We start from the raw sequence: 52951 nt of genomic DNA, 5'->3' as shown, positions 1-52951 counted from the left end.
GGGCGTGCTGGCCCACCTGCTGAACGAGCTGCTGCTGCACGGCTGGGACATCGCCCGCGCGACCCGTACCCCCTGGTCGGTGCCCGCGCGGGACGCCGGCCTGTTCTTCGACCTGTTCCTCATCGGGATGATCAGGAACGACTACGGACGCCTGATGGACACCGGGACGCCCGCCCCGCCCCGCCGGATCACCGTCGGTTTCCACTCCGCGCACACCGCGCCGGCGGCGCTGGTGCTGGACCACGGGCGGGTGTCGGTGGCCGAGATGGGGCCGCAGGTGGACGCGCACGTGCGGTTCGACCCGGCGGCGCTGAACCTGTTGCTGTTCGGCCGGATGTCCAGGACGCGGGCCGCGCTCACGGGCAGGGTGGCGGTCTGGGGGCGGCGTCCGTGGCTGCTGCCGGCCTTTCTGCGGTTCGTACGCCTGCCCACGACGACGGTCCCGCGCTCGCGCGCCGAGTCCATACAGGTGTGAACGCCACAAAGTATTCACCCAGTGGGCGCATACTGGAGGAGATGAAGCGAGCCAGCGGCGATTCTCGTCGTCACCTGCCCACAAGTCCCTTCAAACCGCCGCCTCCGGCGCCACCCGCGGAGCAGTTCGACATGCACGACCGGGTGAGCCACGACCGATTCGGCCTCGGTGTCGTCATCGGTGTGGAGGACGACGTCGCCGTTCTGGTCGACTTCGGATCCCGGCAGGAACGGATCACGACGCCGTTCAACAAGCTGTACAAACTCTGAGAGCCGGTCCGCGACGCCCGTGTGCCCCGAGGGCCGCATGGGCGGGACCGACGCGCGCCGGGCCCGGCTGAGGGCGCCGGGTTCAGTGACTCACGGGGACAGAAGCTCGTGGGTCAATGGCTCATGAGGTCAGTGGCCCGCGGAGTCAGTGGCCCGCGGAGTCAGTGGCCCGCGGAGTCAGTGGCCCGCGGAAGTGGGGTCGGCGGTTCAGGGGGTGACGATGGCGAAGTCGGGGGCCGGTGAGTCGAGCACGGCGACCAGCCGCTGGAGCGCCGTGATGTCGCCCTCCCGCTCCACCCCCTCCACGCCCTTCCCGGCCAGCAGGCCGAGCAGCTGCGCCCTGGTGAGGCGGAGCGTGAGGTCCACGGGCTCCTCCGGCGGGTTCAGCCGCTGGACGAGCACGCCGTTGGACAGCGTGGTGCGGTACAGCTCCCCCAGGTCCGTCAGGTGCCAGTCGATCGACAGGCTCTCGTGCCAGGCCCTGGGGCCGTCCACGCGGATGGCGAGGGAGTCGAAGATCTGCTCCACGGTCAGGGCCGCGACCAGGTCGGGCGAGGTGGTGGTGACGCGGGTGGGCGCGATGCCGTCGGTCAGCTCCATGGCCCCGGTCAGGTACGAGTTGCGCCACGTCCCGTTCTCCGCGCCCTGGCCGAGCCGGGTGTAGACCTCGGCCAGCAGGTCCCTGGCCGCCTTGTTGCCCTCGTCGGCGAAGACGGCGTGGTTCAGCAGCTGGACGGCGAAGCGCAGGTCGTTCTCCTCGATGTAGCGGCGGGCGAAGGCCACGACGGCCGCGCCGCCGCCCATGCACTCGACGTACCGGATCGCGCTCTCCCTGGGCGGGTGCTCCCACAGGTGGGCGGGGTTGCCGTCGTACCAGCCGAGGTAGCGCTGGTAGACGGCCTTGACGTTGTGGCTGACCGAGCCGTAATAGCCGTGGGTGTGCCAGACCTGTTCCAGCGCGGGCGGCACCCGCATCTGCTCGGCGATCTCGGCGCCGGTCAGGCCCTTGTTGAGCAGGCGCAGCGTCTGGTCGTGCAGGTAGGCGTACAGGTCCCGCTGCTCCTGGAGGAACCGGACGATGTTGCTCCTTCCCCAGGTCGGCCAGTGGTGGGAGGCGAAGGCGACCTCGGCCCGCTCGGCGAGCAGCGTGAGCGTCTCCGACAGGTAGCGGGCCCAGACGCGGGCGTCGCGCACCTGGGCGCCGCGCAGCGTGAGGATGTTGTGCAGGTTGTGGGTGGCGTTCTCGGCCAGGCACAGGGCGCCGCGGTCGGGGAAGAGGAAGTTCATCTCGGCGGGGGCCTCGGTGCCGGGGGTGAGCTGGAAGACGATCCGCACCCCGTCCACGATCTCCTCCTGGCCGGTGCGGCTGACGTCCACGGTGGGCGGGATGAGGGACGTGGTGCCGGTCGAGGACGTCATGCCGAGGCCGCAGCCGATCTGGCCGTCCGGGGCGTGCGGCAGGGCGAGGCCGAACATGTAGCCGGCGCGGCGGTTCATGGCGGGGCCGGCGTAGACGTTCTCGGAGACCGCGTGGTCCATGAAGCCGGCGGGGGCCAGGATCGGCACGTTGCCGTCGGTGACGCCGCGTACGCCGCCGAAGTGGTCGACGTGGCTGTGGGTGTAGACGACGCCGGTGACCGGCCGGTCGCCGCGGTGGCGGCGGTAGAGCGCGAGCGCGGCGGCGGCGCACTCGGTGGAGACCAGCGGGTCGATGACGATGACGCCGATGCCGCCCTCGACCAGGGTCATGTTCGACAGGTCCAGGCCGCGTACCTGGTAGATGCCGTCGGCGACCTCGTACAGGCCCTGTTTGGCGCAGAGCTGGCTCTGCCGCCACAGGCTGGGATGGGCGGTCTCGGGGCATTCGGCGTTGAGGAATGCGTAGGAGTCGTTGTCCCAGACGACCTCGCCGCTTCTCGACGTGACCACGGCGGGGGTCAACTTCGCGATGAAGCCGCGATCAGCGTCCTCGAAGTCGCCCGTGTCATGAAATGGAAGGTCTGCCATGTCTGCTCGCATGCCCCTGAATGGACGCTCGTAGCTCAATAACCAGCCCCAATAGCATGAAACTCGGGCAATAAGGACAGGGAGCGGCGGCGTAGCGGCGCGGACGGTGTGATTGGGTGGTCCCAGACTGATCTATCGGGGGTGGTCATGGAAGCCTGCGTGTTCGACCTCGACGGCGTGCTCGTCGACTCCGAACCCGTCTGGGAGCAGGTGCGGCGCGCCTTCGTCGCCGACCACGGCGGCACCTGGCAGCCCGACACGCAGTCCAGGCTGATGGGCATGAGCACCGGCGAGTGGGCGGCCTACCTGCACGAGCTGGGGGTGCGCCTGACGCCCGACGAGATCGCCGCCGGCGTGATCGACCAGATGGCCGAGCGCTACCAGGACGGCGTGCCGCTGCTGCCGGGCGCCCGCGAGGCCGTGCGCCGGCTGGCCGGGCGGTTCACCCTCGGCCTGGCCAGCTCGTCGCCGCGGCGGCTGATCGACGTGGTGCTCGACGCGGCCGAGCTGCGCGAGTACTTCGTGACCACGGTCTCCACGGAGGAGGTCGCGCGCGGCAAGCCCGCCCCCGACGGCTACCTGGAGGCGGCCCGGCGGCTGGAGATCTACCCGAAGGACTGCGTGGCGGTCGAGGACTCCAGCAACGGGCTGCGTTCGGCGCACGCGGCCGGCATGCGGGTGATCGCCGTGCCGCACCCCGGCTACCCGCCCGACGACGACGCCCTGGCGCTGGCCTGGCAGGTCCTGCCCGACCTCGACGCGCTCACGGTCGAGGCGCTGACGTGACGACCGACGGCATAGGCGTCCGCCTCCGGACGCCGTCCGACCTGGACGCCTGCGCCCACGCCCTGGCCCTGGTGCACGCCGCCGACCGCTACCCCGTCGACTGGCCGGCCGACCCCCAGGGCTGGCTGACCCCTGGCGACCTCCTGCGCGCGTGGGTGGCGGTCGAGGAGGGCCGGGTGCTCGGCCACGTCGGCCTGGCAGGCGCCGCCGAGGGCCCGCAGGTCACCCGGCTCTTCGTGGTGCCCACCGCCCGGGGCCGCGGGCTGGCCGCCGTCCTGCTGGACACCGTGCGGCAGGCCGCCGGGAGGCCCGTCCTGCTGGAGGTCTCCGACGAGGGCCGGGCGGCCGTCGCGCTCTACGAGCGGCTGGGCTGGCGCCGCGTCGCCAGCACCCGCGCGCGGTGGCTCAACGCCGCGGGCGAACCCGCCCTGCTCCACCACTACGTGAGCCCGTGAAGCTATCCTTTGGGAATCGTGCGAGACATCACGGTATTTTCTGGCAGCGCCCACCCCGAGCTGGCTGAGGAGATCTGCTCCCATCTCGGCACCCCGCTCCACCCCGTCAAGGTCGCCCGCTTCGCCAACGACGCGCTTGAGGTGCAGCTCCAGGCGAACTGCCGCGAGCGCGACGTGTTCCTCATCCAGCCCCTGGTGCCGCCGACGCAGGAGAACCTGGTCGAGCTGCTGCTCATGATCGACGCGGCGCGCGGCGCCTCCGCGGCCAGGACGACCGTGGTCCTGCCTCATTACGCCTACGCCAGATCAGACAAGAAGGACGCGCCCCGCATCTCCATCGGCGCCCGCCTGGTCGCCGACCTGATGGTGGCCGCGGGCGCGAACCGGGTGCTGGCCATGACGCTGCACTCGCCACAGGTGCACGGCTTCTTCAGCGTGCCGGTCGACCACCTGCACGCGCTGCGCGAGCTGGCCGCGCACTTCCGCCGCCACGACCTGTCGAACACCGTCGTCGTCTCCCCCGACCTGGGCAACGCCAAGGAGGCCGCGCACTTCGCCCGGCTGCTGGGCACCGGCGTCGCGATGGGCGCCAAGCAGCGCTTCGCCGACGACCGCGTGGTGATCAGCTCGGTCATCGGCGAGGTCGCCGGCAAGGACGTGATCATCCTGGACGACGAGATCGCCAAGGGCAGCACGGTCATCGAGCTGCTCGGCCGGCTGCGCGAGCAGGGCGTCAACTCCGTCCGGGTGGCGTGCACGCACGGGCTGTTCGCGGGCGGGGCGATCGAGCGGCTCAGCGCGTTCCCCGAGGTCCTGGAGATCGTCTGCACGAACACCGTGCCGCCGCCCAAGCCGAGTGACAAGCTGACCGTGTTGTCGATCGCGCCGGCGCTGGCCGAGGCGATGCGCCGGATCCACGACGGCGAGTCGGTGAGCGCTCTGTTCAGCACGTCCTGACGGCCCGCCCGGTGATCTTCCGGGACGGCCGGGAATGGATCATAGTGGACATCATGCATGCGGCCACAGACGACCTGCTCCGACGGTTCCGAGACGGCGTGGGCGAGATCGTGCCCCTGGTGTCGCTGTGGGCGCACGGCTCGCTGGGCGCCGGCGACTACCAGCCGGGGCGCAGCGACCTCGACCTGATCGCGGTGGTCGAGACGCCGGTCACGATGGAGCAGTGGCGCCGGATCAAGGGGCTGCACCGCGGGCTCGGCCTGCCGCTCGCCGACCTCCTCCACTGCTCCTACCTGCCGCTGGAGGAGCTGGCCGACCCGCGGGTCGAGCACGTGACGTGGGCCCACGAGCAGATCTACCGCCGCCCGGTGACGGCGGTGACCCGCCGCGAGCTGCACACGGCCCCGCTCGTGCTGCACGGGCCGCCGCCCGCCGAGCTGCTGCCGGCCGTCTCCGACGCCGTGCTGGCCGACTTCGTCCGTACGGACCTGCGCGAGTACTGGCTGGACAAGACCCGAGGGCGGCGGCGCTGGCTGCGGGACGTCTGGGTGGACCTCGGCGTGCTGACCGTCGCCAGGGCCTCGGTCACGCTGCGGGAGGGCCGGTTGATCACCAAGCGGGAGGCCCTGGACGTGCTGGCCGGGATGGGCGCGCCGGAGGTCGTCCTGGCCGACGTGCGCGCCCGCCGGTACGGCACGCCGCGCCCGGCGCTGAGCCGCTTCAGAAGGGGCCGGCTGACCCGCGCCTTCGTCCGGTCGGCCATCGGGAAGGTGCTCGCGGAGGGCCCCGGCGAGACCTGAGCCCGCCCCCGTCTCATTGGACAGGACAGCCGCCCCCCGCGGATCGCCGGGGGATAGTCTTGGCCCCGAGTTACCACCTGAACCGGGGAAAGGGCGGCAAATGGGGGAGATCAGGCAGTCCTATCTGGTGGCCGCGTCGTCGGCGATGTCGCTGCTGCGTGACCCGGCCGTGCGGGCGGCGTGGGACAAGCCCAGCGCGCTGACCGAGTTCAGCGTCGCGGGCCTGGCCGGGCACCTGGCCCACCAGATCGTCAGGGTCACCGACGTGCTGGACTCCGGCGAGCAGCCCGGGGCGCCGATCCCGCTGATCGAGCACTACACGAGGTCGCCGTGGGTGCAGGCCGGCCTCGACCACGAGAGCAACGTCAGCGTCCGGGTGGGCGGCCAGGCGGCCGCCGCGGACGGGCACGCCGCGCTCGTCGAGCGCACGCAGGCGCTGCTGGACCGGCTGCTGGCCGAGCTGCCCGCCGAGCCGGCGGACCGGGTCGTGCGGCTGCCGTGGACCGGCTGGTCACTGCGGCTCGACGACTTCCTGCTCACCAGGGTGATGGAGCTGGTCGTGCACTCCGACGACCTGGCCGCCAGCGTGGGCGTCGAGACGCCGGAGCTGCCGCCGTCGATCAACGAGCCGGTCGTGGAGCTGCTGGCCCGCCTGGCGGTGCACCGGCACGGCGCGACCGCCGTCATCCGCACCCTGAGCAGGGCCGAACGCGCCCCCGCCACGATAAGCGCCTTCTAGCCCCCGGCCCGTTTCACGACCCGGCCACCAGGCGCAGGGCCTCGGCCACCTCGCGCCCGGACAGCGCGCTGTCCGGGTCGAGCAGCCACTGCGCCAGGAACCCCGTCAGCATGGCCTGGTACAGCGAGCCCACCAGCCGGGCCCGCTCGGGGTCGGTCTCCGCCCGCACGTCCTGGAACAGCTCGGCGAGCCCCAGCCGCGCGCCCTTGATCGCCGGGACGAGCTGCTCGCGCAGCTCCGGCACGTGATCGATCTGCCCGAGCAGCTCAAGCTGGGTGACCCAGAGCGGCCGCAGCCGGTCGAACGACTCCACCACCCGGTCCCACGCCGCCTCGAACCGCTCCAGCGGTGAGGCGCCCTCCTCGGTGTCGGCGACGAGCGTGCGCGCCAGGTCGTCGCCCCATTCCTGCATCACCTCGAACAGCGCCTCGTTCATCAGCGCGTCCTTGGACTTGAAGTGGTAGCCGATGCCCGCGAGGCTCACGCCCGACGCGGTCGCGATGTCGCGCGCGGTGGTACGCGAGTAGCCCTTCTCGATCAGGCAACGCTTCGCTCCGGCCAGCAGGTCTTCCCTGTTTCCCATGCCCAGACGTTAGCACGAACGTCTGAAAACTTCGTCCTAGACAAGCGTCTGAGACGCGTGTACCGTTCACGGCATGAAGAACGTCCTGATCTCCGGCGCGAGCATCGCCGGCACCTCGCTGGCCTACTGGCTGCGCCGCCACGGCTGCACCGTCACCGTCGTCGAGCGCGCTCCGGCCGTCCGCACCGGCGGCTACAAGGTCGACATCCGCGGCGCCGCCCTCGACGTGATCGGCCGCATGGGCCTGCTGGAGGCGGTCACCGCCCGCAGCACCGGCATGCGCGTCGCCACCCACTACGACCGCAAGGGCCGCGCACTGGCCACCATGGACGCCGACCTGTTCGGCGGCCGCGCGGGCGACGACGTCGAGATCATGCGCGGCGACCTCAACGAGCTCCTGTACGACCTCACCCGCGACGACGCCGAATACCTCTTCGGCGACTCCGTCACCGCCGTCTCCGACGACGGCCTGGTCACCTTCGAGCACGCCGCGCCGCGCCGGTTCGACCTGATCGTCGGCGCGGACGGCATGCGGTCCAACATCCGCAGGATCGTGTTCGGGCCGGACGCCCGGTTCGTCCGCGACCTGGGCTACTACGTCTCGATCAGCACCGTCCCCAACACCCTGGGCCTGGACCGCGAGGAGGCCGTGCACGCCGCCCCCGGCCGCACCGCCAACGTCTACAGCACCCGCCAGGACGGCGCCGCCAAGGCGCTGTTCATGTGGTCCTCCCAGCCGCTGTCCTACGACCACCGCGACACCGGCCGCCAGAAGGACCTGCTGGCCGAGGCCATGGCGGGGGTCGAGTGGGAGGTGCCGGCGCTGCTCGGCGCGGTGCGCGCCGCCGACGACTTCTACTTCGACTCGGTCAGCCAGGTGCACATGGACAGCTGGTCGAAGGGCCGGGTCGTGCTGCTCGGGGACGCCGCCTACTGCGCCTCGCCGGCCTCCGGGCAGGGCACGAGCCTGGCGATCGTGGGCGCGTACGTGCTGGCGGGCGAGCTGGCCGAGGGCGGCGGCGCGGCGGGCTACGAGCGGGAGATGCGGGAATTCGTCCGGGTCAACCAGGAGCTCGGCCCGGTGAACGTCAGGGGCATGGTGATGGGTTCACGACTGGCGCTGTGGTTCCAGCTCAGGATGCTCAAGCTGCTGCCGTACCTGCCGGGCAAGGAGAAGGTCGTGGAGCGGGTCGCCGGGGCGATCCACCGGGCGGCCGTGGCGATCCGGCTCAAGAACTACTCGGAATGAAGCGTTCCGTTCTGCTATAGTAAGAGCAGAACGTTCCGTTCCGAAAGAAGTGGGGTTCACATGACCATCCTCGTCACCGGTGCCACCGGGACCGTCGGCCGCCTCGTCGTCGAGGAGCTCCTCCAGGCCGGCCGGCAGGTCCGCGCGCTGACCAGGAACCCCGCCAAGGCCGCACTCCCCGAGGGCGTCGAGGTCGTCGGCGGCGATCTCGCCGAGCCGGCCTCCCTGGCCGCCGCCTTCGAGGGCGTCACCGGGGTGCACTTCATCAACTTCGCCGGCGACGACTACACCCCGCTGCCCGACGGCGCCGGGCTCGCCGAGCTGGCCGTCAAGGCGGGCGTGCGCCGGGTCACCGTGCTCGGCGGCCGCGAGGACGGCGAGCTGGAGCAGGCGCTGGCCGCCGCCGACCTGGAGTGGACGCTGCTCCACCCGGTCGAGTTCATGGCCAACACGCTCCAGTGGTGGGCGCACACGATCAGGACGGAAGGCGTCATCAAGGAGCCGTTCGGCGACCGGCTGAGCGCTCTGGTGCACGAGCGCGACATCGCCGCGGTGGCCGCGAAGGTGCTGACCGAGGGCGGCCACGGCGGCCGGACGTACGTGCTGACCGGCCCCCGCGCGATCACCCTGCGCGAGAAGGTGGCCGTCCTGGCCGAGGCCGTCGGCAGGGACGTCGGGTTCGTCGAGCTCACCGTGGACGAGGCGCGGGCCAAGTGGCGCGCCGACGGCATGGGCGAGCAGACCATCGAGTTCCTGGTCGGCGCGCTGGGCAACACGCCGGAGGTCGGCTACACGGTCGTCCCGACCGTCCGGGAGATCACCGGCCGGGACGCGCGTGACTTCGCCGAGTGGGCGCGCGAGCACGCCGACGCGTTCCGCGGATGAGCTACCCGGTGACCGCCGCGTAGTGGCAGGCGGCCTGGGCGTCGGGGACCGCGGGCAGGATGCTCAGCGCCTGCGACCGGCAGGCCGCGTCCACGCCCGCCTCCGCCGCGCGGCCGGAGGCCAGCACGTGACAGCGGGGATGGAACCGGCAACCACCCGGCACCCTGGTCGGGTCCGGCGGCTCGCCGGTCAGCACGATCCGCTCGGGCGACTCCGGCAACACCGACATCAGCGCCTGCGTGTACGGGTGCCGCGGCGCCGTCAGCACCTGCTCCACCGGCCCCGACTCGACGATGCGCCCGAGGTACATGACCGCGACCCGGTCGGCGATGTTCCAGGCCAGGCCGAGGTCATGGGTGACGACCAGGGCCGACAGGCCGAGGTCGGTCTTGAGCTTGAGCATCAGCGCCAGGATCTCGCCGCGCACGGAGGCGTCGAGCGAGGCCACGGGCTCGTCGGCGATCAGCACCTTCGGGTCGAGGGCGAGCGCGCCGGCGATCACGACCCGCTGCCGCTGCCCGCCGGACAGCTCGTGCGGGTAACGCAGGAAGAAGCGCTCGGGCGGTCGCAGCCCGGCCCTGGACAGGGCCGAGGCCACGATCTCCGCCTCGCCGGGCAGGCGGTGGATGCGCGGCCCCTCGGCGACCGCCTCGTAGACGGTCTGGCGGGGGTTGAGCGAGCCCATCGGGTCCTGCAGGACGAGCTGGACCTGGCGGCGGTAGGACCTGAGCGCCTTGGAGCCGTAGTCCAGCGCGTTGCCGTCGTAGCGGACCTCGCCGGACGTGGGGCGTTCGAGGCCGAGCAGCGTGCGGGCCAGCGTGGTCTTGCCGCAGCCCGACTCGCCGACCAGGGCCACGATCTCGCCCTGGCCGATCGACAGGTTGACGCCGTCGACGGCGCGGGCGCTGCGGCCCCGCGAGGAGAACGCGACGTGCAGGTCACGGGCCTCCAGCAGCGCGCCCTTGCCCGTCGAGACGGTCTCGGCCGCGGTCTGCGTCTCGGTCATGAAGCCTCGACCTCCTCCTTGGAGCGTACGTGCACGCACGCCGCGGCGTGGCGGGGACCGGCGGGCCACAGCTCGACGTCGAGGCCCGCGCATTCGTCCAGCGCGACCGGGCAGCGCGGGTGGAACGCGCAGCCGGTCGGGAGCTGCATCGGGTCCGGCGGGTCGCCGCCGAGCCCCTTGGGGGCCAGCCGCGAGACCGGGTCGCCCACGGTGGGGAACGCGGCCGCCAGCGCCCGGCTGTAGGGGTGGCGGGCGTCGCGGAACACCTCGCGGGAGGGGCCGTGCTCGACCACCCGCCCGGCGTACATGACCGCGAGCTGGTCGCAGACGTCGGCCAGGACCGACAGGTCGTGCGAGATCATGATCAAGGAGATGCCGTGCTCGGCGATCAGTTCCTTGATCAGCGTCAGGACCTGCGCCTGGACCATCACGTCGAGCGCGGTGGTGGGCTCGTCGGCGATGATCAGTCGGGGCGAGCAGGCCAGCGCCATCGCGATCATCACGCGCTGCCGCTGACCGCCGGACAGCTCGTGCGGGTAGCTGCGGGCCCGCCAGGCGGGCAGGCCGACCTGTTCGAGCAGCTCGCCGACGCGCTTGCGGGCGCCGTCCGGCTTGGCCAGGCCGTGGACGAGCAGCGGCTCGGCGATCTGCTCGCCGATCCGGCGCACGGGGTTGAGGCCGTGCTGCGCGCCCTGGAACACGATCGAGGCCTCGGCCCAGCGCACGGCCCGCATGCGCCCCCACTTCATGGTGAGGACGTCGTCGCCGTCGAGCAGGATCCGGCCGCCGACGCGCGTGCTCTTGGGCAGGAGCCGGAGCAGCGCCATGGCCAGCGTCGACTTGCCGGATCCCGACTCGCCGGCGACCCCGAGCGCCGCTCCGGGGTCGAGGGTCAGCGACACGCCGCGCACCGCGGGCACCTCGCCCGACGCGATGCGGTAGGTCACCGACAGGTCGTCCAGTTCGAGGAGACTCATGCCGCCCTCCTGAGCCTTGGGTTCAGCACGGCCTCCAGCGCCCGTCCGACGAGGGTGAACGCCATGACGACCACGAGGATGGCCAGACCGGGGAGGATGATGTACCACCACGCGCCCTCGTTGGCCGCGCCGTAGTCGTAGGAGCCGCGCAGCATGGTGCCCCACGACGTCTTGTTCGCGCTGGCGCCGAGGAAGGCCAGCGTGGACTCGGTGACGATCGCGCTGGCCACCTCCAGCGTCGTGCTGGCCAGCAGCAGCGGCGCCACGTTGGGCAGCACGTGCCGGGTGGTGATGTGCCAGTGGCCGCCGCCGAGCGCCTTGGAGCGTTCGATGTAGGGCCGGGCCTCGACGGCGAAGGTCTGCGCCCTGATCAGCCGGGCCGTGGACGGCCAGGTGGTGACCCCGATCGCCATGATGATGGTGAACGTGCTGCCGCCGAGGATGGCCGCCAGCACCAGCGCGGTCACCAGCGAGGGCAGCACCAGGAACCAGTCGGTGATCCGCATCAGCGCGCCGCCGAGCCAGCCGCCGAAGTGCCCTGCGGCGATGCCGATGACCATGCCGATCACGATGCTGAGCAGCGCGGCGAGGAAGCCGATGAGCAGCGAGGCGCGCGAGCCCCACCAGATCATCAGCAGGATCGACCGGCCCGACTCGTCGGTGCCGAAGGGAAAGTCCAGGCCGGGGGCCTGGAACTTCTCGCCCGGCGCGTCGATGACGCTCGTCACGCCCTCGTCGATGAACAGCGGCGCGACCAGCGCCAGCACCACGGCCACCAGCAGGACGACCATCCCGGCCACCCCGGCGCGGTGCCTGCGGAAGTCGGTCCAGAAGTTGGTCAGCGCCTGCCGCCTGCGCGTGGCAGCGACACTCGTCATGCCGACCTCACCCTCGGGTCGAGAACGTGGTAGAGCAGGTCGGCCAGCGTGTTCATGAGGATCACGGCCACGGTGATGAGCATGAACGTGCCCTGCATGAGCGTGAAGTCGGGCACCCGCACCGCCCGGTAGAACAGCTGCCCGAGGCCCGGCCAGGTGTAGATCGTCTCCACGGTGACCGCGCCGCCGACCACGAAGCCGATGCGCATGAAGACCAGCGTCACCGTGGGCAGCAGGGCGTTGGGCACCGCGTGGCGGCGGCGTACCTCGTCGTCGCGCAGGCCCTTGGCGCGGGCCACGGTGACGTAGTCCTGGCTGACCTCCTCCAGCAACGACGACCGCATGACCAGCAGGTACTGGGCGTAGATCACCGCCACCAGGGTCAGGCACGGCAGCACCATGTGCGAGGCCACGTCGAGCAGGTAGGCGAACCCGTCGGGCGCGTCGACGCTCTCGATGCCGCGGAAGGGCAGGATGCCGGGGATCGGGCCGATGCCCACGCCCAGCACCATCATCAGCAGCAGGCCGAGCCAGAACGTCGGCACCGACCACAACACCAGCGACAGGCCGGTGGAGAAGCGGTCGAACCGGCTCCCCCGCTGCCATCCGGCCCTGGTGCCCTGCCAGATGCCCAGGCTGACCGCGATGACCAGACCGGTCCCGGCCAGCAGCAGCGTCGGGCCGATGCGCTCGCCGATGAGGTCGAGCACCGGCCGCTTGTACTCGTACGACGTGCCCAGGTCGAGCCTGAGCGTCTTGCCGACGAAGTCGAAGAACTGGTCGAGCACCGGCTTGTCGAGACCGAGCCGGTGACGTTCCAGGTCGAGCTGCGCCGGGGTCATGTTGCGGCCCTGCGCCAGGTTCCGCACCGGATCGCCGGGCAGCAGGCGGAAGACGAAGAACGTCCCGACGATCACCGCGGCGATGCTGAACAGCGCCCCGCCGACCTTCGACAACGCGTACCTCAGCGTGCCGCGGCGGGCGGGGCTGTCCTCACCAGGGCCCGCCGCCTGGACGGCGGCGGGCTCTGCTGCTTCGAGCGGTGTGGTCATTCGCGCTCGTCCGCGGCGCTCTTGCGCCGCCTGGTCAGGAAGAAGGCCACGAGGCCGATGACCACCACGCCGCCGACCACGCCGACGATGAGACCGGTGTTGGAGCCGGACTCGCCGCCCGCGCCGGAGCCGCCGGCCGCGGACGCCTTGACGTCGGCCGTGTAGAACGGCCAGTAGCCGCTGCCGCCGTACAGCAGGCCCTTGTCCTCGGGGATCGGGGTGATGCTGGTGATGCGGTCCTTGCGGTAACCCTCGAGGTCGTTGGGGTAGTAGATCGCGATGACGGGGGCGTCGGTGTAGAGCCGCTGCTCCATCTGCTTGATCAGCTCGGCGCGCTTGGGCCGGTCGAGCTCCTTGAGCTGCTCCTGGTAGAGCTTCTCGAAGGTCGGGTCGCAGTAGAACGACTCGGTGCCGCCGCCCTCGCCGCCCGGCGCCGGCCTGCGGCTGCACAGGTGGGTGGCCAGGATCTCCTCGGGGTCGGGGTTGACCGACCAGCCGCTGATCGCGATGTCGAACAGCGCCGTGACGCCGGTCTCCTCGGTGAACTTGCTGGAGTCCAGCTTCTGGGTGGTCAGCGTGACGCCGATCTCCTTGAAGAAACCGGTCAGGTACTCGGCGAGCTTGTCCTCGATCGGCGTGTCGGTGTGGATGCTGAAGCGGAACTCCAGCTTGCGCTTGCCGTCGGGCATCGTGCGGACGCCGTCGGCGCCCTTCTTGTAGCCGGCGTCGTCGAGGATCTTGTTCGCCTTGGCCACGTCGTAGGTGACCTTCTCCTCGCCCGTGGCCTCCCAGAAGAAGTCCTTGTACATGGGCGGGATGATCGAGCCGTCGGCCGGCTTGGCCAGACCGCCCTGCACCTCGTCGACCAGCTTCTGCTTGTCGATGGCGAAGTGGATCGCCTGGCGCACCTTCGGGTCCTTCAGCGCCGGGTGACCGTCGCCGATGGGCTTGTTGTCGGTGGTGGTGGCGCCGTGGTTGATCTGCAGGTACGCGGCCCGGCGGCCCTGGGTGTTCCACGCCTCGATGTTCGGGTCGTTCTCGATGGCCTGGAACTCCGGCGGCGTCATGCGGCCGAGCAGGTCGATGTCGCCCTTCTTGAGCCCGGCGATGGCGGCCTGCGGGTTGTCGTAGAAGATGAACTGGAGCTCGTCGATCTTCGGCTTGCCCCGCCAGTAGTTGGGGTTGGCCTTCAGCTTGACGTACTGGTCCTTCTTGTGCTCGACCGCGATGAACGGGCCGCTGCCGACGGTGGGGTACGTGTCCCCCTCGTAGTTGGCCATGTCGGTGACCTTCTCCCACACATGCTTGGGCATGATCGGGACCGGGTTCTCCAGCATGGACGCCTGCGGCGCCTTGGTCTTGATGATCAGGTCCTGGCCGTTGGCGGTGACGCTCGCGAAGTTCTCCACGGCGGGGCCGTTGGCCGTCTTGGCCGCCTCGTCCGTCATCATCTTGTTGAACGTCCAGGCGGCGTCCTCGGCCGTGACCGGCTGGCCGTCGGACCACTTGGTGTTACGGATCTTGAACGTCCAGGTGAGCCCGTCGTCGGACGTCGTCCACGACTCGGCGAGGTCGGGGCTGGGCTGGAGCGTCTTGGAGTCAGGGACGGTGAGGAAGCCGTACATCGTGCGCTGGATCGCGGTGGAGACCAGCCGGACCGCCAGGAACGGGTTCATGTGGTCCATCGCCTGGGTGGCGCCGACGCGTAGGACCTTCTTCCCCGCCGCAGGTTCCTGGGCCTGGGCCGCCGTGGCGCCTTGGCCGGCCACTAACAGCGCTACGCCCAGCACAGCCAGGCGTGCGAACCATTTCCTCATGATGCCTCACCTTCAGGCGGGGGATTCCTGTGTAGATGAAGGCACACCATACGGAGACCGCGTGTCAACGAGTGGCGGAAAATTGTTTCATTCTCGTTTCCTTTTGCGGTGTAAATTTTCAGTAGGCTTGGCACTACCGTGATCAGGTGCCCCGCCTGCCCGTTCTCCTCGCCGCCGTCGCGACCGTCGTGGCCGGCCTCGCCGTCCGGGGGCTGTGGGACGGGCCTGTGCCCAAATACGCGGGCGACGCGCTCTACACCGCGCTGATCTACGCGCTCGTCGTGCTGGCGCTGCCGCGGGTGCGGCCATGGGTCGCCGCCGTGGGGTCGGGCGGGCTGAGCTGGGCGATCGAGTTCGCCCAGCTCGGTGAGATCCCGGCAGTCCTGCGGCCACTGCTGGGCAGCACCTTCAACCCGCCCGACCTGCTCTGGTACGCCGTCGGCGCGGCCGCCGCGTGCGCCGCGCACACCCTGTGGGCCCGGCGCCGATCCCGCTGAGAGGTCAGTGGCAGCCGCCCGAGCCGCAGCACGAGCCGGCCTGCGGCAGCAGCTCCCGGCCGCCGCCCAGCTCGTAGCCGGCCTCGACGACGGCCGACTCGATGACGGCCTGGTCGATCGGCGCGCTGCTGGTCACGACCATCTCCTTGGCCGCGAGGTCGACCTCGACGGCCTGGACCCCGTCGACCTTGCCAACCTCGGCCCGCACCGAGCTGACGCAATGGCCACAGGTCATGCCCTCGACCTGGTACGCGGTGATCACCATGCCCGAACTCCTCTTCTCTCGGCTTCGCGCCTCACACTATACCCCCCAGGGGTAAATGTGCATACTTCCTCGATGTCCGGAAAGGGGAGGGGAAAACGAAGGGACAGTCATGGTGAACGGCAAGACCATCGCGTTCCTGGTCGCTCCGGAAGGGGTCGAGCAGGTGGAGCTCACCGAGCCGTGGAAGGCGGTCAAGCAGGCGGGCGGCACGCCCAAGCTGGTCTCCACGTCCTCGGGACAGATCCAGGCGTTCAACCATCTGGACAAGGCCGACACCTTCCCCGTGGACGCCACGGTGGACGACGCCGACCCCGGCGACTTCGACGCCCTGCTGCTTCCCGGCGGCGTCGCCAACCCCGACTTCCTGCGCACGGTGCCGGAGGCCGTCCGGTTCGCGCGGGCCTTCTTCGACGCCGGCAAGCCGGTGGCCGCCATCTGCCACGCCCCCTGGACGCTGGTCGAGGCGGACGTCGTGCGCGGGCGTACGCTCACGTCCTGGCCGAGCCTGCAGACCGACCTGCGCAACGCTGGCGCGACCTGGAAGGACCAGGAGGTCGTGGTCTGCACGGACGGCCCGAACACCCTGGTCACCAGCCGCAAACCGGACGACCTCAAGGCCTTCTGCCAGGCCGTCACGGACGCCTTCTCGGCATAGCCCGACATACCGCCTTCGGCGGCCTCAGCCGCGCAGCAGGGCCTCGGCGACGCCGCGCACCGAGGCTCTGAGCCGGTCGGCGCCGCCCTCGGCCATCACGTGCCGGGCGAGGTCGGCGTCGAACGAGGCCAGCAGCGTGTGGGCGGCGAACTCGGCGTCGAGCCCCGGCGCGGCCGCCGCGACCAGCGCCGTCACGTGGGCGTGCCACCGCAGGTAGGTGGGGTCGCGGTATTTGTCGGCCGCGCAGGCCCGTTCGTGCGCGGCGAACAGCGCCAGGTTGCGCTCGGCCAGCCCGGCCAGCTCGTCCAGGAACGCGAGCAGCCGCTCCCGCGGCGGCGCCCCGGGCCCGAGCGGCGAGCCGGGCGACTCGATGGCCTCGGCCAGGGCGGCGGCGCGCTCGGCCAGCAACTCCTGGAACAGCCCGGTCCTGCTGCCGAAGCGGCGGAACAGCGTGCCCTTGCCCACCCCGGCCGCCGCGGCCACCCGGTCGAGCGAGATGTGCTCGGCGCCGTGGGCGTCCAGGAGCTCTTCTGCGGCCCGCAGGATCGCCTCCCTGTTGCGGGTCGCGTCTGATCGCACCAAGGCCCCTCCTTGCAACCGGACTGTCGGTCCCCATAGTATCCCGCAATGAAGCGGACCGCCGGTCCGCATGGTTGCGGGAGGACTTCGTATGCGCGCACTGGTGGTCGGCCCGGGGGCCGTGGGGCGGCTCGCCGACGTCCCCGAGCCCGTTCCGGGGGCCGGGCAGGCACTCGTCGAGGTGCGGCGGACGTCGGTCAACTTCAGCGAGCTGCGGCACATGGGCCGCCTGCCGGAGGGCGTCGTGCTCGGCTACGACGCCGCCGGGGTGGTGCTGCGGCCCGCCGCCGACGGCACGGGCCCGGCCGAGGGCGCGCGGGTGGCGGCGTTCGGGGCGGGGGCGTGGGCGGAGCGGGCGGCGTTCGACACCGGCTCGCTCGCCGTGGTGCCCGACGGGGTGGACCTGGCGGTGGCCGCCGCCCTGCCGATGTCCGGCCTGTCCGCGCTGCGCTCACTGCGCGCGGCCGGCGTCTCACTCGGATCGCGCGTGCTGGTGACGGGCGCGTCCGGCTCGGTCGGGAGGCTGGCCGTGCGGCTCGCCAGGCTGGCCGGGGCCCACGTCGTCGCCTCGGTGAGCTCCCCCGGCCGCGCCCCGGCTTTCGGCCCGGACGTGCACGTCGTCACCAGCCTGGACGGCGTGGCCCCCGTGGACGTCGTGATCGAGCTGGTCGGCGGCCCGGCCCTGGTGGCCGCCTGGGGCCTGCTCAAGCCGGGCGGCAACCTCCAGAGCGTCGGCTGGGCCGGCGGGCAGCCGGCCGTCTTCCCGCCCGGCTCCACCTTCTCCCTCGGCCCCGCCCGCTCGATGAACTCCTTCGGCGACGTCGCCTCCCCCGGCCCCGACCTGGCCTTCCTGCTCGGCCTCGTGGCCGCGGGCCACCTGACCGTCGAGATCGGCCGGCGCGTGCCGTGGGACCGCCTGGACGAGGCCGCCGCGGCCCAGCTCGACCGCACGGTCACGGGCAAGGTCGTGCTCGACGTCGGCCCGGCGGGACACGTTCTCTCCTGACCACATCGAAACTCATCTGTCACGCCTTGTCCCTCGGGAAGAAATGGTCTAGACCTAGACCAAACAGAGCGTCCTCCGCGCCCCCCAGGGAGACCTCATGTCACTCGAAGAGGATTCCAGGCGACTCGCCGAGCTCGGCTACAAGCAGGAGCTGGCCCGGACCTGGAGCGGCTTCTCCAACTTCGCGATCTCCTTCTCCATCATCTCGATCCTCGCCGGCTGCTTCACGACCTTCGGGCAGGCCTGGAACAACGGCGGCCCCATCGCCATCTCGTGGGGCTGGCCGCTGATCTCCGCGTTCATCCTGATCATCGGTTTCTGCATGTCGGAGCTGGTCTCGGCGTTCCCCACGGCGGGCGGCATCTACTGGTGGGCCGCCACCATGGGCAAGCCGGTCCACGGCTGGTTCACCGGCTGGCTCAACCTGATCGGCCTCATCGCGGTCACCGCGTCGGTCGACTACGGCTGCGCCACGTTCCTCAACATCACGATCAGCCGCCTGACCGGCGGCGCGTGGGAGGGGACGCTCCCCCAGGCGTTCCTGCTGTTCGTGATCATCCTCATCCTGCACGCGCTGATCAACATCTTCAGCCACCGGCTCATCTCGCTGCTGCAGAACATCAGCGTGTGGTGGCACGTCGCGGGCGCGGTCGTCATCGTGGCGATCCTGGTCTTCGCGCCGTCCGAGCACCAGTCGCTCGGCTTCGTGTTCGGCGGCACGATCAACAACTCCGGCTTCGGCGACGGCGAGAGCGGCGTGCCCTTCTGGCTGTACGTGCTCCCGCTCGGCTTCCTGCTCACCCAGTACACGATCACCGGGTTCGACGCCTGCGCCCACGTGTCGGAGGAGACCCAGGGCGCGGCCAGGACGGCCGCCCGCGGCCTGTGGCAGTCGATCTTCTACTCGGCGATCGGCGGCTGGGTCCTGCTGCTGGCCTTCCTGTTCGCCGCGACCAACGTGGACGAGATCAACAAGCAGTCCGGCTTCGTCGGCGCCATCTTCGAGACCGCGCTCTCCTCCCCGCTGGCCACCGCGATCTTCGCGATCTCCACGATCGGCCAGTTCTTCTGCGGGATGAGCTGCGTGACCTCGATGTCGCGCATGACGTACGCGTTCTCGCGGGACGGCGCGGTGCCCGGCTGGCGGCTGTGGTCGAAGGTGGACCGCAACCGCACCCCGGTCAACGCGATCCTGGCCGGCTGCCTCATCGCCGCCCTGATCACCCTGCCCGCCCTGTACGCCCCGGCCGGATCGACGACCCCGGTCGCCTTCTACGCCGTCGTGTCGATCGCGGTCATCGGCCTCTACCTGGCGTTCCTCATCCCGATCTGGCTGCGCCTGCGCATGGGCGACGCCTTCCGCCCCGGCCCGTGGACGCTCGGCCGCAAGTACCGGGTGCTGGGCTGGATCGCCTGCGTCGAGATCGTCATCGTGTCGATCTACTTCATCATGCCGTTCTCCCCGGCCGGCGTGCCGGGCAACAAGGACTTCACCTGGACGTCGGTCAACTACGCGCCGATCGCGGTCGGCGTCGTGCTGATCGGCATCTGGTTGTGGTGGAGCCTGTCGGCCAGGCACTGGTTCACCGGCCCGCGCCGCACGATCGACGAGGTGCCGATCTCCTGACCACCCCTGTGGGCGGGCACGGCCGATCCCGGCCGTGCCCGCCTTTTCGCTGCTTGACACCCGTTGGCTAAAGGGTTTAGCTTTAGGGCTATAAGGGTTAGCCGAGAGGGGTTGGACATGACGGAGTTCCTGACGGTCGAGGGTGGACAGCTCGCCTACGACGTGACCGGCGAAGGGCCGCTGATGGTGCTGGCGCACGGCATGGGCGTCGGACGGCAGTCGTTCAGGTTCCTGGTGCCCGAGCTGGTGGCGGCGGGCTTCCGGGTGGCGACCCCCGACCTGCGCGGCCACGGCGAGTCCAGCCGCGACTGGCCCTCCTACACCCGCGCCGACGTCGCGGGCGACCTGCTCGCGCTGGTCCGCCACCTGGGCGGCCCGGCGGTGCTGGTGGGCCACTCGTTCGCGGGCGGGGCCGTCACGATCGCCGCCGCGCAGGCGCCCGAGCTGGTCAGCGCCGTGGTGGAGATCGGCCCGTTCACCCGGGTGCAGAAGATCGACGGCGGCGGCCTGCTGCGCAACGCCCACCACCGCAAGGGGACCATGCTGCTGCTCGGCGCGGCGCTCCTGCGCAGCGTCCGGCTGTGGAAGAAGTACCTCGACCACGCCATGCCCGGCGTCAGGCCCGCCGACCACGCCGAGCACGTCGCGGCGCTCGAAGCCGACCTGCGCCGGCCTGGCCGGATGGCCGTGGTCTCCAAGATGGGCCAGGTCCCCCCTGCCGACGCCGGCGCGCGGCTCCCCGACCTGACCCGCGACGTGCTGGTCGTGATGGGCACCCTCGACCCCGACTGGGCCGACCCGCGCGCCGAGGCGGAGGGCATCGTGGCGGCCATGCCCGCCGGGCGCGGCCGGATCGCCATGATCGAGGGCGCGGGCCACTACCCGCACGCCCAGTTCCCGGCCCAGGTGGCCGCCGAGGTGCTGGCGTTCGCCAAGGAGCGCGTCCGTGCCTAGGGCCGCGTTGTCGAAGGACACGGTCGTCGACCTGGCGGTGCGCGCGGTGGACGAGGGCGGGCCCGAGGCCCTGACCCTCTCGGCGCTGGCGGCCCGCGCCGGGGTCGCGACGCCGTCGCTGTACAAGCACGTGCGCAACCTGGCCGAGCTGCGCGAGCTGCTGTCGGCGCGGATCACCGACGAGATCTCCGGCGAACTGGCCCAGGCGGTGCTGGGCCGCTCCCGCGACGAGGCCGTCGGCGCGCTCATGGACGCCTGGCGCGCCTACGTCACCCGCCACCCGCACCGCTACGCGATGGTCATCCAGCAGCCGCACCCCGGCATGCGGGAGTCGGGCGAGCGCCTGATGGACATCATGCTCGCGGCGCTGCGCGGCTACGGGCTGGAGGGCTCCGACGCCATCCACGCGGCCCGCTGCCTGCGCGCGACGGCGCACGGGTTCGCGGTGCTGGAGGCGTCGGGCGGGTTCGGCCTTCCCGAGCTGCTCGACGACAGCTACGACCTGCTCAAGCACATGGTCGTGGCCGGGCTGACCACTCCCCGCTGAGAGCTCAGGACGCCTCGAAGGCGGCGGCCACGGCGGGCCGCACGTCCTGCATGGTGATGTCGCCCAGCTCGCGCTTGAGCGAGGTCATGTCCACGTCGGGCATGCCGCAGGCCACCGCCCAGTTCCAGGGCGTGAGGTCGCCGTCGACGTTGAGCGCGAACCCGTGGCTGGTGACTCCCCTGCTCTGGCGCATGCCGATCGAGATGATCTTGCGGCCGGTCGCGGACGTCCAGACGCCGGTCAGCAGCTCCGAGCCCGGCGGGGTGTCGCGCCGCTCGGCGGGCAGGCCGAGCTTGCCCAGCGCCTCGACCAGGCGCAGCTCCACCTCCCGCACGTAGTCGACGATGCCCTCGTCCTCGCCCAGCTTGACGATGAGATAGCCCACGAGCTGGCCGGGGCCGTGGTAGGTGAGCTGCCCGCCGCGCCCGGTCTCCAGCACGGGGATGCCGCGCGCCGGGTCGGGCAGATGCTCGGCGGGGGTGCGCCGGCCGACGGTGTAGACGGGCGGGTGGCTGAGCAGCCAGAGCGTGTCCGGCCGTTCGTCCCGCTGGCGCTGCCCGACGAGGTCGGTCATGCGCTCCATCGCCGTGTCGTAGTCGACGAGATCGTCCTGGAGAAGTGTCAGCGGCCTTGCCCTCATCCTTCGAGGATAAGACGCATCCCGGACACCAGCGCACGCAGCCCGAACTCGAAGTCGCCGTCGGGGTCCTCCTCCGGCCGCGCGTCGAGCGGCACGGCCGGGCCGCGCTCGTCGATCGCCGAGCCGAGGGCGAACCTGCCGACCGCGATCAGCGCCCTGACCGCCTGCTCGCCGGTGAACCCCGCCTCGGTCAGCGGCCTGATGAGCGCCGGGAGCTCGGCCAGCCGGCGCGGCGTGGGCCGGGACCCGGCGTGCACGAGCGCGCCGTCCCGGTACGACAGCAGCGCGGCGCGGATCACCCGGCCGCGGGACATGAGCCAGTTGTCCCATTCCTGCCCCGGCTCGGGCACGTCGAGACGCTCCAGCGGGTCGGCGAGCATCTCCTCGGCCATCTCGTCGAGCAGCTCCTGCTTGTTCTTGAAGTGCCAGTAGAGGGCCGGCTGCTTCACGCCCAGCTCGTCGGCCAGCCTGCGGGTGGTCAGCCCGTCGATGCCCACCTCGTTGAGCAGGCGCAGGGCCGCGCGTACCGCCGTCCGTCGTTCCACGCTTGACAACTTATCAAGGATAAGGCTTTATCGGTGATAAGCATTTATCGTTGATAAGGAGACGTGGATGGACGTCGTCATCGCCGGAGCCGGCCCGGTCGGGCTGATGCTGGCCTGCGAGCTGCGCCTGCGCGGCGTGCGCACGCTCGTGCTCGACCGGCTCGCCGCCCCCACCGGCCTGTCCAGGGCGCTCAACCTGCACCCCCGCTCGGTCGACACCTTCGCCATGCGCGGGCTGCTCGACCGGCTCGGCGACGCGCCCCGCCTGGACCTGCAGCACTTCGCCGGCCTGCGGGTGCTCGACCTGACGGCCACGCGGACCCCGCACCCGTACGGGCTGCTGGTGCCGCAGTCGCGGGTGGAGGAGATCCTGGAGGCGCGGGCGCTGGAGCTGGGCGCGGAGATCGTCCGGGGGCGGGCGGTGACCGGCCTGACGCAGGACGGTTCGGGCGTGACGGTCGAGACCGGCGACGGCACGGCGTACCGGGCGGGCTGGCTCGTGGGCTGCGACGGCGGCCGGAGCACGGTGCGCAAGCTGGCCGGGATCGCCTTCCCCGGCACCCCCGCCAGCCTGGCCGCCTACGTCGGCGACGTCACGGTGACCGGCGGCACGCCGACCGGCTGGGTGCGCACCGGCCACGGCCTGTGCCAGTGGCCGTTCGTCCGGCCCGACGGCACGACCAGGATCCTGACCGTCGACCACGGCCGGGTGCACGCGGACAGGGACGCCCCCGTGACGATCGAGGAGTTCGCGGCCAGCGTGCGCCGGCACCTCGGGGACGCCGCCCCCGAGATCACCGGGGCGACCTGGCTGTCCCGCTTCTCCGACGCGGCCAGGCAGGCCGAGCGCTACCGGGCCGGCCGGGTGTTCCTGGCCGGCGACGCGGCCCACGTGCACATGCCGTTCGGCGGCCAGGGGATGAACACCGGCCTCCAGGACGCCGTCAACCTGGGCTGGAAACTGGCCCTGGCAGTGCGCGGGACGGCCCCGGCCGGGCTGCTCGACAGCTACCACGCCGAACGGCATCCGGTGGCCGCCGCCGTCCTGGCCAACACCCTGCAACAGGTCGAGCTGGCCGCGCCGGACGCCGGGACGACCCGGTTGCGCGACCTGTTCGCCCAGCTCATGACCGTCCCCGAGGCCAACAGGATGCTGGCCGAAGACGTGAGCGCGGTGTCGGTGCGGTACGCGCCGGGCCCGAACCCGCTCGTCGGCGCCTTCATGCCCGAGAGCCTGCGCCTGGACGACGGGCGCGGACTGCTCGTCACCTCCGACCCGGCCCTGCTCGCCGCGGGGGCGCGCTGGGCCGACCGGGTGGACGTGCTGCCCGGCGACCGCGGGCTGCTGGTGCGGCCCGACGGTTACGTGGCCTGGGCCGAACCCTGCGCGGAGCCCGCCGAGGCGGCGCTCACGCGGTGGTTCGGCGAGCCGGCGGGCGCGTCAGTGGGAGTAGCCCCTCGGCTCCTCCGGGACGAGGATCCACATGGCGACGTAGACCACCCAGAGCGGGCCGGGGATGAGCGACAGCAGCAGCCAGAGGATGCGGACGAGGGTCGGGGGCAGGCCCATCTTGTCGGCGAGCCCGCCGCAGACGCCGGCCAGAATCCTGTGCTCCCTTGAGCGGTACATGCTGTTCCTCCGTGTCGTGATGACCTACCGGTAAAACGGCCAGCAGTGCCGCCGATATCCCGCTAGGGACCCTGAGAAAACCCTGTAAGGGTCAGCCACTGATGAGCCATGCCCAGATGTTCCCTGGTCAGTCCATGTCTGGGATCGACGTGGATCAACAGGAAATTCTCCAGACCCTGATCGACCCTGAGGTACTGCTCGTCCTGCGCCCACACCTGGTCGTCGAACCACACGAACGGCCGCCGCCCGGCGTACGCGGCGACGTGCGGCGTCTTGAACATCTCGCCGTGCTCGGTCCTGGGCCGCTCGGGGCCCATGGTGACGACCGGGAGCGTGGGCAGGCCGATCCTGGGAGAGATCCACTCGTTGGCGTGCTGCTCCCAGGTGGTGGCCCAGACCAGCTCGGCGCCCGTGGTCAGGGCCAGGTCGAGCAGCCGGCGGCCGTGGCGGGGGTTGAGGTGCACGGTGTAGACGTCGGTGCCGATCGTGCAGCGGTAGCGCCGGAAGTCGGGCGTGGGGCGGCCCATCGGGTTGAGCACGCCGTCGACGTCGAGCAGCAGCAGGGGCTTCACCTCGCCGCTCCGGCCCGGTGCTCCTGGGGGCTGACGCCGCGTACGCGCTTGAAGGCCGCGCTGAGCGCGAACGGGCTGCCGTAGCCGACCTTCCTGGCCACCGAGCCGATCGTGGCGTCGGGCTCGCGCAGCAGGTCGGCGGCGAGCGCGAGCCGCCAGTCGGTGAGGAAGGACATCGGCGGCTCCCCCACCAGGTCGGTGAACCGCCTGGCCAGCGCCGCCCTGGAGACCCCCACCTCGGCGGCGAGGGCGGCGACCGTCCAGGGGTGGGCGGGGTTGTTGTGCAACATCCGCATCGCCCTGCCCACGATCGGGTCGCCCATCGCGCGGTACCAGGCGGGCGCCTCGTGGGTGGCGAACCATGACCGCAGCACGGCGATCAGCAGCAGGTCGAGCAGCCGGTCGAGCACCGCAGACTGGCCTGGGTCGTCCTTGACGATCTCGGCGCCGAGCAGCGCGATGACCGGCCCGCCGGGCTGCACGAGGAGCTGGGGCAGCGCGTCGAGCAGGCGCCTGCTGACCTCGCCCTCCAGCGTGTAGGTGCCGGTGATCAGCACGGTGCCGCCCGCCGGGTCGTTGCCCCAGGTGCGCACGCCGAGGTCCATCGACTGGTACAACGACTCGCCGTCGACGGTGGTGCAGCGCTGGCCGGGGTGGATGACGATCTGCGGCGCGGTGCCGGGGGCGTCGGCCACCACGTACGGCTCCGGCCCCCGCAGGATGGCGACCTGCCCCGGTTCGAGGCGGGCCGGCTCGCCCTCGTCCGGCAGCACCCACGCCTCACCGGACACCAGGGCCACCAGCGTGAGCGGGGCCTCGTCCTGGATGCGCATCGACCACGGCGGGTCGAGGATGGACCGGAGCAGGAAGGCGCTCCGCGCTCTCGGTCCGTCGAGCAGTGCCGCGAGCTGATCCATGGGCTAGACGATCGCATATGCCAACGCGCTTCTCAACCATGGAGAGTCTTATGGGTATGACGGCTTACTGGATGCATGACGATTCTGGTTCTGGGCGGAACCGGCAAGACCGGCCGCCGTGTCGCTGACCGGCTCACCTCTCTCGGCCTTCCCGTGCGGATCGGCTCCCGCTCGGCCACGCCGTCCTTCGACTGGGCGGACCGCTCCACCTGGGCCGCCGCGCTCGACGGCGTCGAGTCCGTGTACGTGTCCTACTACCCCGACCTGGCGTTGCCCGGCGCGTACGAGGACGTCAGGGAGCTCACCCGGCTCGCCGTGGACGCCGGGGTGCGGCGGCTGGTGCTGCTGTCGGGCCGCGGCGAGCCGGGCGCGGAGGCGAGCGAGCGGACCGTGCGGGAGTCCGGCCTCGACTGGACGATCGTGCGCTGCGGCTGGTTCATGCAGAACTTCAGCGAGGGCTTCCTGCTCGGCCAGGTCCTCGACGGCGTGCTGGCGATCCCGGTGCCCGACGTGCCCGAGCCCTTCGTGGACGCCGACGACATCGCCGACGTGGCCGTGGCCGCGCTCACCGAGGACGGCCACGCGGGCCGCCTGTACGAGCTCACCGGCCCGAGGCTGCTGACGTTCGCCGACGCGGCGGCCGAGCTGTCGAAGGCCACGGGCCGCACGATCACCTCGATCGAGGTCACGCCGCAGGAGTACGTGGCCGGGGCCGTGGCGGCGGGCGTGCCGATCGCCGAGGCCGAGGGCCTGACCGGGCTGTTCACCGAGGTGCTCGACGGCCGCAACGCCCACGTGGCGGACGGCGTCCGGGAGGCGCTCGGCCGTCCGGCCCGCGACTTCGCCGACTACGCCAGGGCGAACGCCGCGGCGTGGGCCGCACGCTGAGGGCGGGCCGGCTCTCCCCCGGCCCGCTCAACCTGCTGGCCGGGCAACTGCGCGGCCCCCGTTTCCGCTAACCTCACCCTGGTCACTCCCGTAACCGGAAGGTGTAGTCGTGATCGGCTGGCTCGAAGCGGTGGTGCTGGGGCTCGTCCAGGGGCTCACGGAGTTCCTGCCGATCTCCTCCAGCGCCCACATCCGTGTGGTCTCGGCCTTCTTCGGCTGGCAGGACCCGGGGGCGGCCTTCACGGCGGTCATCCAGCTCGGCACCGAGGCCGCGGTGCTCATCTACTTCCGCAAGGAACTGTGGGAGATCATCTCCACCTGGGTCCGCTCGCTGTTCGACCGGGAGCTGCGCGGCCACTGGGCGGCCCGCATGGGCTGGTACGTCATCGTCGGCACGCTCCCGATCGGCGTGCTGGGCCTGGCGTTCAAGGACCAGATCGAGACCGTCTTCCGCGACCTGCGCGTGGTCGGCACGACGCTGATCGTCTTCGGCTGCATCCTGTGGTTCGCCGACCGCACCGCGCGCAACAAGCTCACGCTGGAGAAGCACCTCAGCTTCACCCACGCCATCGTCTACGGCTTCGCGCAGGCGCTGGCCCTCATCCCGGGCGTCTCCCGCTCGGGCGGCACGATCACGGCCGGCCTGCTGCTCGACTACCGCCGCGAGGACGCCGCCAAATACTCGTTCCTGCTGGCCATCCCGGCCGTGCTGGCCTCCGGCGCGTTCGAGCTGAAGGACATCGGCGAGGGGCAGGCCCCCGCGTGGGGGCCCACCATCCTGGCGACGCTGATCTCGTTCGCCGTCGGCTACGCGGCGGTGGCCTGGTTCCTGAAGTACATCAGCACCCACCGGTTCACCGCGTTCGTGATCTACCGCATCCTGCTGGGTTTCTTCGTCATCCTGGCGGTCACCCTGGGCTGGATCCCGGCCTAGGCCGACACGGCCGTCCGGTCGACGGCGACCGAGGGGTAGTAGGCCGCCCACGCCTCGTCGCCCATGCGCAGCACTTTCAGGCCGGTCCAGCCGAGGCCGATGACGGGCAGGGCCCAGAACAGCACGGTCACGGGGCCGTACTCGATGGGGAAGGAGACGACGTACCCGACGAAGACCAGCAGCGGCACCCACCAGCCGACGAACCCGGCCCGCCACACCGCGACGACCAGCAGCGGCAGGCCCAGCACGGCGAAGAACATCCACGGCATCTGGAAGCCGAAGATCACGCCGGGCAGGTTCAGCATCTCGTCGAGGATCTTCTGCGCCTGCTCCGGCGGGTTGTGCCGGCCCAGCCACCACTCGACGGGGTCGATCATCAGCAGGGCCGATGTCGAGATGTAGCCGATGGCCGTCGCCGCGCCGGCGATGTGGCCGAGCACGGTGGCCTTGCGCCTGGTGAGGTGCACCAGGGCGACGGCCGCCAGGCCCATGAGCATCCAGCTCCAGTGGTAGAGCGCGGACTCGGCCTGGGCCAGCGCGGGGTTGTCGCCGTAGCTGACCGCCTCGCGGGAGTCGCCCCACGTGCCGGGGTCGATGACGACGGCCACGAACTGCAGGAGCGGGGCCGCGATGAGCAACGTGCCCGCCGCGACGCGGCGGAAGGTCACCTGGTTCCTGAACATGGCGGCGACGGTACGTGCCGCCGCCGCCACCCGTCGTCCGCCTGCGGGGCGACCGCCGGTCACCTCCGAGGCGGAGAAGATCAGACCACCACCGGCGCGCGCGGGGCGGCGGGGGCCGGCTGCGCCCGGCGTCCGGGCAGGGCGAGCAGGACCAGGCCGAGCAGCGCCCACAGGGCCAGCACCCCGACCGGCGTCCACAGGGCGGCCCCGCCGAAGAACACCGTGTTGCACACCGCCTCGGCGGCCGGGCCCACGGGCAGGACGCGGCCGACGGCGGCGTACCACTCGGGGATGTAGCGGGCGCCGAGCGGCCCGCCGCTCGCCGGGAGCCCGATCGGGACGAACAGCAGCGCCGCCACCCCGACCCCCGGCGTGCCGATGACCTTGACCAGCCCGGCGACCACCAGGCCGACCGCCAGCGCGATGCCCGCCGAGACCGCCACCAGCGGGACGAAGCTGCCCGGCAGCGCGCCGAACATCACGTCGGCCAGCCACGCGACGGCCGTGCCCGCCACCAGCGAGCCCGCGGCCAGCACGCCCGCCCGCGCCGCCACGCCCAGTCCCGGCGCGACCCGGGCGAGCAGCACGGCCAGCGCGATCCCCGGCAGGAGCACGCTGAGCACGTAGAACATGCCGGAGATGCCGCCGGCGTCACCGGGCGGCAGCGGGACGGCGTCCTCGACCTGCAGGGTGCGGCCCTGCGCCTGCGCCGCCCCCTGGAAGGCGGCGGTGATCACCGTGGCGCCGGTGCGGCCGCCCGCGCTCGCCACCACCAGCCTGCCCTCTCCCGGGACGAGCACGGCGTCGACCTCCCGGTCCAGCAGCGCGGCCCGGGCGGCCTCGGCCGACCCGTACGGGCTCAGCGTGAACGCCCCCGGCCGCCGCCCGTCGATGCCGCTCTGGAGCTGCCGCACCTGCTCGGCGGGCGCGACGACGGCGACGGGCACGCCGTGCGGTTCCGGCGCGTGGAAGGCCCCGAGGAACGACCCGGCGAACACCATCCCCAGCAGCGCGACCCCGACCACGAGGCCAATGATCCTGCGCATTTTTCACCACCTGATGACTTCATCGATGTTGAATTCGAGGGTAGATGAATTCCACGTGGTTGAATAGCCCCATGGCCGAGGAACGCGGAAGACGACCGGGAAACCCGCAGACCAGGCAGGAGATCCTGGAGGCGGCGATGGAGTCCTTCGCCGCCCACGGCTACGGCGGCACCACCATCAGGGCCGTGGCGCGGGCCGCGGGCGTCGATCCGGCGCTGGTGATGCACTTCTTCGGCAACAAAGACGGCCTGTTCGAGGCCGCGATCAAGGCCAGCATGCCGGTCGCGCTGATGGTCGGCGCCCTCGACGGCGACGCGTCCGGCATCGGCGAGCGGCTGGTGACCCGCTATCTGGAGTTGTGGGAGGACCCGCGGCACGGCCCCCGGCTCTCGGCCGTGCTGCACGCGGCCGCCGCCACCCCGGCGACGGCCGCGCTGCTGGAAGAACTGCTGGGCCGGGAGCTGCTGGCCCCGATCGCCCGCCGGCTGCCCGGCGCCCATCCCGAGGTCCGCGCGCTGCTGGCGGCCTCGCAGCTGCTCGGCCTGGCCATGATCCGCTACATGCTCCGGCTCGACCCGCTGGCCTCGCTGCCCGCCGGCCAGGTCGCGGCCCTGACCGCGCCCAACGTCCAGCGTTACCTGACGGGCACGCTCTCGCTCGACGACATCGCCGCCGCCCGGGGGTAGGTCGCCAGGGTGAACAGCAGCGCCGCCACGCCGAGCCCGGTGGCCAGCACGACCACCCCGGCCCGGCCGTAGGCGTCCAGGGCCACGCCGCCCGCGATGCCGGCCGCGAACAGGCCGACGTACTGGGCGGACGACAGCAGGCCGAGCCCGATCGGCACGTTGTCCGGCACCGCGGCCACCGTCCTGAACTGCTGGGCCGGCGCCACCAGCCAGCCGAGCGCGCCCCACAGGAACGCCCAGACCAGCGCGATCGGCAGGGCCAGGTTCGCGACGGGGATCAGGGCCATGAAGACCGTGGAGGCGGCCAGGCCGATCAGCACCATCCTGCGCGGCCCGTAGGCGTCGGTGAGGCGCCCGCCGAGCTGGTTGCCCACGATGCCGCCGAGCCCCCACGCCCACAACACGGCCGGCAGCGGCAGGTCGAACAGCGACCCGATGTAGGTGTAGGCGGTGAACCCGGCGCCGAACATCAGCAGCTGGGTGACCAGCACCACCAGCACCCGCCGGTCGGCCAGCGGCGCGAAGCGCTCGCCGAGCCGTCCCGACACGGCGACCCGGACGTCCGGCACGAGCGCCGCCACCCCGGCGAAGCCGATCACGCCCAGCCCGACGACCAGCCACATCGTCGCCCGCCAGCCGGAGACCGAGCCCAGCCAGGTGCCCAGCGGCACGCCGACGGCCGAGGAGACGCTCAGCCCGCCCATCACCAGCGCCAGCGCCCGGCCGCGCCGGTCGGGCGAGGTCAGCGCGTTGGCCACGCCCGAGGCGGTCGGCGTGAACATCGCCGCGCCGGCCGCGGCCACCACCCGCGTGGCCATGACCAGCGCGTACGTCGGAGCCAGCGCGGTCAGCACGTTGCCCGCGACGAACACGGCCAGCGCCAGCAGCAGCAGCCGCTTGCGCGACAGGCGGGCGGTGAACGCGGCCAGCAACGGGGACAGCACCGCGTACGCCAGGGCGAACACGGTCATGAGCTGCCCGGCGGCGGACGTGGAGATCCCGAGGTCCGCGGAGATGGGGGTGAGCAGCCCGGCGGTGACGAACATGCCAGTACCGATGGCGAAATTTCCGGCAGCAAGGGGATAGAGCCGGGAACTCATGGAACCTCCAGCCAATTAGTTGGACGGACATCAAACTGTCATTACAGTTGGATAGTTGTCAAACAATCAGAGCGAGGTAGGGTTCCACCATGCGCCTGCTACCGCACCCCGCGAAGGAGGACATCCAGCTCACCGAGGTCCTGCGTGCGCTCGCCGACCCCGTCCGGCTGGAGATCGTGGTCCGCCTGGCCACCCTCGGCGAGATGACGTGCACCGCCGCGGGCGACCATCTCGGCGTCCACAAGTCGACGGCGTCCCACCACTACCGCTCGCTGCGCGAGGCCGGCGTGATCGTCTCCAAGCAGGAGGGCCGGCTCAAGTACATCAGCCTGCGCCGCGGTGACCTCGACGAACGTTTCCCCGGCCTGCTCGACTCCGTGTTGTCGGCCTCACATGCCCCCGCCTGACCGGCTGCCGATCCACGACGCGCTCCCCGAGCTGCTCGCCACGCTGGAGCGCCACGGCACGGCGGTGCTCACCGCGCCGCCCGGCACGGGCAAGACCACGGTCGTGCCCCTGGCGCTGGCCGAGGCCGGGCTGCGGGTGCTGGTCGCCGAGCCCCGGCGGCTGGCCGTGCGCGCGGCGGCCCGGCGCATGGGCGTCAGCTACACGATCCGCGGCGAGCGGCACACCGGAACGAACCCCATGGTCGAGGTGGTCACCACCGGCGTGCTGCTCCAGCGGCTCCAGCGCGACCAGGAGCTCACCGGGGTCGACGCGGTCGTGCTCGACGAGTGCCACGAACGCCATCTCGACGCCGACACCGCGCTCGCGTTCCTGCTCGACGTGCGCGAGACCCTCCGTCCCGACCTGCTGCTGCTGGCCACGTCGGCCACCGCCGACGCGGCCCCCTGGTCACAGCTGATCGGCGGGCCCGTGGTGGCCGCCACGGGGACGGCCCATCCCGTGGAGACCGTGTGGGCGCCGCCGGAGCGTCCGGTCGCGCCGCCCCACGGCCTGCGCGTCGATCCGGCGCTGCTGTCGCACGTGGCCTCGGTCGTCCGGCGGGCGTACGCCGAGCGTGACGGCGACGTGCTGTGCTTCCTGCCCGGTGTGGGGGAGATCGCCCGGGTCGCCGGGATGCTGGGCGACCTCGACGTGCTCCAGGTGCACGGTCAGGCGCCGGCGCGCGTCCAGGACGCCGTCCTGTCGCCCGGGGCCGGCCGCCGGGTCGTGCTGGCCACGTCGGTGGCCGAGTCGAGCCTGACGGTGCCGGGCGTCCGCGTGGTGGTGGACTCAGGGCTGGCCCGGGAACCCCGTACCGACCACGCCAGGGGGCTCGGGTCGCTCACCACGGTCAGGGTCTCGAAGGCGTCCGCCGACCAGCGCGCCGGCCGCGCCGGGCGCGAGGCCCCCGGGGCCGTGTACCGCTGCTGGACGGCGGCCGAGCACGAACGCCTGGCCGACCACGCGCGGCCGGAGATCGCGCTCGCCGACCTGACCGGGTTCGCCCTCCAGGCGGCCTGCTGGGGCGACGCGGACGCGGCCGGCCTCGCCCTCCTCGACCGGCCGCCGCCCGCCGCGATGGCGGCCGCCGTCCGCACCCTTGAGGCGCTGGGCGCGCTGGAGGCCGGCCGGGTGACCGGTCGCGGGCGGCGCATGGCGCTCGCGGGCGTGCATCCCCGCCTGGCCAGGGCCCTGCTCGACCTCGGCCCGCGGGCCGCCGAGGTGGTGGCGCTGCTGTCGGAGCAGCTGCCCAGGGACGCGGGCGACGACCTCGCGGAGGTCTGGCGTACGGCCCGCAGGGGCGGCACCGGCTTCGCGGCCCGCTGGCGCCAGGAGACCAGGCGTCTCGCCCGCGCCTCCGGCCAGGAGTCGCAGGCGCGGGAGGTGGGTGACGACGCGCTGGCCGGGATGGCGGTGGCGCTGGCGTTCCCGGAACGGGTGGCACGGCGGCGCGGCGGCGGCTATCTCATGGCGTCCGGCACGCAGGCCCAGCTCGCCGAGGGCTCCAGGCTGTCCACCGCGCCGTGGCTGGCGATCGCCGTCGCCGACCGGCCCACGGGCTCGGCCTCGGCCCGCGTGCGCCAGGCCGTGGTGATCGACGAGGAGATCGCCAGGCTGGCCCTGCCCGTCACGGTCGAGGAGGATGTCGCCTGGCGGGTGCCGCCGGGTGAGCGGCGCGGCGACGTGTCGGCCCGCGTGGTCGAACGCCTGGGCGCGATCGAGCTGTCCGCCACGCCGCTCAAGGACGCCGACGTACGCCCCGCCATCCTGCACGGCCTGCGCACCGAAGACCTCCTGACCTGGACGAGGCAGGCGAAGGACCTCAAGGACCGCCTGACCTTCGCCCACCGCGCGATCGGCCCCCCGTGGCCCCCCACCGACGACCTGATCGCCCTGGCCGACCAGTGGCTGGAGCCGGAGCTGTCCAGGGCCCGCCGCCGGGCCGACGTCGAGCGCATCGACGTGGCCGCCGCCCTGCGCCGCCTGATCCCGTGGAGCGAACGCCTGGAGAACGTGGCCCCCGAACGCGTCGAGGTGCCCAGCGGCTCGCAGATCAGGATCGACTACTCCGGCGAGCAGCCGGTGCTGGCGGTGAAGCTGCAGGAGCTGTTCGGCTGGCAGGAGACGCCGCGGATCGCCGGCGTCCCCCTGCTGGTCCACCTGCTCTCCCCGGCGGGCCGTCCGGTGGCGGTGACCGCGGACCTGGCCTCGTTCTGGCGTGAGGGGTACCGGTCCGTACGGGCCGAGATGAGGGGCCGCTACCCTAAGCACCCATGGCCGGAGGACCCGCTCACCGCGCCGCCGACCCGCCGCGTCAACCGGAGCAGACCTTGATCGACGAAGCCGTCCGCGACAACGCCGCCTGGTGCGACACGATGTGCCGGGCGCACGGCCGTCCCGGCGTCTTCGGGCCGCTCGCCTGGACCAACCCGGCCAGGACGCCCGTCCTGTACCCCGACGCCGTCACGCTCTCCCCCGACGCCGGGCCGGCCGACGTGCTCGGCCACATCGACGCGGGCTCGGGCGCCTCGGTGAAGGACAGCTTCGGCACGCTCGACCTGCCGGGCTTCGACGTGCTGTTCACCGCCCAGTGGATCGCCCGGCCCGCTCCGGACGCGCCCCGGCGTCCCCTCCGGGCGGCCACCGGCGACCCCGTCGTGTGGGAGGTGGCCGCCGACCCCAGGGCGCTGGAGGAGTGGGCGCAGGCCTGCTTCTCCGGCGGCGCGCCCGGCCTGTTCCCGCCCGCGCTGCTCGACGAGCCGCAGGTGCGGCTGGTGTGCGGCCGCATCGGGGCCGACGTGGTCTGCGGCGCGGCGCTCAACGCGAGCGGCACGGTGACGGGCGTCTCGAACGTCTTCGCCTCGGGCTGCGACGAGTCCGCCGCCTGGGAGGGCACGGTGGCGATGGCGGCCGAGCTGTTCCCCGGCCGTCCGCTGGTCGGCTACGAGAGCGACCCCTCGGCCGCACTCGCCCACGGCTTCACCACCCTCGGGCCCCTCCGCATCCTGCTCAAGCCCTGACAGACCGGGCGCGGTCAGTCCGTCAGGTCGGCCACCGTCAAACCGGTGCGGACCGGATGGGTCGCCTCGCCCACCCCCATGTCCTTGAACCCGCTCGACGTGCCCACGCACACCACCGGCCCGTCGAAGTCCCGGCGCAGCTTCCGGTAGCCCGCCAGGCCCGCCGCCCCCGACAGCTCCTGCCAGACGCCCTGCCGCGCCAGGTCCCGCTGGGCGGCGCGCATCTCGTCGTCCGTCACGAGCACCGCCTCGCCGCCGCTGTCGCGCACCGCCAGCACGCCCCGGTGGCCGCCGACCGACCCCGCGATCCCGTAGGCACGGCTGGCCCCCAGCTCGACGACCGCCGCGGGTGAGCCCTCGGCCAGGGCCCGCGCGTTGGGGCCGCCCGCGGCCGGCTCGCAGGAGAACATCCGCGGCACGTCCCCGGACAGCCCGAGCAGCCGCAGCTCGGTGAAGCCTTTCCACATCCCGAACAGCAGCTCGGCGTACCCGGTGGGCGCGAAGACCGCCGCGGGCGCCCGCCGGAGCTGCAGGAACAGCTCGTACGCGATCGTCTTGTAGCCCTCGGGGCCGAACGGGTGGCCGGTATGGGTCACGGTCTGGTTGCTGACCGGGTGGTAGCCCAGCCGGTCCACGACCTCCCGCAGCAGCGGCCACCGCTCCTCCGCCGGCACGGAGAACACCTTCGCCCCGTACGCCCGCACGAACGCCTGCACGCCGGCCGGCGAGTCCGCCGAGGCGAGCACGATGGCCGGCAGCCCGGCGCGGGCGGCGTACGCGGCGGCCGAGGCGCCGTGGTTGCCGGACGAGGCCACCACCACCCCCGCCGCCCCCTCCGCCAGGGCCGCGCTGACCGCCACCCGGTTCAGCCGGTCCTTGTGCGACCAGGTCGGGTTCCGGGACTCGTCCTTGACGTAGATCCCGTCGAACTCCAGCAGCGGCGTCCCGCCCTCCCCCAGCGTCGGCGCCTCCAGGGACGGCAGCAGCGGCGACCACCGCGCGATGTCCGGCCCCGGCTCCTGGTCGAACAGACCCTTGTCCAGGCGCGCGTAGTCGTAGACGACCTCGACCGGATAGGCCAGCTCGGCGGTGCTGGTGCGCGGGCAGCCCCTCGTGAGCGGCGGGGACAGCGGGAACTCGATCGAAGGGTCACCCAGCGAGCGCTGGCGGATGGCAAGTGAAGATCCGTTCACGCGCATGGAGTTTATATGGCTATCATGGTGATATCACTTCGATAGCAAGGAGTCGCGATGGAACGTCGTGCTTTCCGGGTCAACGGATTCCTCGTCCTGCTTGTCCTCCTCCTGCTGGGCGGCGCGGCGCTGGTCTCGATCGAGACGCTCGGCATAGCCTGGATCGTGCTCTTCGCGCTCGTGGCCTCCGGCTTCACCGTGGTCAACCCCAACGAGGCCAAGGTCGTGCAGTTCCTCGGCCGCTACGTCGGCACGGTCAACGTGGCGGGGCTGCAGTGGGTCACGCCGTTCACCACCAAGCGCCGCATCAGCCTCCGGGTGCGCAACTTCGAGACCGCCAAGCTCAAGGTCAACGACGCCGACGGCAACCCGGTCGAGATCGCCGCGGTGGTGGTCTACAAGGTCACCGACACGGCCAAGGCCGCCTTCTCCGTCGACGACTACGAGGAGTACATCGCGATCCAGTCCGAGGCCGCCGTGCGCCACCTCGCGACCACCCACCCGTACGACTCGCACGAGCCCGAGCGCACCAGCCTGCGCGACGGCGCCGAGGTCGCCGGCGAGCTGACCGCCGAGCTGCGCGAGCGCACCGAGCTGGCCGGCATCGAGATCCTGGAGGCCCGCATCACCCACCTGGCCTACGCGCCGGAGATCGCCCAGGCCATGCTGGTGCGCCAGCAGGCCAGCCAGGTGGTGGCCGCCCGCACCAGGATCGTCGAGGGCGCGGTCGGCATGGTCCAGCTCGCGCTCGACCGGCTGGCCGCCGAGGGGGTCGTGGAGCTCGACGAGGAGCGCAAGGCCCAGATGGTCTCCAACCTCCTGGTCGTCCTGTGCGGCGACCGGGCGACCCAGCCGGTGGTGAACGCCGGCAGTCTGTATGCCTGAGCGCAAGAAGCTCCTGCTCCGCCTCGACCCGGCCGTCTACGACGCCATCGCCAAGTGGGCGGCCGACGACCTGCGCAGCATCAACGCGCAGATCGAGTTCGCGCTGCGGCTGGCGTTGAAGGAGGCCGGGCGGGAGCCCGGCAGGGGCTCTCGCAAGGAAGAGTGAAAACCTGCACACTCTAGACATGTTGTGGGCAGGCAGGACCGCCATCGAGATCGCGGCGGCCGTCCGGCGCGGCGACGTCACGGCCACGACCGTCGTGGCGGAGCACCTTCGCCGCATCTCCGAGCGGGATTCCCGGGTGGGCGCCTTCCGGCTGGTCAGGAAGCAGGCGATGAACGAGGCGCGGGCCGTGGGCGACCGCCGCGACCTCGCCGACCTGCCGCTCGCCGGGGTCCCGGTGGCGGTCAAGGACAACCTGGAGGTGGCCGGCGAGCCCACCCGCGGCGGCTCGGCGGCCACGTCCGGCGCGCCCGCCCGGGAGGACCATCCGGCCGTGGCCCGCCTGCGCGCGGCGGGCGCGGTCATCGTCGGGCTGACCAACCTGCCGGAGCTGGGGCTGGTCGGCTTCGGCGACAGCCCGTACGGCGTCGTGCGCAACCCCTGGAACCTCGCCCGCACCGCCGGCGGCTCGTCGTCGGGCAGCGCGGCGGCGGTGGCGGCCGGGATGGTGCCGATCGCGCTCGGCAACGACGGCATGGGGTCGCTGCGCATCCCGGGCGCCTGCTGCGGCGTGCTGGCCGTCAAGCCGGGCACGGGCCTGGTCCCGCCGCCCGCCGACGACTGGGACGGGCTCACCGAGAACGGCCCGCTCGCCACGACCGCGGCCGACCTGTCGCTCGCGCTGTCCGTCCTGGCCGCTGACCCGGCGCTGGCCGAGGCGTGGCGCACCGGCCACCGGGTCGAGCCGAAGCCGCGCATGCTGCGCTCGGTCTGGGCCGACGACGAAGAGGTGTGGGAGCCGCAACCGCCGCAGGACAGCCCCGAGCCGTTCGACCTGCGGGTTGCCTACGCCCCCCAGCCGATGCCGCCGGGCCTGCCCGTGGACCGGGAGTTCCAGGCGGCGGTGCGAGCGGCCGCCGAGACGTTGCGGCACGCCGGGCACACCGTCGTCGAGCACCCGCACCGCCTGCCCGCCTGGCTCGGCCCCGCCGGGGTGGCCACCTGGCTCGGCCGGGCCGCCGCCGCCGTCGACGGCCTCGATCCGCACGCGCTGGAACGGCGTACCCGCGCGCTGGCCCGCGCCGGCCGCGCGCTCACCAGGATCGGCCTGGACGGCCGGCGCGGCCGCGAACGCTGGAGCGGCTACGGCGCCGACACCTGGTTCGGCGACGCCGACGTGATGATCACGCCGGCGCTCGCCGCCCTGCCGCCGCGCGCCGACCGCTGGGGCGGGCGCGGCCTGCTGGCCAACCTGCTGGCCAACGTCAGGTACGCGCCCACCACGGCTGCGTGGAACCTGTGCGGCTGGCCCGCGATGGCCGTGCCGGTCGCCACGCACTCCAGCGCGCTGCCGATCGGCGTGCAGCTCGTGGCGCCGCCGGGCGGCGAGCCGCACCTGCTGGCCCTGGCCGCCCAGCTCCAGGCGGCCCACCCGCCGCTACGCCCGCCCGGCTTCTCCTAGACGCCGGCCGGGTGCCAGACGGTCTTGGTCTCCAGGAACCGGGTCATCCGGCCGAGCCCCGGATCGGCCGTCCAGTCCTCGCGCACGGGACGCAGCACGCGCTTGAGGTTCTCGGCCGCCTCCTGCTCGCAGCGCAGCGCCAGGTCGGCGTCCTCGACCCCGGTGAGGTCGAGCGCGTTGACGTCCATGTGCGCGGCCAGCCAGGGCGCCAGCTCGGCCTGCTGACCGGTCAGGATGTTGACCACCCCGCCCGGCAGGTCGGACGTGGCCAGCACCTCGGCCAGCGTGATCGAGGCGAGCGGCGAGGGCTCGGAGGCGACCACGACGCACGTGTTGCCGGTGACGATCACCGGCGCCACCACGGACACCAGGCCGAGCAGCGGATCGGCGGGCGCCACCACGGCCACGACCCCGGTCGGCTCCGGCGAGGACAGGTTGAAGTACGGCCCCGCCACCGGGTTCGCCGACCCGCGCACCGCCGTGATCTTGTCGGACCAGCCCGCGTACCAGACCAGCCGGTCGACCGCCGCGTCCACCGACTCCAGGGCGGCCTTCTTGCCCAGGCCCAGCTCCTCGGCGAACTGCCCGCGCCGCCCCTCCAGCATCTCGGCGACGCGGTAGAGGATCTGCCCCCGGTTGTAGGGGGTCGCGCCGGACCAGCCGGGGAACGCCTTGCGCGCGGCCACCACGGCGTCGCGCGCGTCCTTGCGCGAGGCGCGCGAGGCGTTGGCGAGGAAGTCGCCCTTGGGCGAGGTCACGGGATAGGACCTCCCACTCTCCGAGCGCGGGAAGGCCCCGCCGATGTACAGCTTGTAGGTCTTTCTGACGGACAACCTACTCATCGCCCCGACCTCTCCACGTGGACTCCTGCGACGTCTGGACCGGGGCGAACACCTGGCCGCACCTGCTGACGCCGCAGCGGTGGGCGTACCAGCCGACGCGTACGGGCCGGCCGGCGCGGGCGAAGGCGTGCCCGCGGGTGGCCTGGGCACGCCGCCCGGACCGCCCGGAACGGCGATGATCACACGTCAAGGTAGGCCTCCAGCCCGGCGAGCCCGCCCTCACGGCCGTACCCCGACTCCTTGTAGCCGCCGAACGGCGAGGTGGGGTCGAACTTGTTGAACGTGTTGGCCCAGACGACCCCGGCCCGCAGCCGGTCGGCCATCCACAGGATGCGCGAGCCCTTCTCGGTCCAGACCCCGGCCGACAGCCCGTACGGGGTGTTGTTGGCCTTCTCCACGGCCTCGGCCGGGGTGCGGAAGGTCAGCACGGACAGCACCGGCCCGAAGATCTCCTCCCGGGCGATCCGGTGGGACTGGGCGACCCCGGTGAACAGGGTGGGCGGGAACCAGTAGCCGCGGTCGGGCAGCTCGCACGCGGGCGACCAGCGCTCGGCGCCCTCGTCGGCCCCGGCCTCGGACAGCTCGCGAATCTTGGCGAGCTGCTCGGCCGAGTTGATCGCGCCGATGTCGGTGTTCTTGTCCAGCGGGTCGCCGAGCCGCAGCGTGCCGAGCCGCCGCTTCAGCGCCTCCAGCAGCTCGTCGTGGACGGACTCCTGCACCAGCAGCCGGGAGCCCGCGCAGCAGACGTGGCCCTGGTTGAAGAAGATGCCGTTGACGATGCCCTCGACCGCCTGGTCGACGGCGGCGTCCTCGAACACGATGTTCGCGGCCTTGCCGCCGAGCTCCAGCGTGAGCTTCTTGTCGGTGCCCGCGACCGCGCGGGCGATGATCCGGCCGACCTCGGTCGAGCCGGTGAAGGCCACCTTGTTCACGTCGGGGTGGGCCACCAGGGCGGCGCCGGTGTCGCCCGCGCCGGTCACGATGTTGACCACGCCGGGCGGCAGCTCGGCCTGCCGGCAGATCTCCGCGAACAGCAGCGCGGTCAGGGGGGTCGTCTCGGCGGGCTTGAGCACCACCGTGTTGCCGCAGGCCAGCGCGGGAGCGATCTTCCAGGCCAGCATGAGCAGCGGGAAGTTCCACGGGATGACCTGCCCGGCCACCCCCAGCGGCTTGGTGCCGAACCCGGCGTAGGCCAGCTTGTCGGCCCAGCCCGCGTAGTAGAAGAAGTGGGCCGCGACCAGCGGCAGGTCGACGTCGCGCGACTCGCGGATGGGCTTGCCGTTGTCGAGGGACTCCAGGACGGCCAGCTCGCGGGCCCGCTCCTGGATCAGGCGCGCGATGCGGAACAGGTACTTGGCCCGCTCGGCGCCCGGCAGGGCGCTCCACACGCCGAACGCCTTGCGCGCCGCCTGCACGGCCCGGTCGACGTCGTCGGAGGAGGCCGAGGCGACTTCCGCCAGCTTCTCCTCCGTCGCCGGGTTGACCGTCTTGAAGGGGGAGCCGGAGCCGTCCACGAACTCACCGTTGATGAACAACCCGTACGACGGCTTGAGATCGACAATGTCGCGCGACTCTGGCGCGGGTGCGTAGTCGAACATCGCCGTCACGCCAGGGTGAGGTATAGGGACATCACCTTGCCAGCGTAGACGGTCGGTCCGAGTGCTCAGAGGGGCCCGGAGCTCCTAGGACAGGAGTGACAGGCGATGCGCCGCCGCGGCGGCCTCTCCGCGCGTGGTGACACCCAGCTTGGCCAGGATGTTCGAGACGTGCACACTGACGGTTTTCGCCGAGATGAACAGTTCGGCGGCGATGTCGCGGTTGGTGCGGCCCTGGGTCACCAGGCGCAGCACCTCCAGCTCACGCGGCGTCAGCAGCTCCGACGGCGTCTCCTGGGCCTGCGGGCCGCCGCCCACGCGGCGCGACAGCGCCTCGATCTCCTCGGCGAGCGGGGTGGCGCGCAGCGCGGCGGCGAGCGGACGCGCCTGCCGGAGCCTGGACGCCGCGCCCTCCCTGTCACCGCTCCTGGCCGCGACGCCGGCCGCCCGCAGCAGCGCCTTGGCCTGGTTGTGCGGCCGCATCAGCCGCTCCCACGCCGCCGCCGAGGCGTCGAAGTCACCGCTGTAGGACAGCCGGTACGCCTCCGCCACCGGCCCGCTGATCGTCAGCTCGGCCGCCACTTCCGCGGCGTGCGCCCGTACCGCGGCGGTCCGGCCGGGTTCGAGGTCCTCCGCCGCGTCGCAGACCGTGCGCAGCAGGGAGAGCAGCCGCCAGCCCAGCATGGCCTTGCTCGGCAGCCTGGGATGCGACAGCGCCCGCTCGGCCACGGCCAGCGCCGCCCACGGCTCGCCCTTGAGCAGGTGCCAGCCGATGTGCAGGCGCGCGTTGCTGATCACGTCCTGGACGAAGTCCTCGGGACGGTCCTTGAGCACGCCGATCTCCGACAGGATGCCCTCGACGTGCTGCAGGTCGCCCCTGGCCAGCCCGATGTCGGCGCGCACGCGCAGCAGCGCGTACTGGGTGCGCAGGACGGGCCCGTAGTTGAGCGCGCTGTCCACGAGGTCGAGCGCCTCGTCCCAGCGGCCGAGCGACTCCAGCGCCTCGGCCCAGTTGTTGAGGATGAACAGCCCGCTGCCGCGCAGCCTGCCGTACTTCTTGGCGTACTCCCAGCCCTGCTCCGACAGGCGCAGGGCCTCCTCGGCGCGGCCCATGTCGATGAGGGAGTCGATGTTGTTGCCGATCGCCCTGATGATGATGCGGCCCGAGCTCTCGGTCTTGCCGAGCGCCATCGCCTGCTCGTTGACGGCGATGACCTGCTCCAGCTCACCTCTGAGGGAGTGGCCGAGCGCCAGGTTCATCAGCAGGTCGCCTTCGAGGCACTTGTCGCCGGACCGCCTGACCAGGTCGAGGCCCTCGTGGATCAGCTCCTCGCCCTCGGCGATCTGGCCGCGGAGCATGAGCTGCCTGCTCAGCGGCATGACGACCTCCGCGCGCACCGGGCCCGGCTCGGGCACCAGCCGCAGCGCGTGCCGGAGCAGCTCGATCACGCCCATCTGGCCCTTGGACGCCTTGAACGACGCCTGCCGCACGATGAGCTGGGCCACCCGGCCCGGCTCCTCGGTCTCGTCCAGCTCGGCGAGGGCGGCCTTGACGAACTTCACGCCCTTGTCCACCTCGCCGCCGGCGTTCGCGGCCTCGGAGGCGCGTTCGAGCACGGCGGTGTGGTCGACGCCGATGCGCCGGGCGGCGTCGGGGACCCGGTCCCAGAGCATGAGCACGCGTTCCAGCAGCGGCACGGCCTCGGTGTAGGCGTACGCCTTGAACGACTTCTGCGCGGCCTCCCAGGCCGAGACCAGGGCCCAGAGGTCGTTGCGGGCACCGTACCAGTGGTGGGCCAGCTCGACGGCGGCCCGGCCGGGCGGGACGAGCGAGCGGTCCTTGGAGATCTCCTCGGCGTACCGGGAGTGCAGGCGCTGGTGCTCGCCCGGCAGCAGCTCCTCGTGCACGGCCTCCTGGATCAGCGCGTGCCGGAAGACGTAGGCGCGGTTGTCGGCGATCTGCAGCACGTTCCCGGCGATGGCGGGACGCAGCGCCGCCTCCAGCTCGATCTCGGACAGCCCGCTGACGGCGGCCAGCAGCGCGTGGCCCACCCGGTTGCCGCCGGCCGCGGCCATGCGCAGGACGCGCTGGGTGTCCTCGGGCAGCCGTTCGACGGCGCTGAGGATGAGGTCCTGCATGGACTCGGGGAACGTGCAGTCCTCGCCGCCGTCGAGCAGCGCCTCCACGAACAGCGGAATGCCCTCGCTGCGTTCGTAGACTTTCTGGACCTTCACATATTCCGGCGCGGCGCCGAGGATGCCGGCCATCTGCGCGGCCACCTCGTCGCGCGACAGGCGGGGCAGGTCGAGGCGGTGGACGCCGTTCACCCGGCCGAGCTCGGCCAGCACGGGGCGGAGCGGATGTTGCCGGTGCAGGTCGTCGGAGCGGTAGGTCATGACGATGAGCACCTGCGGGGCGTGCAGGTTGCGGCTGAGGAACGCGATCAGGTCGCGGCTGGAGCGGTCGGCCCAGTGGATGTCCTCGATGACGAGGACCGTGGGGCGGCTGTCCGCGAGGCGTTCGAGAAGGGTGAGGAACTGCTCGAAGAGCCGGGCGCGGCCCGTTTCCGTCTCCCCGTCGCCGCTGGGCTCGCCGAACTCCGGCAGCAGCCTGGCCAGGTCCCGCTGGGCGCCTTCGGGCAGCAGCGCGGCCACCGCGGCGGGGCCCTGCTCCCTGACGAGCTGCCTGAGCGCGGCGGTGAAGGGCGCGTAGGCAAGGCCCTCGGCCGACAGCTCCACACAGCCGCCGACCAGCACCTGCGCGCCGTCGGCCACGCAGGACTCGGCGAAGCGCTGCACGAGCCGGCTCTTGCCGACCCCGGCCTCCCCGCCCATGAGCACGGCCGTCACCGTGCCCTTACGTGCCTCGTCGAAGCTCTCTGCGAGAGCGGCGAGCTCCTCCGCCCGCCCGACGAAGACGGGACTCACCGAACGTCCCAGCATGTCGTTCAGCATGCCATGCCCTATCAATCAGTTTCGACGGGGTTTAGGGGGGTGCAGAGGCCCGGCCGCCACAACTGATGACGCGGCCGGGCTCTCTGGGGGCGGTCATGACGAACGGCGCTTGCCGAAGACCGAGCGACGCTCGGCCTTGTTTCCCTTCATCGCCTCGCGTACTCGGCGGTGCTCGGCGGCGGCCCGCCGGAGCTCGCTGGCGTGGGACTTCATGAGCTCGTACTCGAGTTCGGGGTTCACGGTGTTCTCCTGAACATTTGCTGCTTTTTCCTGACATCTTCAATGTTCGGCCTAAGTCCCGGCCCGCCACATCAGGTGGATGTCCTATCTGCGGGCGTACGCGGGGCCGGACATACCTAGGGCGGCGCCCGCCCCGCCTTAGGCGGCGTTCCCGTCCGTCCGGTTTGGAGGTAGTGGCCCTGGTCGGCGATGCTGTGAAGGTGTCAACTGTGACTACCTCGCTCGCGGACGTCGCCTCGTCCCACGCGACGCTGCGCGCCTTCCTGCACGGCCTTCCCGGAGTCGACCGGGTGGGCGCCGACCAGCGGGCGGCCATGCTCGGCACCCGTTCCATCAAGACCACGGCCAAGGCCCAGGCCATCGACCTGGCCATCTCCATGGTCGACCTGACGACGCTCGAAGGCGCCGACACGGCGGGCAAGGTGCGGGCCATGTGCACCAAGGCCGTGCACCCGGGCGGGGGCGCCCCCAAGGTGGCGGCGGTCTGCGTCTATCCCGACATGGTGGAGGTGGCCGTCCGGGCGGTGGCCGGTTCGGGGGTCAAGGTGGCCTCGGTCGCCACCGCGTTCCCCAGCGGGCGTTCCCCGCTGGAGGTCAAGGTGAGCGACACGGCGCTGGCCGTGGCCGCGGGCGCCGACGAGATCGACATGGTGATCGACCGCGGCGCGTTCCTGTCCGGCGACTACATGAAGGTCCACGACGAGATCGTCGCGGTCAAGGCCGCCTGCGGCGCCGCGCACCTGAAGGTGATCCTGGAGACGGGCGAGCTGGCGACCTACGACAACGTGCGCCGGGCGTCCTGGCTGGCCATGATCGCGGGCGCCGACTTCATCAAGACCTCCACCGGCAAGGTGTCACCGGCGGCCACGCTGCCGGTCACCCTGATCATGCTGGAGGCGGTGCGCGACTTCCGCGACACCACCGGCCGCCAGGTGGGCGTGAAGCCGGCCGGCGGCATCCGCACGACCAAGGACGCCATCAAGAACCTGGTGCTGGTCAACGAGACGGCGGGCGACGACTGGCTGTCCCCCGACTGGTTCAGGCTGGGCGCGTCCTCGCTGCTCAACGACCTGCTCATGCAGCGCCAGAAGCTCGCCACCGGCCGGTACGCGGGCCCCGACTACTTCACCCTCGACTGACGGCGACGGCCCTCGGGCGGCTCTACGAGGTGTTCGGAGCCGTCGCGAGGCCCACTAGCGTGCCCGGCTGCCCCCACTGCGTCGAGCCGGGCGAGCAGGCGTGCCTGCTGTCCGGCCCCGTCTCGGCGATCGAGGCCGGCTCGCTGGCCCGTTACGCGGCCAAGGCGCTCACCACGTGGGGGGACGTCCCCGCCTTCCGCTACTTCCTGCCGCGCCTGCTCGAATGCGCGGCGGCCGACGCGTTCTCCTACCCCGACCCGGAGATCGTCCTCGGCAAGCTCACCGTCGCCGGCTGGCACGGCTGGCCGGCCGGCGAACGCGCGGCCGTCACCGCGTTCCTGCACGAATGGTGGCTCGACACGCTGCGCCGCCATCCCTCCCGCCCACCGGCGGACACGGTGTTGTGCGCCGTCGCCGCCACCGGCGTCGACCTGACGCCCTTCCTCGACGCCTGGGCCGCGCTGGAGAACGAGGCGGCGATCGCCCACCTGCGCGACTTCGTCACCGACGGCCTGTCGGGGCGGCGGCTGACCAACGCCTTCTGGGATCGCGACGCCCCCGCCCACGCCCAGGTCCTCGCCTGGCTCGGCGACGGGCCCGCGGCCCGGGCGCTGGAGGCCGCCTTCGCCCGGGAGAGCCGCGAGCCGGTGCTCGGCCTGCTCGCCGACGTCCACGGACGGCTGCCGCGCTCCTAGATGAGCGCCTCGACCAGCAGGATGACGCCGAACACCGCGAACGCGGCGGCGGCGCCGTACCGGATGACCTTCTCGGGGAGGTGCTTGCCGAGCAGGCGGCCCACCAGGATGGCCAGGGCGTCGGCGGCGACCATGCCCACGGTCGAGCCGATCCACGTGCCGACCCAGCCGTGCTGCGTGGCCAGGGTGATCGTGGCGAGCATCGTCTTGTCGCCCAGCTCGCTCAGGAAGAACGCCACGGTCACCGCGACCAGGACGTTCCTGGTCGTCTTGCGGGCCTTGTCCTCCTCCTCCTCGGTCAGCTCGTCGCCCCGCAACGTCCACAGGGCGAACCCGAGGAAGGCGATGCCGGCCACGATCGAGATGGCCGTCGTCGGCAGCGCCTTCCCGACCAGCCCGCCCACGGCCACGCTCAGCAGGTGCACGACGGTGGTGGCGATGGTGATGCCCGCAAGCACGGGCCAGGGCTTGAAACGGGTGGCGAACGTCATCGCCATGAGCTGGCTCTTGTCACCGAGCTCGGCCACGAAAATGACCGCGAGACTGATCCAGAACGCTTCCAACCGGTCCTCTTTCCCGCGACCAGACCGGAAGCAGGCACCCGGGGGATCTTCGGGCACGACTTTCGGCCCGGCAGCGTCTTTGTCCATGACTGCCAGGCCGAAGGTCTCGTCCGCCCGTCAAGGCCCGTGTGACCGGGCGCGATCACGCGCCAGTATGTCGATCACACGATTGGGACTACTCCCCTTCGGAATTACCAACACACCATAACAGCCCACGTGAAGCCGTCATTCCGCCGGCTGTTCCCCCGGCTCGGACACCGCTTCCGCCCCCGGCTCGGCCCCCGGCTCGGCCGCCAGTGTGCAGCCGACCAGCACCGGCTCGTTGACCAGCGTCACGCCGAACTTCTCCCGCACCCCGTCGCGCACCTCCGCGGCCAGCGCCAGCAGGTCGGCCGTGGAGGCGGCGCCCGCGGGGTTGGTGAGGGCCAGCGTGTGCTTGGTCGAGATGCGCACCGGGCCGCGCTCGTAGCCCTTGGGGAAGCCCGCCTGCTCGATCAGCCAGGCGGCCGGCACCTTGACGCGGCCGTCGGGCAGGTCCCAGCGGGGGTGGCCGGGAGCACGTCCGGCCAGCTCGGCGGCCTCCTCGGCGGTCAGGATCGGGTTGGTGAAGAACGAGCCCGCGCTGCGGCTGTCGGGGTCGGCCGCCGGGTCGAAGACCATGCCCTTGCCCCGCCGCAACCCCAGGACGGCCTCACGGGCCGGCCCGAGGGGCACGCGGCCGCCGAGCTCCACCCCGAGCCGCCCGGCCAGCTCCTGGTAGGCCACCGGGCCGGACATGTCCGACACGTCCAGTGCGTACGTCACGGCGAGCACCACGTGCCGCGACAGGTCCCGCTTGAACGCGCTGTCGCGGTAGGAGAACCCGCACTGACGCGCCTCCAGGTCGACCACCTGCCGGGTGAGCCGGTCGTAGGCCCGCACGCACCTGATGGTCTGCGCCACCTCCTGGCCGTACGCGCCGACGTTCTGGATCGGCGTCGAGCCCACCAGGCCCGGGATGCCGGACATGCACTCGATGCCGGACCACCCCTCGGCCACGGCCCGCTCGACCAGCGGATCCCAGTCCTGGCCGGCCTCGACCGTGAGCAGCACCTGCTCGCCGTCCCTGGAGACCGTCACGCCCTGGGTGGCCACCTTGACGACCAGGCCGTCGAAGCCTTCGTCGCCGATCACCACGTTGCTGCCGCCGCCGAGCACCAGGGTCGGCACGCCCTTCATGTCGGCCTCGGCGACGAGGGACACGAGCTGCTCCGCCGTGACCGCCTCGGCGAAGTCGCGGGCGGGGCCGCCCAGGCCCAGGGTGGTGTGCGACGCGAGCATCTCCATGGCCACCAAGCTTATGAGCCCCCCAGCCCCCACGACACCGTCCCGAACCCCCTGCGGCTCCCACAACCGCACCCCCCACCCGTGCACGCGCCCGCGCCGACGCCGCCGATCGGTTCTCCGGGGGGCGAGGGCGGGGTCAGCTGTGGAGGGGCTGGTCGCTGCGGCGGGTGGAGTCGAGCCGGCGGACCGGGAGGGGGCCCTCGGGCACCACGAGGCCGCCTTCCAGCGCGTACGAGAACTCCAGGTCGGCCTCCTCGCCGCGCTCCGCGCCCTCGGGGAAGGCCCCCAGCGCCGCCGCCCTGCGCACCGCCATCAGGTCGCAGCGCAACGCCCCCACCCTGCCGGGCTCCTCGGCCTCGGCCGCCTGCCACCCCGCCGCCACCGCCCCTTCCACGATGGCCGCCACCAGCGGCGTCAAGGCGTCCCCCGTCAGCGCGAGCGAGGTCTCCATCAGCACGTGCACCTCGGACTCGTCCAGCCGCAACAGCTTGGTACGGCTCTCGCCCCACCCCGCCGTGCCCCCGGCCGCCCGCGAGGTCTCGGCGACGTGCCACACCACCATCCGCTCCGGATGCCGTTCGGCCAGCTCGTCCAGGACGTCTCCCGCGCCGTCGACGTTCCCCAGGTCGAGGGCGAGGATCCGGGCGTGCGTGTGCTCGATCACCGACTGGACGCACTCCAGCACGTCCCCGGGCCGGCCGTCCACCAGCAGCCCGGCGGAGACCGTCACGTCCTTGGTCTCGACGCGCTGGCGCTCGGTGTTGACGCCCAGGTCGTCCATGCGGTTCGTGGCGAGGGTGCCGTCCCAGACGCGCTGGGCGTGCAGCATCGTGTCGTCCGGGTCGCCGTGCTGGCCGGGGTCGCCGGAGAAGCCCAGCGCGGCGGCGGGGTTCCCGTGCGCGCCCGCACCCCTGGGCCGGGCGCGGCCCGTGCCGACGCCGGTGGCCGAACCGCCCGTGGTGTCCCGTCCGGTGCCGCTGCTGCCCCCCACCTGCTCAGGGGACGCCGGACGCAGGTGAGCGGGAGGCTTGGCATCGGTCACGGACGACACGGGGATGGAACGAACGGTGGGCCAGACCTGTCGCGCAACTTCACTCATAACAACACGGGCTACCCGCGACCCGCCCGACATATCACGGGATCAGGAGAGCTGTACCACCGCACGCGCCTTCGACAGGACCTTCGCGTCGCCCGCCTTGGCCGTCAGCCCGACGACCACCCGCTTGTCCTCCAGCTTCTCCTCGACGACCCCGCTCACCGAGATCGTCGCGCCCTGGTCGTCGTCGGGCACGATCACCATCGACGAGAAGCGCACGCCGAAATCCAGCACGGCGCCCGGATCGCCCGCCCAGTCCGTGACGAACCGGCCGGCCTGGGCCATCGTGAACATGCCGTGCGCGATCACGTCGGGCAGCCCGACCGTCCGGGCGAAGCGCTCGTTCCAGTGGATCTGGTTGAAGTCGCCGGAGGCGCCGGCGTACATGACCAGGTTCAGCCGCCGGACGTTGTAGCCCACGGCCGGGAGCTTCTGCCCGACCTCGACCTCGTCGTACCTCACCGTGGCCGCCATCTCAGCCCGCCCCTCCGCGCTCGACGATCGTGTTGTAGGTCGTGCAGACCGGCTCTCCGGCGACCGTCGTCACGTCGCTCCTGATCGTCAGCAGCTCGTTGCGTCCGGCGCTCCTGATGTCGGTGATCGTCGCGGTGGTGACCAGCTCGTCACCCGCGCAGACGGGCCTGACGTACTCGAACCGCTGCTCGCCGTGGACCACCATCGCGAGGTTCAGGCCCAGCTCGGGGTCGACCAGCGCCTCGCCGCCCGCCTGCAGGCTGAACACGATGGGGAACGTGGGCGGCGCGATCACGTCGGGGTATCCGGCGGCCCTGGCGGCCTCCCTGTCGCGGTAGACCGGGTTGTTGTCGCCGATCGCCGCCGCGAACTCCTTGATCTTCACCCGGCTGACCTCGTACGGGGCGGCGGATGGATAGGTCCTGCCCACGAAGTCACGGTTCAAGGCCATCAGTGCTCCCTCGGATGTCTTCAACGAGCGCTGCTGAGCCAGACGGTAACAGAACAAGGTTCGGCTGTCGCCGCTCATGGCGTGCTTTTTGCCGGGGCCCGGGTCAGCGCCTAGAAAGACGCCTCAAAGCAGGGAGAACACGACAAACCGGCGCCCCGTCCGGGACGCCGGTTGTGCGATATGGAGGCAGAAGTACCGCTAGCGGGTTTCGCGGTGCGCGCGGTGGCAGCGGCAGTTCGGGCAGTACTTCTTCAGCTCAAGCCGATCCGGGTCGTTGCGCCGGTTCTTCCGCGTGATGTAGTTGCGGTGCTTGCACTCCTGGCAGGCCAGCGTGATCTTCGGCCTAACGTCGGTGGCAGCCACTTGGGAGTGCCTTTCTACGTTCGGGACATGGACACACCCGTACCCAGGCCGACCGACCTGGGATTGGGTAGTAGCGGAGGCCGGACTTGAACCGGCGACACAACGATTATGAGCCGTTTGCTCTGCCTGACTGAGCTACTCCGCCTTGGCCGGAAACTCCCGGCCCGTAGAGGATACCCGAAGCTGGGAGCACATTAGTAACTCACCTGATCGGGTGGGGTGCTACCAGTATGCCCCAGGAACCTCCGACAACCGAAATCCGATCATGCCACCTGGGTCTCGCCTGGGGAATCACCCGCGGAGGCCACCGCCACACTAGCAGCCCCCCTTTGCCGGCGCGAACCTCCGGACCAGGCACGCAGCGACGAACGCACACCCGCTGCGCCCGTTCCCGCGGTGGTCCGAAGGGCTCCCCGGCGGCCGCCGGCGACGCCCGTCCGTACGGCGAACGGGCGTGCCCCCGGCGAACGCCGGCGGCGCGCCTCCACGCGGTGGGCGGACCCGCGCGGATGAGGATGGGCGACCCCAGGGTGGGCGCGAGGGGGCGCGGCGGACCCCCGTGCGACCGCACAGGGGGGCTGGGGCGGGGGGTTACGACTGGCGTTCGTCCACGCCTACGGCGCCGACGCCGCTGCCCCAGCTTGCGCATTTGCCCTCGGACCTGCCCGAGGCCCCGGGCCCGAGCGTGATCCACGGGCCGACGACGTCCGGGCTCCAGCCGCACGTGATCACGGCCCGGTAGACCCAGGTCTGGCCGGTCGGGTTGTGGCAGTCGGCGCGGCCGACGTAGCCGTCCTCCGGGGCCCGGCCGCTGTTGCACTGGAGGCTGCCGGCCGAGGCGGGGGCGGACGGGATGACAAGCCCGGATAGGACCGCGGCGACGCCGGCGGCGAGTGCCAGTTTCCTGTTCATGTCGTCTTCCTCTTCTGCTCGTTCTGCTTGAGCTGCTCGGGGTTTCGGCGCTGGTGTGCGCTCGATTGCCAGGAAAGCGACCGGGCGCCGGTGTCCAACAGCAGGGCGGACAGACTCGTCCGGAGTCGTCCACGCGCGAGCCCGACTCGGACGTCCCGAAATCCCTCCGGACACGTACGGTCATCGTTCGTACACTGGCGGGCAGGAAGAAGGCCGGGTCGGGGAGAGGGGCGATGGGCGAGGACCAGGAAGGCGCGGAACCCGGCGTGGAGTCGGTGAGCTGTCACGAGGGCCTGGCGAGGCTGCTCGCCGAGCAGTTCGCGCGGGCGGACGTGTCGTTGCGGGAGCTCCAGGCGCGGGCGGACACGGCGGGCGGACCCCGGCTTCCCCAGGCCACCTGTGCCGACATGCTGGCCGGACGGCGGTTTCCGAACAAGGCCGTGATGGTGTCGTTCCTGCTGGCTTGCGGGGTTCCCGAGCATCGGGTGCCGGAGTGGGAGCGGGCCTGGGAGCGCGTACGGACCAATCGCATGCCCCCGTCCGGCTTCCAGCTCACCCGGACGGCGCTGTCCCTCGGCGTTCCGCCCTTCGAGCATTCCGGGGTTCTCGACGTCGCCTCCGTCCATCCGCACGCCGATCCCCTCGGGGGCCTGCCTAGGCCGGGCGCCGCGCCTCCTGCGGTGCTGAACCAGGCGGACACCGTGCCCGTCGCCGGCCCCATCGCGCCTGGCCCGCCGCCCCTTCCACCAGCGGCACTCTCTCCGCCGACGGGCCCCTGACCAGGCCCCCCAGTCGCAGACCCCCTGGCCGACGCAATTCCGGCCGACAGTGCCCATCCGACGCGCGTCCGATGACTCGCCGCCGGGACGCCGACATCTCCGTGCAGCAGGGAACGCCGCCGCCGGCGAGCTCGCGTAACGCCACTACGCCGGGCAAGCGAAAGCTCCGGACGCTTCCCCGCGTCCGGAGCTTTCGGGTGTGGGCAACCAACCCTCACCGGCCTCCTGCCCGACGGTCCACATTCTATGCTTTTGTCCGTTTTGCGTAGAGTTGTGGCGTGACACGCTGGCACGGCCCCCGCGGCATCCTCGTCGAGATCATCACGCTCAGCGCGAGGCAGCGCATCAAGGTCACCCAGACCGTGAACGGCCGCCGCTACCTCCTCGGCTACTACGGCACCATCGCCCAGATCGTCCACCACGTGGACCTCGCCGACCTGGTCGAGGTGATCGACCTCCCCGCCTTCGCGTCCCGCAGGGCCAGAACGTGAGCAACCGCACGACACGAAAAAGCCGCCCTCCCCGCACGGGAAGAGCGGCTCGCCCGCAGGACCTACAGGTCCTTGCACCACATCCATTTGCCGTCGATCAGGCATTTGTGCCAGCCGTCGTTGGCCGGGTTCCACGCGTAGGCGGGACTGCTCGCCACGCTGATCGTCAGCACGGTCGAGACGGAGAGCAGGATCAGAGCCAGCGCCCGGCGCACGCCACGGGCCGCGAACATGTTTCTCATGACCGTCATGGAACACGCCCGCCCTTGGAGCCTTCTTGGGGCCGGCTGAAGCCCCACGACAAGCGCCGCCCAACCCGCACAACCCGCACAACGAAAAACGCCCGGCTCCAAGTCACCTTGGCCGGGCGTCATATCCGCTCATTACAAGAGCCCCCAAACGGAATCGAACCGTTGACCTTCTCCTTACCATGGAGACGCTCTGCCGACTGAGCTATAGGGGCCTGTCCGCTCGCTGCGGACAGGTGTAACCATACACGGCACTCAGCCATGATGCGAACTCGTACGGGCCTCCACCGCGCCGCCGGATCCGCGGCGCGCGGCGAGATCGACCACCTCGCACAGATCGGCCAGGTCGACGAGCGCGGCCACCTCCGCCACCGAACGGCAGTCGGCGACCAGCCACCCGTTCCTGCGCACCCGCAGCACCTGCCGGCCCGCCCGCATCGCCGGCACGACCTCGACGCCGTCGAGGCCGACCCATCGCCTGTCCATAGCGGCACACCCTAGCCGCCGGGTCTCTCAATTTCCGTCCGCCACAGGCGTTACCGCCATGCCAAGTCGGCACCAAGAGGTGTCTAAGAGCGGCGTCCCACTCTGGTGCCAAACGGACAGAAGGAGCACCGAAATGGCACCCAACATGCTCGGATTCCGCATCACGCACCGGGCCATGCGCGGGGACACCCGTCGTCTGGCCGAGGTGATGAGCGCGATCGCCGCCGGCGAGCAGCGGGCCGGTCAGGAGCGGCTGCGGGCGATCGCGACGTTCACCGCCAAGCTCTGCGCGGGCATCCACCACCATCACCAGGCCGAGGACAACGTGTTGTGGCCGGTCATCGTGCGCTCGGCGGGCGCGGAGGTGGACCTGAGCGACCTCACCGACGACCACGCGGCGCTCGACCCGCTGCTGGAGGA

General features: G+C 71.9%; 60 protein-coding genes, 2 tRNA genes and 1 pseudogene (2 of these 63 cut by a window edge). 30 read left to right on the top strand and 33 right to left on the bottom strand.

Annotation, left to right across the window (positions count from 1 at the left end):
- Nucleotides 1-475, top strand: partial view of a maleylpyruvate isomerase N-terminal domain-containing protein gene (locus tag AB0J71_RS10935; protein ID WP_352327394.1) — the 3' portion only. It extends 413 nt beyond the left edge of the window; only the last 475 of its 888 coding nucleotides appear in the window; the start codon falls outside the window, past its left edge; it ends in the stop codon at nucleotides 473-475.
- A 41-nt stretch (nucleotides 476-516) separates the two neighbouring features.
- Nucleotides 517-744, top strand: coding sequence for a hypothetical protein (locus AB0J71_RS10930; protein WP_352327393.1), 228 nt, complete (start codon nucleotides 517-519; stop codon nucleotides 742-744).
- Between the two features lie 207 nt (nucleotides 745-951).
- Here the strand turns inward: AB0J71_RS10930 and AB0J71_RS10925 are convergent, their stop codons facing one another.
- Nucleotides 952-2751: an alkyl sulfatase dimerization domain-containing protein gene (locus tag AB0J71_RS10925; protein WP_352327392.1), complete on the bottom strand. Its 1800-nt coding sequence runs from the start codon at nucleotides 2749-2751 to the stop codon at nucleotides 952-954.
- 147 nt (nucleotides 2752-2898) lie between these two features.
- Between AB0J71_RS10925 and AB0J71_RS10920 the strand changes: the two genes are divergently transcribed.
- The 5 genes from AB0J71_RS10920 to AB0J71_RS10900 all read left to right on the top strand — a co-directional run bounded on the left by AB0J71_RS10920 (nucleotide 2899) and on the right by AB0J71_RS10900 (nucleotide 6488).
- Entirely contained in the window at nucleotides 2899-3537 is a 639-nt protein-coding gene (locus AB0J71_RS10920; protein WP_352327391.1) for an HAD family phosphatase, read from the top strand.
- Entirely contained in the window at nucleotides 3534-3992 is a 459-nt protein-coding gene (locus tag AB0J71_RS10915; RefSeq protein ID WP_364413817.1) for a GNAT family N-acetyltransferase, read from the top strand. The genes AB0J71_RS10920 and AB0J71_RS10915 overlap by 4 nt, the downstream gene beginning before the upstream one ends.
- 18 nt (nucleotides 3993-4010) lie before the next feature.
- Nucleotides 4011-4949, top strand: a complete 939-nt coding sequence (locus AB0J71_RS10910) for a ribose-phosphate diphosphokinase (RefSeq protein WP_352327389.1) — start codon at nucleotides 4011-4013, stop codon at nucleotides 4947-4949.
- A gap of 53 nt (nucleotides 4950-5002) precedes the next feature.
- Nucleotides 5003-5749 (top strand): nucleotidyltransferase domain-containing protein, encoded by a 747-nt coding sequence (locus tag AB0J71_RS10905; RefSeq protein WP_364388363.1) that lies wholly within the window; start codon nucleotides 5003-5005, stop codon nucleotides 5747-5749.
- A gap of 100 nt (nucleotides 5750-5849) precedes the next feature.
- Nucleotides 5850-6488 carry a maleylpyruvate isomerase N-terminal domain-containing protein gene (locus AB0J71_RS10900; protein ID WP_364413815.1) on the top strand — a complete coding sequence of 213 codons (639 nt, stop codon included), beginning with the start codon at nucleotides 5850-5852 and terminating at the stop codon, nucleotides 6486-6488.
- 13 nt (nucleotides 6489-6501) lie between these two features.
- On the opposite strand, the gene AB0J71_RS10895 is transcribed toward AB0J71_RS10900, so the two are convergent.
- Complete coding sequence (locus AB0J71_RS10895; RefSeq protein WP_364388369.1) at nucleotides 6502-7071, bottom strand: TetR/AcrR family transcriptional regulator; 570 nt, start codon at nucleotides 7069-7071, stop codon at nucleotides 6502-6504.
- Between the two features lie 73 nt (nucleotides 7072-7144).
- Between AB0J71_RS10895 and AB0J71_RS10890 the strand changes: the two genes are divergently transcribed.
- Complete coding sequence (locus AB0J71_RS10890; RefSeq protein WP_352325943.1) at nucleotides 7145-8320, top strand: FAD-dependent monooxygenase; 1176 nt, start codon at nucleotides 7145-7147, stop codon at nucleotides 8318-8320.
- A gap of 60 nt (nucleotides 8321-8380) precedes the next feature.
- Complete coding sequence (locus AB0J71_RS10885; RefSeq protein WP_352325942.1) at nucleotides 8381-9205, top strand: NAD(P)H-binding protein; 825 nt, start codon at nucleotides 8381-8383, stop codon at nucleotides 9203-9205.
- Between the two features lies 1 nt (nucleotide 9206).
- Here the strand turns inward: AB0J71_RS10885 and AB0J71_RS10880 are convergent, their stop codons facing one another.
- From AB0J71_RS10880 to AB0J71_RS10860, 5 genes are read right to left on the bottom strand one after another with little or no spacing between them, the layout of a single operon-like run.
- Nucleotides 9207-10211, bottom strand: a complete 1005-nt coding sequence (locus tag AB0J71_RS10880; protein ID WP_364413813.1) for an ABC transporter ATP-binding protein — start codon at nucleotides 10209-10211, stop codon at nucleotides 9207-9209.
- Nucleotides 10208-11188: an ABC transporter ATP-binding protein gene (locus AB0J71_RS10875; protein WP_352325940.1), complete on the bottom strand. Its 981-nt coding sequence runs from the start codon at nucleotides 11186-11188 to the stop codon at nucleotides 10208-10210. Before AB0J71_RS10875 ends, AB0J71_RS10880 begins: the two co-directional genes overlap by 4 nt.
- Nucleotides 11185-12066 carry an ABC transporter permease gene (locus tag AB0J71_RS10870; protein ID WP_352325939.1) on the bottom strand — a complete coding sequence of 294 codons (882 nt, stop codon included), beginning with the start codon at nucleotides 12064-12066 and terminating at the stop codon, nucleotides 11185-11187. Before AB0J71_RS10870 ends, AB0J71_RS10875 begins: the two co-directional genes overlap by 4 nt.
- Complete coding sequence (locus AB0J71_RS10865) at nucleotides 12063-13118, bottom strand: ABC transporter permease (RefSeq protein WP_352325938.1); 1056 nt, start codon at nucleotides 13116-13118, stop codon at nucleotides 12063-12065. Before AB0J71_RS10865 ends, AB0J71_RS10870 begins: the two co-directional genes overlap by 4 nt.
- Complete coding sequence (locus AB0J71_RS10860; protein ID WP_352325937.1) at nucleotides 13115-14935, bottom strand: ABC transporter substrate-binding protein; 1821 nt, start codon at nucleotides 14933-14935, stop codon at nucleotides 13115-13117. Before AB0J71_RS10860 ends, AB0J71_RS10865 begins: the two co-directional genes overlap by 4 nt.
- Nucleotides 14936-15081: 146 nt before the next feature.
- Here AB0J71_RS10860 and AB0J71_RS10855 point away from each other — a divergent pair, with 146 nt between their 5' ends.
- Nucleotides 15082-15432, top strand: coding sequence for a DUF2809 domain-containing protein (locus AB0J71_RS10855; RefSeq protein ID WP_352325935.1), 351 nt, complete (start codon nucleotides 15082-15084; stop codon nucleotides 15430-15432).
- A gap of 4 nt (nucleotides 15433-15436) precedes the next feature.
- Here AB0J71_RS10855 and AB0J71_RS10850 read toward each other — a convergent pair whose 3' ends face one another.
- Complete coding sequence (locus AB0J71_RS10850; RefSeq protein ID WP_352325934.1) at nucleotides 15437-15697, bottom strand: heavy-metal-associated domain-containing protein; 261 nt, start codon at nucleotides 15695-15697, stop codon at nucleotides 15437-15439.
- Nucleotides 15698-15806: 109 nt separating this feature from the next.
- Here AB0J71_RS10850 and AB0J71_RS10845 point away from each other — a divergent pair, with 109 nt between their 5' ends.
- A complete protein-coding gene (locus AB0J71_RS10845) occupies nucleotides 15807-16352 on the top strand; it encodes a type 1 glutamine amidotransferase domain-containing protein (RefSeq protein ID WP_352325933.1) in 546 nt (181 codons plus the stop codon).
- Between the two features lie 24 nt (nucleotides 16353-16376).
- Here the strand turns inward: AB0J71_RS10845 and AB0J71_RS10840 are convergent, their stop codons facing one another.
- Nucleotides 16377-16931 (bottom strand): helix-turn-helix domain-containing protein, encoded by a 555-nt coding sequence (locus AB0J71_RS10840; protein ID WP_352325932.1) that lies wholly within the window; start codon nucleotides 16929-16931, stop codon nucleotides 16377-16379.
- Between the two features lie 91 nt (nucleotides 16932-17022).
- Between AB0J71_RS10840 and AB0J71_RS10835 the strand changes: the two genes are divergently transcribed.
- From AB0J71_RS10835 to AB0J71_RS10820, 4 genes are all read left to right on the top strand, one after another.
- Nucleotides 17023-17937, top strand: coding sequence for a zinc-binding dehydrogenase (locus AB0J71_RS10835; protein WP_364413810.1), 915 nt, complete (start codon nucleotides 17023-17025; stop codon nucleotides 17935-17937).
- Between the two features lie 97 nt (nucleotides 17938-18034).
- Entirely contained in the window at nucleotides 18035-19564 is a 1530-nt protein-coding gene (locus tag AB0J71_RS10830) for an amino acid permease (protein ID WP_352325930.1), read from the top strand.
- A gap of 117 nt (nucleotides 19565-19681) precedes the next feature.
- The gene (locus AB0J71_RS10825; protein ID WP_364413808.1) at nucleotides 19682-20518 is read left to right on the top strand and encodes an alpha/beta hydrolase; all 837 of its coding nucleotides are present in this window, start codon (nucleotides 19682-19684) and stop codon (nucleotides 20516-20518) included.
- Nucleotides 20511-21065: a TetR/AcrR family transcriptional regulator gene (locus AB0J71_RS10820; RefSeq protein ID WP_352325928.1), complete on the top strand. Its 555-nt coding sequence runs from the start codon at nucleotides 20511-20513 to the stop codon at nucleotides 21063-21065. The genes AB0J71_RS10825 and AB0J71_RS10820 overlap by 8 nt, the downstream gene beginning before the upstream one ends.
- 4 nt (nucleotides 21066-21069) lie before the next feature.
- On the opposite strand, the gene lipB is transcribed toward AB0J71_RS10820, so the two are convergent.
- Both lipB and AB0J71_RS10810 read right to left on the bottom strand, forming a co-directional pair.
- Nucleotides 21070-21705, bottom strand: a complete 636-nt coding sequence (gene lipB, locus AB0J71_RS10815; RefSeq protein ID WP_352355707.1) for a lipoyl(octanoyl) transferase LipB — start codon at nucleotides 21703-21705, stop codon at nucleotides 21070-21072.
- The gene (locus tag AB0J71_RS10810; protein WP_352325925.1) at nucleotides 21702-22250 is read right to left on the bottom strand and encodes a TetR/AcrR family transcriptional regulator C-terminal domain-containing protein; all 549 of its coding nucleotides are present in this window, start codon (nucleotides 22248-22250) and stop codon (nucleotides 21702-21704) included. The genes lipB and AB0J71_RS10810 overlap by 4 nt, the downstream gene beginning before the upstream one ends.
- A 67-nt stretch (nucleotides 22251-22317) precedes the next feature.
- On the opposite strand from AB0J71_RS10810, the pseudogene AB0J71_RS10805 reads away from it, so the two are divergent.
- Nucleotides 22318-23670: pseudogene (locus tag AB0J71_RS10805) on the top strand (FAD-dependent monooxygenase); the annotation flags it as partial.
- A gap of 21 nt (nucleotides 23671-23691) precedes the next feature.
- On the opposite strand, the gene AB0J71_RS10800 reads toward AB0J71_RS10805, so the two are convergent.
- The 3 genes from AB0J71_RS10800 to AB0J71_RS10790 form a co-directional block, all read right to left on the bottom strand.
- On the bottom strand, nucleotides 23692-23880 hold the full coding sequence (locus AB0J71_RS10800) for a PspC domain-containing protein (RefSeq protein WP_352325923.1): 189 nt from the start codon (nucleotides 23878-23880) through the stop codon (nucleotides 23692-23694).
- A gap of 62 nt (nucleotides 23881-23942) precedes the next feature.
- The gene (locus AB0J71_RS10795) at nucleotides 23943-24452 is read right to left on the bottom strand and encodes an HAD domain-containing protein (protein ID WP_352325922.1); all 510 of its coding nucleotides are present in this window, start codon (nucleotides 24450-24452) and stop codon (nucleotides 23943-23945) included.
- Nucleotides 24449-25369, bottom strand: a complete 921-nt coding sequence (locus AB0J71_RS10790; protein ID WP_364388383.1) for an AraC family transcriptional regulator — start codon at nucleotides 25367-25369, stop codon at nucleotides 24449-24451. The genes AB0J71_RS10795 and AB0J71_RS10790 overlap by 4 nt, the downstream gene beginning before the upstream one ends.
- A gap of 75 nt (nucleotides 25370-25444) precedes the next feature.
- On the opposite strand from AB0J71_RS10790, the gene AB0J71_RS10785 reads away from it, so the two are divergent.
- On the top strand, nucleotides 25445-26257 hold the full coding sequence (locus tag AB0J71_RS10785; RefSeq protein ID WP_352321035.1) for an NAD(P)H-binding protein: 813 nt from the start codon (nucleotides 25445-25447) through the stop codon (nucleotides 26255-26257).
- 109 nt (nucleotides 26258-26366) lie between these two features.
- Entirely contained in the window at nucleotides 26367-27191 is an 825-nt protein-coding gene (locus tag AB0J71_RS10780; protein ID WP_364413806.1) for an undecaprenyl-diphosphate phosphatase, read from the top strand.
- Here the strand turns inward: AB0J71_RS10780 and AB0J71_RS10775 are convergent.
- Nucleotides 27188-27874 (bottom strand): hypothetical protein, encoded by a 687-nt coding sequence (locus tag AB0J71_RS10775; RefSeq protein ID WP_364413804.1) that lies wholly within the window; start codon nucleotides 27872-27874, stop codon nucleotides 27188-27190. The two genes, AB0J71_RS10780 and AB0J71_RS10775, sit on opposite strands and share 4 nt — an antisense overlap.
- A gap of 80 nt (nucleotides 27875-27954) precedes the next feature.
- On the bottom strand, nucleotides 27955-28920 hold the full coding sequence (locus AB0J71_RS10770) for a hypothetical protein (protein WP_364413802.1): 966 nt from the start codon (nucleotides 28918-28920) through the stop codon (nucleotides 27955-27957).
- A 71-nt stretch (nucleotides 28921-28991) separates the two neighbouring features.
- Here AB0J71_RS10770 and AB0J71_RS10765 point away from each other — a divergent pair, with 71 nt between their 5' ends.
- Nucleotides 28992-29606: a TetR family transcriptional regulator gene (locus AB0J71_RS10765; RefSeq protein WP_364413800.1), complete on the top strand. Its 615-nt coding sequence runs from the start codon at nucleotides 28992-28994 to the stop codon at nucleotides 29604-29606.
- Here AB0J71_RS10765 and AB0J71_RS10760 read toward each other — a convergent pair.
- Nucleotides 29555-30706, bottom strand: a complete 1152-nt coding sequence (locus AB0J71_RS10760) for an MFS transporter (protein ID WP_364413798.1) — start codon at nucleotides 30704-30706, stop codon at nucleotides 29555-29557. The two genes, AB0J71_RS10765 and AB0J71_RS10760, sit on opposite strands and share 52 nt — an antisense overlap.
- Before the next feature lie 89 nt (nucleotides 30707-30795).
- Between AB0J71_RS10760 and AB0J71_RS10755 the strand changes: the two genes are divergently transcribed.
- The 3 genes from AB0J71_RS10755 to AB0J71_RS10745 are packed head-to-tail and all read left to right on the top strand — an operon-like array spanning nucleotide 30796 to nucleotide 34173.
- Entirely contained in the window at nucleotides 30796-31113 is a 318-nt protein-coding gene (locus AB0J71_RS10755) for a helix-turn-helix transcriptional regulator (protein WP_352321025.1), read from the top strand.
- Nucleotides 31100-33487 (top strand): ATP-dependent helicase HrpB, encoded by a 2388-nt coding sequence (gene hrpB / locus AB0J71_RS10750; protein WP_364413796.1) that lies wholly within the window; start codon nucleotides 31100-31102, stop codon nucleotides 33485-33487. Before AB0J71_RS10755 ends, hrpB begins: the two co-directional genes overlap by 14 nt.
- On the top strand, nucleotides 33484-34173 hold the full coding sequence (locus tag AB0J71_RS10745) for a hypothetical protein (RefSeq protein WP_364413794.1): 690 nt from the start codon (nucleotides 33484-33486) through the stop codon (nucleotides 34171-34173). Before hrpB ends, AB0J71_RS10745 begins: the two co-directional genes overlap by 4 nt.
- Nucleotides 34174-34187: 14 nt before the next feature.
- Here the strand turns inward: AB0J71_RS10745 and AB0J71_RS10740 are convergent, their stop codons facing one another.
- Nucleotides 34188-35366: a pyridoxal-phosphate dependent enzyme gene (locus AB0J71_RS10740; protein WP_364413792.1), complete on the bottom strand. Its 1179-nt coding sequence runs from the start codon at nucleotides 35364-35366 to the stop codon at nucleotides 34188-34190.
- Between the two features lie 57 nt (nucleotides 35367-35423).
- On the opposite strand from AB0J71_RS10740, the gene AB0J71_RS10735 reads away from it, so the two are divergent.
- The 3 genes from AB0J71_RS10735 to AB0J71_RS10725 are packed head-to-tail and all read left to right on the top strand — an operon-like array spanning nucleotide 35424 to nucleotide 37876.
- Nucleotides 35424-36251, top strand: a complete 828-nt coding sequence (locus AB0J71_RS10735) for an SPFH domain-containing protein (RefSeq protein ID WP_364413790.1) — start codon at nucleotides 35424-35426, stop codon at nucleotides 36249-36251.
- On the top strand, nucleotides 36244-36417 hold the full coding sequence (locus AB0J71_RS10730; RefSeq protein WP_352321015.1) for a hypothetical protein: 174 nt from the start codon (nucleotides 36244-36246) through the stop codon (nucleotides 36415-36417). The genes AB0J71_RS10735 and AB0J71_RS10730 overlap by 8 nt, the downstream gene beginning before the upstream one ends.
- Nucleotides 36418-36436: 19 nt before the next feature.
- Nucleotides 36437-37876 carry an amidase gene (locus AB0J71_RS10725; RefSeq protein WP_352321014.1) on the top strand — a complete coding sequence of 480 codons (1440 nt, stop codon included), beginning with the start codon at nucleotides 36437-36439 and terminating at the stop codon, nucleotides 37874-37876.
- On the opposite strand, the gene AB0J71_RS10720 is transcribed toward AB0J71_RS10725, so the two are convergent.
- The 4 genes from AB0J71_RS10720 to AB0J71_RS10705 all read right to left on the bottom strand — a co-directional run bounded on the left by AB0J71_RS10720 (nucleotide 37873) and on the right by AB0J71_RS10705 (nucleotide 43508).
- Nucleotides 37873-38718, bottom strand: coding sequence for an aldehyde dehydrogenase family protein (locus AB0J71_RS10720; protein ID WP_352321012.1), 846 nt, complete (start codon nucleotides 38716-38718; stop codon nucleotides 37873-37875). The two genes, AB0J71_RS10725 and AB0J71_RS10720, sit on opposite strands and share 4 nt — an antisense overlap.
- Nucleotides 38719-38897: 179 nt before the next feature.
- A complete protein-coding gene (locus AB0J71_RS10715; RefSeq protein ID WP_352321010.1) occupies nucleotides 38898-40316 on the bottom strand; it encodes an aldehyde dehydrogenase family protein in 1419 nt (472 codons plus the stop codon).
- 84 nt (nucleotides 40317-40400) lie between these two features.
- Nucleotides 40401-43268: an AAA family ATPase gene (locus tag AB0J71_RS10710; RefSeq protein WP_364413788.1), complete on the bottom strand. Its 2868-nt coding sequence runs from the start codon at nucleotides 43266-43268 to the stop codon at nucleotides 40401-40403.
- Between the two features lie 93 nt (nucleotides 43269-43361).
- Nucleotides 43362-43508, bottom strand: coding sequence for a hypothetical protein (locus tag AB0J71_RS10705; protein ID WP_352321007.1), 147 nt, complete (start codon nucleotides 43506-43508; stop codon nucleotides 43362-43364).
- A 209-nt stretch (nucleotides 43509-43717) separates the two neighbouring features.
- Between AB0J71_RS10705 and deoC the strand changes: the two genes are divergently transcribed.
- A complete protein-coding gene (gene deoC, locus AB0J71_RS10700; protein WP_364413786.1) occupies nucleotides 43718-44647 on the top strand; it encodes a deoxyribose-phosphate aldolase in 930 nt (309 codons plus the stop codon).
- Nucleotides 44648-44706: 59 nt separating this feature from the next.
- Nucleotides 44707-45342, top strand: coding sequence for a hypothetical protein (locus AB0J71_RS10695; protein ID WP_364413784.1), 636 nt, complete (start codon nucleotides 44707-44709; stop codon nucleotides 45340-45342).
- Here AB0J71_RS10695 and AB0J71_RS10690 read toward each other — a convergent pair.
- From AB0J71_RS10690 to AB0J71_RS10655, 8 genes are all read right to left on the bottom strand, one after another.
- Nucleotides 45339-45905 carry a TMEM165/GDT1 family protein gene (locus AB0J71_RS10690; protein ID WP_352321001.1) on the bottom strand — a complete coding sequence of 189 codons (567 nt, stop codon included), beginning with the start codon at nucleotides 45903-45905 and terminating at the stop codon, nucleotides 45339-45341. The genes AB0J71_RS10695 and AB0J71_RS10690 overlap by 4 nt on opposite strands.
- A gap of 225 nt (nucleotides 45906-46130) precedes the next feature.
- Entirely contained in the window at nucleotides 46131-47231 is a 1101-nt protein-coding gene (locus tag AB0J71_RS10685; protein ID WP_364413782.1) for a UDP-N-acetylmuramate dehydrogenase, read from the bottom strand.
- Nucleotides 47232-47367: 136 nt separating this feature from the next.
- On the bottom strand, nucleotides 47368-48273 hold the full coding sequence (locus AB0J71_RS10680; protein ID WP_364413780.1) for a hypothetical protein: 906 nt from the start codon (nucleotides 48271-48273) through the stop codon (nucleotides 47368-47370).
- Between the two features lie 99 nt (nucleotides 48274-48372).
- A complete protein-coding gene (locus AB0J71_RS10675) occupies nucleotides 48373-48801 on the bottom strand; it encodes a MaoC family dehydratase (protein ID WP_364413778.1) in 429 nt (142 codons plus the stop codon).
- A 1-nt stretch (nucleotide 48802) separates the two neighbouring features.
- Nucleotides 48803-49252, bottom strand: a complete 450-nt coding sequence (locus tag AB0J71_RS10670; protein ID WP_352320994.1) for a MaoC family dehydratase N-terminal domain-containing protein — start codon at nucleotides 49250-49252, stop codon at nucleotides 48803-48805.
- Between the two features lie 198 nt (nucleotides 49253-49450).
- The gene (rpmG, locus tag AB0J71_RS10665) at nucleotides 49451-49615 is read right to left on the bottom strand and encodes a 50S ribosomal protein L33 (RefSeq protein WP_019632658.1); all 165 of its coding nucleotides are present in this window, start codon (nucleotides 49613-49615) and stop codon (nucleotides 49451-49453) included.
- A 71-nt stretch (nucleotides 49616-49686) separates the two neighbouring features.
- Nucleotides 49687-49760 (bottom strand) — tRNA-Met (locus AB0J71_RS10660).
- A gap of 446 nt (nucleotides 49761-50206) precedes the next feature.
- Entirely contained in the window at nucleotides 50207-50527 is a 321-nt protein-coding gene (locus AB0J71_RS10655; protein ID WP_352320992.1) for a hypothetical protein, read from the bottom strand.
- A 233-nt stretch (nucleotides 50528-50760) separates the two neighbouring features.
- On the opposite strand from AB0J71_RS10655, the gene AB0J71_RS10650 reads away from it, so the two are divergent.
- Together AB0J71_RS10650 and AB0J71_RS10645 are read left to right on the top strand one after the other, a co-directional pair.
- On the top strand, nucleotides 50761-51306 hold the full coding sequence (locus tag AB0J71_RS10650; protein WP_364413776.1) for a hypothetical protein: 546 nt from the start codon (nucleotides 50761-50763) through the stop codon (nucleotides 51304-51306).
- 278 nt (nucleotides 51307-51584) lie between these two features.
- A complete protein-coding gene (locus AB0J71_RS10645; RefSeq protein WP_364413774.1) occupies nucleotides 51585-51797 on the top strand; it encodes a hypothetical protein in 213 nt (70 codons plus the stop codon).
- A gap of 62 nt (nucleotides 51798-51859) precedes the next feature.
- Here AB0J71_RS10645 and AB0J71_RS10640 read toward each other — a convergent pair whose 3' ends face one another.
- The 3 genes from AB0J71_RS10640 to AB0J71_RS10630 form a co-directional block, all read right to left on the bottom strand.
- Entirely contained in the window at nucleotides 51860-52039 is a 180-nt protein-coding gene (locus AB0J71_RS10640; protein WP_352320986.1) for a hypothetical protein, read from the bottom strand.
- 148 nt (nucleotides 52040-52187) lie between these two features.
- Nucleotides 52188-52260 (bottom strand) — tRNA-Thr (locus tag AB0J71_RS10635).
- Between the two features lie 40 nt (nucleotides 52261-52300).
- Nucleotides 52301-52531, bottom strand: a complete 231-nt coding sequence (locus AB0J71_RS10630; protein WP_352320984.1) for a transposase — start codon at nucleotides 52529-52531, stop codon at nucleotides 52301-52303.
- A 133-nt stretch (nucleotides 52532-52664) separates the two neighbouring features.
- Here AB0J71_RS10630 and AB0J71_RS10625 point away from each other — a divergent pair, with 133 nt between their 5' ends.
- Nucleotides 52665-52951, top strand: the beginning of a protein-coding gene (locus tag AB0J71_RS10625; RefSeq protein WP_352320982.1) for a hemerythrin domain-containing protein. 349 nt of this gene lie beyond the right edge of the window; the window shows 287 of its 636 coding nt (coding positions 1-287); the start codon lies at nucleotides 52665-52667; the stop codon falls past the right edge of the window.

Source organism: Nonomuraea sp. NPDC049637, assembly GCF_040675235.1.
GTDB lineage: Bacteria > Actinomycetota > Actinomycetes > Streptosporangiales > Streptosporangiaceae > Nonomuraea.
Note: the sequence above shows the minus strand (reverse complement) of the source record. Positions and strands in the feature narration are given on the sequence as shown.

Bases quoted from the DNA above. Each gene is read 5' to 3' on its own strand.
- AB0J71_RS10735 (WP_364413790.1), top strand. From the start codon at position 35,424: ATGGAACGTCGTGCTTTCCGGGTCAACGGATTCCTCGTCCTGCTTGTC.
- AB0J71_RS10770 (WP_364413802.1), bottom strand. From the start codon at position 28,920: ATGCGCAGGATCATTGGCCTCGTGGTCGGGGTCGCGCTGCTGGGGATG.
- AB0J71_RS10725 (WP_352321014.1), top strand. From the start codon at position 36,437: ATGTTGTGGGCAGGCAGGACCGCCATCGAGATCGCGGCGGCCGTCCGG.
- AB0J71_RS10675 (WP_364413778.1), bottom strand. From the start codon at position 48,801: ATGGCGGCCACGGTGAGGTACGACGAGGTCGAGGTCGGGCAGAAGCTC.
- AB0J71_RS10760 (WP_364413798.1), bottom strand. From the start codon at position 30,706: ATGAGTTCCCGGCTCTATCCCCTTGCTGCCGGAAATTTCGCCATCGGT.
- AB0J71_RS10655 (WP_352320992.1), bottom strand. From the start codon at position 50,527: ATGAACAGGAAACTGGCACTCGCCGCCGGCGTCGCCGCGGTCCTATCC.
- AB0J71_RS10755 (WP_352321025.1), top strand. From the start codon at position 30,796: ATGCGCCTGCTACCGCACCCCGCGAAGGAGGACATCCAGCTCACCGAG.
- AB0J71_RS10775 (WP_364413804.1), bottom strand. From the start codon at position 27,874: ATGTTCAGGAACCAGGTGACCTTCCGCCGCGTCGCGGCGGGCACGTTG.
- AB0J71_RS10670 (WP_352320994.1), bottom strand. From the start codon at position 49,252: ATGGCCTTGAACCGTGACTTCGTGGGCAGGACCTATCCATCCGCCGCC.
- AB0J71_RS10730 (WP_352321015.1), top strand. From the start codon at position 36,244: ATGCCTGAGCGCAAGAAGCTCCTGCTCCGCCTCGACCCGGCCGTCTAC.
- hrpB (WP_364413796.1), top strand. From the start codon at position 31,100: ATGCCCCCGCCTGACCGGCTGCCGATCCACGACGCGCTCCCCGAGCTG.
- AB0J71_RS10720 (WP_352321012.1), bottom strand. From the start codon at position 38,718: ATGAGTAGGTTGTCCGTCAGAAAGACCTACAAGCTGTACATCGGCGGG.
- AB0J71_RS10865 (WP_352325938.1), bottom strand. From the start codon at position 13,118: ATGACCACACCGCTCGAAGCAGCAGAGCCCGCCGCCGTCCAGGCGGCG.
- AB0J71_RS10920 (WP_352327391.1), top strand. From the start codon at position 2,899: ATGGAAGCCTGCGTGTTCGACCTCGACGGCGTGCTCGTCGACTCCGAA.
- AB0J71_RS10885 (WP_352325942.1), top strand. From the start codon at position 8,381: ATGACCATCCTCGTCACCGGTGCCACCGGGACCGTCGGCCGCCTCGTC.
- AB0J71_RS10630 (WP_352320984.1), bottom strand. From the start codon at position 52,531: ATGGACAGGCGATGGGTCGGCCTCGACGGCGTCGAGGTCGTGCCGGCG.
- AB0J71_RS10900 (WP_364413815.1), top strand. From the start codon at position 5,850: ATGGGGGAGATCAGGCAGTCCTATCTGGTGGCCGCGTCGTCGGCGATG.
- AB0J71_RS10710 (WP_364413788.1), bottom strand. From the start codon at position 43,268: ATGCTGAACGACATGCTGGGACGTTCGGTGAGTCCCGTCTTCGTCGGG.
- AB0J71_RS10860 (WP_352325937.1), bottom strand. From the start codon at position 14,935: ATGAGGAAATGGTTCGCACGCCTGGCTGTGCTGGGCGTAGCGCTGTTA.
- AB0J71_RS10715 (WP_352321010.1), bottom strand. From the start codon at position 40,316: ATGTTCGACTACGCACCCGCGCCAGAGTCGCGCGACATTGTCGATCTC.
- AB0J71_RS10650 (WP_364413776.1), top strand. From the start codon at position 50,761: ATGGGCGAGGACCAGGAAGGCGCGGAACCCGGCGTGGAGTCGGTGAGC.
- AB0J71_RS10830 (WP_352325930.1), top strand. From the start codon at position 18,035: ATGTCACTCGAAGAGGATTCCAGGCGACTCGCCGAGCTCGGCTACAAG.
- AB0J71_RS10880 (WP_364413813.1), bottom strand. From the start codon at position 10,211: ATGACCGAGACGCAGACCGCGGCCGAGACCGTCTCGACGGGCAAGGGC.
- AB0J71_RS10640 (WP_352320986.1), bottom strand. From the start codon at position 52,039: ATGAGAAACATGTTCGCGGCCCGTGGCGTGCGCCGGGCGCTGGCTCTG.
- AB0J71_RS10685 (WP_364413782.1), bottom strand. From the start codon at position 47,231: ATGGAGATGCTCGCGTCGCACACCACCCTGGGCCTGGGCGGCCCCGCC.
- AB0J71_RS10930 (WP_352327393.1), top strand. From the start codon at position 517: ATGAAGCGAGCCAGCGGCGATTCTCGTCGTCACCTGCCCACAAGTCCC.
- AB0J71_RS10850 (WP_352325934.1), bottom strand. From the start codon at position 15,697: ATGGTGATCACCGCGTACCAGGTCGAGGGCATGACCTGTGGCCATTGC.
- AB0J71_RS10875 (WP_352325940.1), bottom strand. From the start codon at position 11,188: ATGAGTCTCCTCGAACTGGACGACCTGTCGGTGACCTACCGCATCGCG.
- lipB (WP_352355707.1), bottom strand. From the start codon at position 21,705: ATGAGGGCAAGGCCGCTGACACTTCTCCAGGACGATCTCGTCGACTAC.
- AB0J71_RS10890 (WP_352325943.1), top strand. From the start codon at position 7,145: ATGAAGAACGTCCTGATCTCCGGCGCGAGCATCGCCGGCACCTCGCTG.
- AB0J71_RS10845 (WP_352325933.1), top strand. From the start codon at position 15,807: ATGGTGAACGGCAAGACCATCGCGTTCCTGGTCGCTCCGGAAGGGGTC.
- AB0J71_RS10765 (WP_364413800.1), top strand. From the start codon at position 28,992: ATGGCCGAGGAACGCGGAAGACGACCGGGAAACCCGCAGACCAGGCAG.
- AB0J71_RS10870 (WP_352325939.1), bottom strand. From the start codon at position 12,066: ATGACGAGTGTCGCTGCCACGCGCAGGCGGCAGGCGCTGACCAACTTC.
- AB0J71_RS10785 (WP_352321035.1), top strand. From the start codon at position 25,445: ATGACGATTCTGGTTCTGGGCGGAACCGGCAAGACCGGCCGCCGTGTC.
- AB0J71_RS10925 (WP_352327392.1), bottom strand. From the start codon at position 2,751: ATGGCAGACCTTCCATTTCATGACACGGGCGACTTCGAGGACGCTGAT.
- AB0J71_RS10825 (WP_364413808.1), top strand. From the start codon at position 19,682: ATGACGGAGTTCCTGACGGTCGAGGGTGGACAGCTCGCCTACGACGTG.
- AB0J71_RS10905 (WP_364388363.1), top strand. From the start codon at position 5,003: ATGCATGCGGCCACAGACGACCTGCTCCGACGGTTCCGAGACGGCGTG.
- AB0J71_RS10790 (WP_364388383.1), bottom strand. From the start codon at position 25,369: ATGGATCAGCTCGCGGCACTGCTCGACGGACCGAGAGCGCGGAGCGCC.
- AB0J71_RS10895 (WP_364388369.1), bottom strand. From the start codon at position 7,071: ATGGGAAACAGGGAAGACCTGCTGGCCGGAGCGAAGCGTTGCCTGATC.
- AB0J71_RS10800 (WP_352325923.1), bottom strand. From the start codon at position 23,880: ATGTACCGCTCAAGGGAGCACAGGATTCTGGCCGGCGTCTGCGGCGGG.
- AB0J71_RS10835 (WP_364413810.1), top strand. From the start codon at position 17,023: ATGCGCGCACTGGTGGTCGGCCCGGGGGCCGTGGGGCGGCTCGCCGAC.